Source organism: Streptomyces sp. WAC 04229 (genome assembly GCF_003947455.1).
Classification (GTDB): Bacteria; Actinomycetota; Actinomycetes; order Streptomycetales; family Streptomycetaceae; genus Streptomyces.
Genome location: NZ_QHJH01000033.1, coordinates 1 through 54972, shown reverse-complemented (window position 1 = coordinate 54972; position 54972 = coordinate 1). Strand labels below are relative to the sequence as shown.

At 72.4% G+C, this 54972-nt stretch carries 55 protein-coding genes and 3 pseudogenes; 32 read left to right on the top strand and 26 right to left on the bottom strand.

Annotated elements, in window-relative coordinates; genetic code table 11:
- On the bottom strand, positions 1 to 1228 hold a 1228-nt coding region (locus tag DMH12_RS12635; RefSeq protein ID WP_148107522.1), incomplete at its 3' end, for a GAF domain-containing protein.
- A 242-nt stretch (positions 1229 to 1470) separates the two neighbouring features.
- Positions 1471 to 3114: an acyl-CoA dehydrogenase family protein gene (locus DMH12_RS12630; RefSeq protein WP_125491669.1), complete on the bottom strand. Its 1644-nt coding sequence runs from the start codon at positions 3112 to 3114 to the stop codon at positions 1471 to 1473.
- A gap of 99 nt (positions 3115 to 3213) precedes the next feature.
- Here DMH12_RS12630 and DMH12_RS12625 point away from each other — a divergent pair, with 99 nt between their 5' ends.
- The gene (locus DMH12_RS12625; protein WP_163016051.1) at positions 3214 to 4347 is read left to right on the top strand and encodes a YihY/virulence factor BrkB family protein; all 1134 of its coding nucleotides are present in this window, start codon (positions 3214 to 3216) and stop codon (positions 4345 to 4347) included.
- A gap of 32 nt (positions 4348 to 4379) precedes the next feature.
- Here DMH12_RS12625 and DMH12_RS12620 read toward each other — a convergent pair whose 3' ends face one another.
- Entirely contained in the window at positions 4380 to 6803 is a 2424-nt protein-coding gene (locus DMH12_RS12620) for a SpoIIE family protein phosphatase (RefSeq protein WP_125491668.1), read from the bottom strand.
- A 144-nt stretch (positions 6804 to 6947) separates the two neighbouring features.
- Positions 6948 to 7202 (bottom strand): annotated as a pseudogene (locus tag DMH12_RS12615) (NmrA family transcriptional regulator); the annotation flags it as partial.
- Here DMH12_RS12615 and DMH12_RS12610 point away from each other — a divergent pair.
- Both DMH12_RS12610 and DMH12_RS12605 read left to right on the top strand, forming a co-directional pair.
- Positions 7198 to 7440: pseudogene (locus DMH12_RS12610) on the top strand (helix-turn-helix transcriptional regulator); the annotation flags it as partial. The pseudogenes DMH12_RS12615 and DMH12_RS12610 overlap by 5 nt on opposite strands.
- A gap of 10 nt (positions 7441 to 7450) precedes the next feature.
- The gene (locus DMH12_RS12605; protein WP_125491667.1) at positions 7451 to 8137 is read left to right on the top strand and encodes a helix-turn-helix transcriptional regulator; all 687 of its coding nucleotides are present in this window, start codon (positions 7451 to 7453) and stop codon (positions 8135 to 8137) included.
- Here DMH12_RS12605 and DMH12_RS12600 read toward each other — a convergent pair.
- Positions 8120 to 8521 carry a VOC family protein gene (locus tag DMH12_RS12600; protein ID WP_125491666.1) on the bottom strand — a complete coding sequence of 134 codons (402 nt, stop codon included), beginning with the start codon at positions 8519 to 8521 and terminating at the stop codon, positions 8120 to 8122. The genes DMH12_RS12605 and DMH12_RS12600 overlap by 18 nt on opposite strands.
- Positions 8522 to 8640: 119 nt before the next feature.
- On the opposite strand from DMH12_RS12600, the gene DMH12_RS12595 reads away from it, so the two are divergent.
- On the top strand, positions 8641 to 8970 hold the full coding sequence (locus tag DMH12_RS12595) for a hypothetical protein (RefSeq protein ID WP_125491665.1): 330 nt from the start codon (positions 8641 to 8643) through the stop codon (positions 8968 to 8970).
- 12 nt (positions 8971 to 8982) lie between these two features.
- On the opposite strand, the gene DMH12_RS12590 is transcribed toward DMH12_RS12595, so the two are convergent.
- The gene (locus DMH12_RS12590; protein WP_125491664.1) at positions 8983 to 9393 is read right to left on the bottom strand and encodes a hypothetical protein; all 411 of its coding nucleotides are present in this window, start codon (positions 9391 to 9393) and stop codon (positions 8983 to 8985) included.
- Positions 9390 to 9842 carry an SHOCT domain-containing protein gene (locus tag DMH12_RS12585; protein WP_125491663.1) on the bottom strand — a complete coding sequence of 151 codons (453 nt, stop codon included), beginning with the start codon at positions 9840 to 9842 and terminating at the stop codon, positions 9390 to 9392. The genes DMH12_RS12590 and DMH12_RS12585 overlap by 4 nt, the downstream gene beginning before the upstream one ends.
- An 86-nt stretch (positions 9843 to 9928) precedes the next feature.
- Between DMH12_RS12585 and DMH12_RS12580 the strand changes: the two genes are divergently transcribed.
- Both DMH12_RS12580 and DMH12_RS12575 read left to right on the top strand, forming a co-directional pair.
- The gene (locus DMH12_RS12580) at positions 9929 to 10501 is read left to right on the top strand and encodes a potassium channel family protein (RefSeq protein ID WP_125491662.1); all 573 of its coding nucleotides are present in this window, start codon (positions 9929 to 9931) and stop codon (positions 10499 to 10501) included.
- A gap of 32 nt (positions 10502 to 10533) precedes the next feature.
- On the top strand, positions 10534 to 10731 hold the full coding sequence (locus DMH12_RS12575) for a hypothetical protein (RefSeq protein ID WP_125491661.1): 198 nt from the start codon (positions 10534 to 10536) through the stop codon (positions 10729 to 10731).
- Positions 10732 to 10739: 8 nt separating this feature from the next.
- On the opposite strand, the gene DMH12_RS12570 is transcribed toward DMH12_RS12575, so the two are convergent.
- From DMH12_RS12570 to DMH12_RS12560, 3 genes are all read right to left on the bottom strand, one after another.
- The gene (locus tag DMH12_RS12570) at positions 10740 to 13337 is read right to left on the bottom strand and encodes a LuxR C-terminal-related transcriptional regulator (protein ID WP_125491660.1); all 2598 of its coding nucleotides are present in this window, start codon (positions 13335 to 13337) and stop codon (positions 10740 to 10742) included.
- Positions 13338 to 13527: 190 nt separating this feature from the next.
- Positions 13528 to 14331: a hypothetical protein gene (locus DMH12_RS12565; protein ID WP_185832285.1), complete on the bottom strand. Its 804-nt coding sequence runs from the start codon at positions 14329 to 14331 to the stop codon at positions 13528 to 13530.
- Positions 14328 to 14948, bottom strand: a complete 621-nt coding sequence (locus tag DMH12_RS12560) for an ATP-binding cassette domain-containing protein (RefSeq protein WP_125491659.1) — start codon at positions 14946 to 14948, stop codon at positions 14328 to 14330. The genes DMH12_RS12565 and DMH12_RS12560 overlap by 4 nt, the downstream gene beginning before the upstream one ends.
- A gap of 154 nt (positions 14949 to 15102) precedes the next feature.
- On the opposite strand from DMH12_RS12560, the gene DMH12_RS39050 reads away from it, so the two are divergent.
- The 3 genes from DMH12_RS39050 to DMH12_RS12550 all read left to right on the top strand — a co-directional run bounded on the left by DMH12_RS39050 (position 15103) and on the right by DMH12_RS12550 (position 17329).
- Complete coding sequence (locus DMH12_RS39050) at positions 15103 to 15657, top strand: phosphatase PAP2 family protein (protein ID WP_185832284.1); 555 nt, start codon at positions 15103 to 15105, stop codon at positions 15655 to 15657.
- A gap of 80 nt (positions 15658 to 15737) precedes the next feature.
- Positions 15738 to 16814 carry an SDR family NAD(P)-dependent oxidoreductase gene (locus DMH12_RS12555; RefSeq protein ID WP_185832283.1) on the top strand — a complete coding sequence of 359 codons (1077 nt, stop codon included), beginning with the start codon at positions 15738 to 15740 and terminating at the stop codon, positions 16812 to 16814.
- On the top strand, positions 16811 to 17329 hold the full coding sequence (locus tag DMH12_RS12550) for a nitroreductase family deazaflavin-dependent oxidoreductase (protein ID WP_125491657.1): 519 nt from the start codon (positions 16811 to 16813) through the stop codon (positions 17327 to 17329). Before DMH12_RS12555 ends, DMH12_RS12550 begins: the two co-directional genes overlap by 4 nt.
- Before the next feature lie 173 nt (positions 17330 to 17502).
- Here DMH12_RS12550 and DMH12_RS12545 read toward each other — a convergent pair whose 3' ends face one another.
- On the bottom strand, positions 17503 to 17859 hold the full coding sequence (locus DMH12_RS12545) for a transcriptional regulator (protein ID WP_125491656.1): 357 nt from the start codon (positions 17857 to 17859) through the stop codon (positions 17503 to 17505).
- Entirely contained in the window at positions 17856 to 18353 is a 498-nt protein-coding gene (locus DMH12_RS12540; RefSeq protein WP_125491655.1) for a hypothetical protein, read from the bottom strand. The genes DMH12_RS12545 and DMH12_RS12540 overlap by 4 nt, the downstream gene beginning before the upstream one ends.
- Positions 18354 to 18454: 101 nt before the next feature.
- On the opposite strand from DMH12_RS12540, the gene DMH12_RS12535 reads away from it, so the two are divergent.
- Positions 18455 to 19126: a GPP34 family phosphoprotein gene (locus tag DMH12_RS12535; protein ID WP_125491654.1), complete on the top strand. Its 672-nt coding sequence runs from the start codon at positions 18455 to 18457 to the stop codon at positions 19124 to 19126.
- Positions 19127 to 19150: 24 nt separating this feature from the next.
- Here the strand turns inward: DMH12_RS12535 and DMH12_RS12530 are convergent, their stop codons facing one another.
- A complete protein-coding gene (locus DMH12_RS12530) occupies positions 19151 to 19489 on the bottom strand; it encodes an STAS domain-containing protein (protein WP_240999858.1) in 339 nt (112 codons plus the stop codon).
- Between the two features lie 140 nt (positions 19490 to 19629).
- Here DMH12_RS12530 and DMH12_RS12525 point away from each other — a divergent pair, with 140 nt between their 5' ends.
- Positions 19630 to 21135, top strand: coding sequence for a carboxylesterase/lipase family protein (locus tag DMH12_RS12525; protein WP_125491653.1), 1506 nt, complete (start codon positions 19630 to 19632; stop codon positions 21133 to 21135).
- Here the strand turns inward: DMH12_RS12525 and DMH12_RS12520 are convergent.
- Both DMH12_RS12520 and DMH12_RS12515 read right to left on the bottom strand, forming a co-directional pair.
- A complete protein-coding gene (locus tag DMH12_RS12520; protein ID WP_125491652.1) occupies positions 21092 to 21274 on the bottom strand; it encodes a DUF397 domain-containing protein in 183 nt (60 codons plus the stop codon). The genes DMH12_RS12525 and DMH12_RS12520 overlap by 44 nt on opposite strands.
- Positions 21271 to 22089 (bottom strand): helix-turn-helix transcriptional regulator, encoded by an 819-nt coding sequence (locus tag DMH12_RS12515; RefSeq protein ID WP_185832282.1) that lies wholly within the window; start codon positions 22087 to 22089, stop codon positions 21271 to 21273. Before DMH12_RS12515 ends, DMH12_RS12520 begins: the two co-directional genes overlap by 4 nt.
- Positions 22090 to 22201: 112 nt before the next feature.
- On the opposite strand from DMH12_RS12515, the gene DMH12_RS12510 reads away from it, so the two are divergent.
- Positions 22202 to 22609, top strand: a complete 408-nt coding sequence (locus DMH12_RS12510; protein WP_260474200.1) for an ATP-binding protein — start codon at positions 22202 to 22204, stop codon at positions 22607 to 22609.
- A gap of 6 nt (positions 22610 to 22615) precedes the next feature.
- Here DMH12_RS12510 and DMH12_RS12505 read toward each other — a convergent pair whose 3' ends face one another.
- The gene (locus tag DMH12_RS12505; RefSeq protein ID WP_185832281.1) at positions 22616 to 22888 is read right to left on the bottom strand and encodes a hypothetical protein; all 273 of its coding nucleotides are present in this window, start codon (positions 22886 to 22888) and stop codon (positions 22616 to 22618) included.
- 524 nt (positions 22889 to 23412) lie between these two features.
- Between DMH12_RS12505 and DMH12_RS12500 the strand changes: the two are divergent.
- A pseudogene (locus DMH12_RS12500) lies at positions 23413 to 24137 on the top strand (RHS repeat protein); the annotation flags it as partial.
- Positions 24138 to 24815: 678 nt separating this feature from the next.
- Positions 24816 to 25844 (top strand): YdcF family protein, encoded by a 1029-nt coding sequence (locus DMH12_RS12495; protein ID WP_125491649.1) that lies wholly within the window; start codon positions 24816 to 24818, stop codon positions 25842 to 25844.
- A gap of 189 nt (positions 25845 to 26033) precedes the next feature.
- Here DMH12_RS12495 and DMH12_RS12490 read toward each other — a convergent pair whose 3' ends face one another.
- On the bottom strand, positions 26034 to 27497 hold the full coding sequence (locus DMH12_RS12490) for an MFS transporter (protein WP_125491648.1): 1464 nt from the start codon (positions 27495 to 27497) through the stop codon (positions 26034 to 26036).
- Between the two features lie 213 nt (positions 27498 to 27710).
- On the opposite strand from DMH12_RS12490, the gene DMH12_RS12485 reads away from it, so the two are divergent.
- Positions 27711 to 28358 (top strand): TetR/AcrR family transcriptional regulator, encoded by a 648-nt coding sequence (locus DMH12_RS12485; RefSeq protein WP_125491647.1) that lies wholly within the window; start codon positions 27711 to 27713, stop codon positions 28356 to 28358.
- A 215-nt stretch (positions 28359 to 28573) separates the two neighbouring features.
- Positions 28574 to 28702 (top strand): LPFR motif small protein, encoded by a 129-nt coding sequence (locus DMH12_RS39745; RefSeq protein WP_260474199.1) that lies wholly within the window; start codon positions 28574 to 28576, stop codon positions 28700 to 28702.
- 170 nt (positions 28703 to 28872) lie between these two features.
- Here the strand turns inward: DMH12_RS39745 and DMH12_RS12480 are convergent, their stop codons facing one another.
- A complete protein-coding gene (locus tag DMH12_RS12480) occupies positions 28873 to 29763 on the bottom strand; it encodes a S1 family peptidase (RefSeq protein ID WP_125491646.1) in 891 nt (296 codons plus the stop codon).
- Between the two features lie 202 nt (positions 29764 to 29965).
- On the bottom strand, positions 29966 to 30550 hold the full coding sequence (locus DMH12_RS12475) for a DinB family protein (protein WP_125491645.1): 585 nt from the start codon (positions 30548 to 30550) through the stop codon (positions 29966 to 29968).
- Between the two features lie 1177 nt (positions 30551 to 31727).
- On the opposite strand from DMH12_RS12475, the gene DMH12_RS12465 reads away from it, so the two are divergent.
- Entirely contained in the window at positions 31728 to 33731 is a 2004-nt protein-coding gene (locus DMH12_RS12465) for a pentapeptide repeat-containing protein (protein ID WP_312023924.1), read from the top strand.
- Positions 33732 to 33913: 182 nt separating this feature from the next.
- On the opposite strand, the gene DMH12_RS12460 is transcribed toward DMH12_RS12465, so the two are convergent.
- Positions 33914 to 35095 carry an epoxide hydrolase family protein gene (locus DMH12_RS12460; RefSeq protein WP_125491643.1) on the bottom strand — a complete coding sequence of 394 codons (1182 nt, stop codon included), beginning with the start codon at positions 35093 to 35095 and terminating at the stop codon, positions 33914 to 33916.
- A gap of 82 nt (positions 35096 to 35177) precedes the next feature.
- Between DMH12_RS12460 and DMH12_RS12455 the strand changes: the two genes are divergently transcribed.
- A complete protein-coding gene (locus DMH12_RS12455; protein ID WP_125491642.1) occupies positions 35178 to 35753 on the top strand; it encodes an ABATE domain-containing protein in 576 nt (191 codons plus the stop codon).
- A gap of 15 nt (positions 35754 to 35768) precedes the next feature.
- On the opposite strand, the gene mmuM is transcribed toward DMH12_RS12455, so the two are convergent.
- Positions 35769 to 36677, bottom strand: coding sequence for a homocysteine S-methyltransferase (mmuM, locus tag DMH12_RS12450; RefSeq protein WP_125491641.1), 909 nt, complete (start codon positions 36675 to 36677; stop codon positions 35769 to 35771).
- 163 nt (positions 36678 to 36840) lie between these two features.
- Here mmuM and DMH12_RS12445 point away from each other — a divergent pair, with 163 nt between their 5' ends.
- From DMH12_RS12445 to DMH12_RS12435, 3 genes are read left to right on the top strand one after another with little or no spacing between them, the layout of a single operon-like run.
- A complete protein-coding gene (locus DMH12_RS12445) occupies positions 36841 to 37680 on the top strand; it encodes a CPBP family intramembrane glutamic endopeptidase (RefSeq protein WP_125491640.1) in 840 nt (279 codons plus the stop codon).
- Complete coding sequence (locus DMH12_RS12440; protein WP_185832280.1) at positions 37677 to 38864, top strand: sensor histidine kinase; 1188 nt, start codon at positions 37677 to 37679, stop codon at positions 38862 to 38864. The genes DMH12_RS12445 and DMH12_RS12440 overlap by 4 nt, the downstream gene beginning before the upstream one ends.
- Positions 38861 to 39520 (top strand): response regulator transcription factor, encoded by a 660-nt coding sequence (locus DMH12_RS12435; protein ID WP_125491639.1) that lies wholly within the window; start codon positions 38861 to 38863, stop codon positions 39518 to 39520. Before DMH12_RS12440 ends, DMH12_RS12435 begins: the two co-directional genes overlap by 4 nt.
- A gap of 32 nt (positions 39521 to 39552) precedes the next feature.
- Here the strand turns inward: DMH12_RS12435 and DMH12_RS12430 are convergent, their stop codons facing one another.
- Positions 39553 to 40089 (bottom strand): hypothetical protein, encoded by a 537-nt coding sequence (locus tag DMH12_RS12430; protein WP_125491638.1) that lies wholly within the window; start codon positions 40087 to 40089, stop codon positions 39553 to 39555.
- 117 nt (positions 40090 to 40206) lie between these two features.
- Between DMH12_RS12430 and DMH12_RS12425 the strand changes: the two genes are divergently transcribed.
- Both DMH12_RS12425 and DMH12_RS12420 read left to right on the top strand, forming a co-directional pair.
- Positions 40207 to 40692, top strand: a complete 486-nt coding sequence (locus DMH12_RS12425; protein WP_125491637.1) for a hypothetical protein — start codon at positions 40207 to 40209, stop codon at positions 40690 to 40692.
- Positions 40689 to 41453 (top strand): isocitrate lyase/phosphoenolpyruvate mutase family protein, encoded by a 765-nt coding sequence (locus tag DMH12_RS12420; protein WP_125491636.1) that lies wholly within the window; start codon positions 40689 to 40691, stop codon positions 41451 to 41453. The genes DMH12_RS12425 and DMH12_RS12420 overlap by 4 nt, the downstream gene beginning before the upstream one ends.
- Positions 41454 to 41769: 316 nt before the next feature.
- On the opposite strand, the gene DMH12_RS12415 is transcribed toward DMH12_RS12420, so the two are convergent.
- Together DMH12_RS12415 and DMH12_RS12410 are read right to left on the bottom strand one after the other, a co-directional pair.
- Positions 41770 to 42342, bottom strand: coding sequence for a TetR-like C-terminal domain-containing protein (locus tag DMH12_RS12415; RefSeq protein ID WP_125491635.1), 573 nt, complete (start codon positions 42340 to 42342; stop codon positions 41770 to 41772).
- 187 nt (positions 42343 to 42529) lie between these two features.
- Positions 42530 to 43789: an FAD-binding protein gene (locus DMH12_RS12410; protein ID WP_125491634.1), complete on the bottom strand. Its 1260-nt coding sequence runs from the start codon at positions 43787 to 43789 to the stop codon at positions 42530 to 42532.
- Positions 43790 to 43895: 106 nt separating this feature from the next.
- Between DMH12_RS12410 and DMH12_RS12405 the strand changes: the two genes are divergently transcribed.
- The 6 genes from DMH12_RS12405 (at position 43896) to DMH12_RS12380 (ending at position 49456) form a co-directional block, all read left to right on the top strand.
- A complete protein-coding gene (locus DMH12_RS12405) occupies positions 43896 to 45215 on the top strand; it encodes a radical SAM protein (RefSeq protein ID WP_125491633.1) in 1320 nt (439 codons plus the stop codon).
- An 82-nt stretch (positions 45216 to 45297) separates the two neighbouring features.
- The gene (locus DMH12_RS12400; protein WP_260474202.1) at positions 45298 to 46044 is read left to right on the top strand and encodes a GntR family transcriptional regulator; all 747 of its coding nucleotides are present in this window, start codon (positions 45298 to 45300) and stop codon (positions 46042 to 46044) included.
- Positions 46045 to 46138: 94 nt separating this feature from the next.
- Entirely contained in the window at positions 46139 to 46507 is a 369-nt protein-coding gene (locus DMH12_RS12395; protein ID WP_125491631.1) for a low affinity iron permease family protein, read from the top strand.
- Between the two features lie 120 nt (positions 46508 to 46627).
- The gene (locus DMH12_RS12390; protein WP_125491630.1) at positions 46628 to 47173 is read left to right on the top strand and encodes a pyridoxamine 5'-phosphate oxidase family protein; all 546 of its coding nucleotides are present in this window, start codon (positions 46628 to 46630) and stop codon (positions 47171 to 47173) included.
- A 100-nt stretch (positions 47174 to 47273) separates the two neighbouring features.
- Positions 47274 to 48797 carry an FAD-dependent oxidoreductase gene (locus tag DMH12_RS12385; RefSeq protein WP_125491629.1) on the top strand — a complete coding sequence of 508 codons (1524 nt, stop codon included), beginning with the start codon at positions 47274 to 47276 and terminating at the stop codon, positions 48795 to 48797.
- A 245-nt stretch (positions 48798 to 49042) separates the two neighbouring features.
- Complete coding sequence (locus DMH12_RS12380; protein WP_399187147.1) at positions 49043 to 49456, top strand: MFS transporter; 414 nt, start codon at positions 49043 to 49045, stop codon at positions 49454 to 49456.
- A gap of 110 nt (positions 49457 to 49566) precedes the next feature.
- Here DMH12_RS12380 and DMH12_RS12375 read toward each other — a convergent pair whose 3' ends face one another.
- Positions 49567 to 49974: a (2Fe-2S) ferredoxin domain-containing protein gene (locus DMH12_RS12375; RefSeq protein ID WP_125491628.1), complete on the bottom strand. Its 408-nt coding sequence runs from the start codon at positions 49972 to 49974 to the stop codon at positions 49567 to 49569.
- Positions 49971 to 51950: a heavy metal translocating P-type ATPase gene (locus DMH12_RS12370; RefSeq protein ID WP_125491627.1), complete on the bottom strand. Its 1980-nt coding sequence runs from the start codon at positions 51948 to 51950 to the stop codon at positions 49971 to 49973. Before DMH12_RS12370 ends, DMH12_RS12375 begins: the two co-directional genes overlap by 4 nt.
- Positions 51951 to 52046: 96 nt before the next feature.
- Here DMH12_RS12370 and DMH12_RS12365 point away from each other — a divergent pair, with 96 nt between their 5' ends.
- From DMH12_RS12365 to DMH12_RS12355, 3 genes are all read left to right on the top strand, one after another.
- A complete protein-coding gene (locus tag DMH12_RS12365) occupies positions 52047 to 52439 on the top strand; it encodes a metalloregulator ArsR/SmtB family transcription factor (RefSeq protein WP_125491626.1) in 393 nt (130 codons plus the stop codon).
- 360 nt (positions 52440 to 52799) lie between these two features.
- Entirely contained in the window at positions 52800 to 53912 is a 1113-nt protein-coding gene (rsgA, locus tag DMH12_RS12360; protein WP_125491625.1) for a ribosome small subunit-dependent GTPase A, read from the top strand.
- A gap of 40 nt (positions 53913 to 53952) precedes the next feature.
- Positions 53953 to 54972, top strand: a 1020-nt coding sequence (locus DMH12_RS12355) for a bifunctional transcriptional activator/DNA repair enzyme AdaA (protein WP_260474201.1), incomplete at its 3' end; no start/stop codon positions are given.

Below are 54972 nucleotides of genomic sequence, written 5' to 3'. Positions count from 1 at the left end.
GGTCGCGGGGGTCGGGCGGGAGGAGGAGCTCCACCTCCGCGTCTTCGCAGAAACGATACGGCCGATGTTCCAGGTACGGGCCCAGGTACCTGCGGACGCGGGACATCTCGGCCCGCACCGTCACCGTGCGGGCAGGGTCGCCGAACACGTCCTCGGCCAGGGCCGCGGCGCTGCGGCCGCCCCGGTGCACGGCCAGCAGGTACAGCAACTCGGCGTGCCGGGGACTCAGTTCCCGGGCCCAGTCCCCCGCCCCGCCCAGCACCCGCACCGACCGGCGGCGCGGCTCTGCGAGGTCCAGCACGATCCGGGCGGCACCCCCCGGCACCGGTCCCTCGGCGGCCCGCACCAGCCAGCCCCCGGCCAGCGGCTCCACGGTGCACGCCCCGATCGCCGGCAGCCACCTCGTCCCCGCCTCGGGCGACTTGGGCAGCGCCACCCGGTCCACGTACGGCATCCCCGTCACCGCCGCCGTCCAGCCGTCCCGGTCCGTCACCAGCGCCCGGCCGTCCAGCCGGGCCAGGACCGGCGCGGCCACCGCCCGCAGCCGCTCCAGCGACCGCGCGTGCAGCTCGCGCAGCCGGGCCTCGGCGAGCTTGGCCACCGAGTCGACCCAGGCGAGCGTCGCCGGGTGCATCGTCTCCAGCGGCCCGCTCACGTCGACCACGCCGAGCAGCCGGCCACTGCGCGGGTCGGTGATCGGCGCCCCGGCACAGGTCCAGGTCGCCTGGGACCGGACGAAGTGCTCGGAGGCGAAGACCTGTACGGGCCGACGCGTCACCGCGGGCGTCCCCACGCCGTTGGTGCCGACGGTCTCCTCCCGCCAGTCCGCGCCGAGTTCGAATCCCAGCCCGTCCGCCCTGCGCAGCACCGGCGCACTGCCCTCCCGCCACAGCACCCGGCCGTCCTCGTCGGCGACCACCATGATGTGGTGGGCGACGTCCGCGACCGAGAGCAGCGCCTCCCGCAGCACCGGCAGCACGTGCCGCAGCGCCGAGGACTCGCGCCGCCGCCGCACCTCCTCCGGCGACAGCAGCCCGGAGCGGACGTCGTGGTCGGGATCGACGCCGCTGCGCTGCACCCGCTCCCAGGACTGCTCGATCACCGGCCTCGGCGCCACCGGGGCCTGTCCGCCGGAGAGCCTGGCGGAGCGGACCTCGCTGAGCATCCGGGCCGCACGCGCCGCGTCGACGGCGGCGAACTGGGTCACGTCCATCGGCGAGAGCGCCACAGGTCCTCGTCCTCCCGGAAGCCGGATGTCCGTCTCATAGTGACCGCTTGCCCGCCCTCGTGAGGGCACAGTCCGCATACGGCCGACAGCAAGTTGCAACCCCCTGCAACCCTGGTGGACGGCGGGGCGGGTGGCCAGACTTGAACCACGCCGTCCCGAGCGGCGTACGCGGCCCGAACAGGCCCGTGTGGCGGAGGTGGTGCCGTGTCGGCGCAGCACCACCTCCGCACCACCTGGCCGGATCAGGCCCCCGGCCGGGCCCGCTCCACCACCGACGCCAGGTCCAGGGTCGGCGGCAGCGTGCCGAAGGCCGCGCCCCCGTCGCCGCCCAGCCGCGCGGCGCAGAACGCGTCGGCCACCTCCGGCGGCGCGTACCGGACCAGGAGCGAGCCCTGGAGCACCAGTGCCAGCCGCTCCACCAGCCGCCGCGCCCGCCCCTCGGCGTCCGCCAGGTCCGCCAGTTCCGTCAACAGGCCCCGGATCGCCGCGTCCAGCCGGTGATCGGCGCCGCGCGCCAGGCCCACCTCCGTCAGGTACGCGTCCATCGCCAGCGGCTCCCGCGCCAGTGCCCGCAGCACGTCCAGTGCCTGTACGTTGCCGGCGCCCTCCCAGATGGAGTTGAGCGGCGACTCGCGCACCAGCCGGGGCATGCCGGACTCCTCGACGTAGCCGTTGCCGCCCAGGCACTCGGCGGCCTCCACCACCACCGGCGCGCACCGCTTCGTCACCCAGTACTTCGCGGCCGGCACCGCCAGCCGCAGCAGCGCCCGCTCCCGCTCGTCGCCGTCGCCCGCCGCGTCCTGGGCCGCCGCCAGCCGCAGCGCGAGCGTGGTCGCCGCCTCCGACTCGATCGCCAGGTCCGCGAGGACGTTGCGCATCAGCGGCTGGTCGGCCAGCTTCGCGCCGAACGCCTCCCGGTACCCGCAGTGGTGCACCGCCTGCGCCACGGCCTGCCGCATCAGACCCGCCGAGCCCAGCACGCAGTCGACCCGGGTCGCCGCCACCATGTCGATGATGGCGGGCACCCCGCGCCCCTCCTCGCCCACCCGGCGCGCCCAGGTGCCGTCGAACTCGACCTCGGCGGAGGCGTTGGACCGGTTGCCCAGCTTGTCCTTGAGCCGCTGGATCAGGAACACGTTGCGGGTGCCGTCGGCCAGCACGCGCGGCACCAGGAAGCAGGTCAGCCCGCCCGGGGCCCGCGCCAGCACCAGGAAGCCGTCCGACATGGGCGCCGAGCAGAACCACTTGTGCCCGGTCAGCTCGTACGTGCCGTCCTCGGCGAGCGGCCGGGCCGACGTGGTGTTCGCCCGTACGTCGCTGCCGCCCTGCTTCTCCGTCATGCCCATGCCGAACAGGGCGCCGGCCTTCAGCCGGGCCGGCCGCAGCTCACGGTCGTACACCCGCGAGGTCAGCCGCGGCTCCCACTCGGCGGCCAGGCCCGGATCGGCGCGCAGGGCCGGCACGGCGGCGTGCGTCATGGACAGCGGACAGCAGTTGCCCGCCTCCACCTGCGTCCACATGACGAAGCCGGCCGCGCGCCGCACGTGGCCGCCCGGCCGGGTCCAGGCCGCGGTCAGACCGGCCGCGACGCCCTTGCCGAGCAGCCGGTGCCAGGCCGGGTGGAAGTCGACCTCGTCGACGCGGTGGCCGTACCGGTCGTGGGTGCGCAGGACCGGCGGGTTCGTGTTGGCCTGCTCGCCCCACTCCCGGGCCTGGAGCGACCCGCAGCTGCGGCCCAGGCCCGACAGCTCGGCCAGCGCCTCCTCGCGCAGCTCCGGTGCCAGGTGCCGCTCGACGGCGGCCGTCAGGGCCCGGTCGCCGGTGAAGACGTCGTGGCCGACCAGCGGCGGCGCCTGATTCGTCACGGTGTGGGTGCTGCCTGCCATGAACGTGAACCTATCGTGCCGGGGACCTGCGCGGAGCCGGCACCGGCCGGTGGGCGTCCGCGGATGAGTGCGACCCCCGTCGGCGGATACCTTTAGGTCGTGCAGCCAGCAAGTGAATCCCCCGAACGGCCCTCCGGCCGGCTTCATCGTGCCCGGGTCCTGTACCGGAACGTCTCCAAACGCAGGACCGCCTGGCTGCTGCTCAAGGACACGGTCAACTCGTGCATGGAGTACCGCATCCTCGGCCTGGCCGCCGAGGCCGCGTTCTTCACGCTGCTGTCGGTGCCGCCCCTGCTGCTGAGCCTCCTGGGACTGCTCGGCTACGTCGACTCCTGGATCGGCGCCGACACCACCGAGAGCCTGCGCAACAACATCCTGGACGCCTCCCGCGCGGTGCTCTCCGAGAAGGGCGTCAAGCAGATCACCGAGCCGATCCTGGACGACGTGATGAAGGGCGGCCGGCCCGACGTCATCTCCATCGGCTTCCTGTTCGCCCTGTGGTCGGGCTCCCGCGCGGTGAACGTCTTCATCGACACCATCACCGTGATGTACGGCCTCGACGGCGTCCGGGGGATCGTCAAGACCCGCCTGATGGCCTTCCTGCTCTTCCTGGTGGCGCTGCTCATCGGGTCCGTCGCGCTGCCGCTGATGGTGGCCGGACCGGACGCCGTGGTGCGGATCGTGCCCTGGTCGACGACGGTCGTGCAGGTCCTGTACTGGCCGGTCGTGATCCTCCTGTCGGTGGCCTTCCTGACCACGCTGTACCACGTCTCCGTGCCGGTGCGCTCCCCGTGGATCGAGGACGTGCCCGGCGCGCTGGTCGCCCTCGGCATGTGGGTGCTCGGCAGCTTCCTGCTGCGCATCTACCTCACCAGCACCGTCGAGGGCCCCACGATCTACGGCTCGCTGGCCGCGCCGGTCGCCGTGCTGCTGTGGATCGGTGTGTCCGCGTTCGCCGTGCTCGTCGGGGCCGCGGTCAACGCGGCGATCGACCGGGTCTGGCCCGCCGCCGCCACCGCCGCGGCCCGCGAGGCCAACGAGCGGCTGCGCCAGGCCCAGGTCGCCGACTACGTGGCCCGCGCCTCCGCGAACGGCGAGTCGGACCCCGACATGCCCTCGGAGTTCCCGGAACGCTGGTCCCGCTTCCTCCCCCCGGAGGACGTCACGGCCCGCCTGCGCACCCACGCCAAGCACACACCACCCGCCAACCACGACAAGCCGGAGGCCTCGTGAGCAGCGTCGTCTGCGCGCCCGAGGCGTACCCCTCATCCTTGCGAAGGTGACCCCGCGTGCGGGCGGAGACCGTGCGGCCCCTCCGCCGTCGCAAAGGCCTGCTCGGTCCAGATGGTCTTGCCGGAGTGGGAGTAACGGGTCCCCCACCTCTGGACGAGCTGCGCAACGATGAACAGGCCCCGCCCACCCTCGTCGTCCTCACCGCTGTGGCGCAGATGCGGTGACGTGTGGCTCGTGTCGGCGACCTCGCACAAGAGGGTGCGGTCCCGGATGAGACGTACCTGGATCGGCCCCTCGGCGTATCTGACCGCGTTGGTCACCAGTTCGCTGACGACCAGCTCGGTGGTGAAGGACTGTTCCTCGAGGCCCCAGTGGTGCAGTTGCCGGGTGGCCAGGTCCCGGACACGGCCCGCGGCGACCGGTTCGGCGGGCAGCTCCCATTCGACGACCTGTGAGGCGTCGAGTTCGCGGGTCCGGACGAGCAGCAAAGCGGTGTCGTCCGCCGTCGAGCCGCTCGGCACGAGCTCCGCCACGGCGCGGTCGCAGAGTTCTTCGAGGGGGGCGTGCCGGTCGCCGAGTACCCGTCCCAGGGTGTCGAGGCCGTGATCGATGTCGTGGTCGCGGGCCTCGACCAGACCGTCGGTGAAGAGGGCCAGCAGGCTGCCCACCGGAAGTTCGACCTCCTGGGACTCGAACGGCAGGCCGCCGAGGCCCAGGGGCGGGCCGGCCGGCAGATCCGGAAAGGTCACCCGGCCCGCCGGGTCGACGACCGCCGGCGGCAGGTGCCCGGCCCTCGCCATGACACAGCGTCGCGAAACCGGGTCGTAGACGGCGTAGAGGCAGGTCGCCCCCGTGGTCACGTCTGCCTGGGCGCCGTCCGGCACACCGACCCCGCCCCACTGCTCCTCCGCCGACTGCGCCACCAGATCGTCCAGCCGCGACAGCAGCTCGACGGGGTCCATGTCCATCTGGGCGAACGCGCGTACGGTCGTACGCAGCCGCCCCATGGTGGCGGCCGCCTGCAGGCCGTGACCGACCACGTCCCCGACCACGAGTCCGACCCGGGTCCCGGAGAGCGGAATGACGTCGAACCAGTCACCCCCGACTCCTGTCACGTCGTCCGTGGGAAGGTAGCGGTAGGCCAGGTCGACGGCCGACGCCTCGGGCAACTGCTGCGGCAGCAACTGGCGTTGCAGCGCCAGGGCGGCGGTGCGCTCGCGGGTGAACCGGCGGGCGTTGTCGATGGACACGGCCGTGCGGGCGACCAACTCGTCGGCCAGCGCGACCTCACCGCCGTCGAAGGTGGCCGACTCCGCGTCGCGAACGAAGGTGACGAGTCCCAGCAGGCCGTTCCCGGCCCGCAGCGGTACGACCAGGGTCGTGTTGTCGAGGACGAGCCCACCCGAGGAGAGGCTGCGGTCCTGCGGCGAACCGGCGGCGTACCTCACGGGTGAGCGGACGGTGCCGGCCTCCTCGGTGTGCGCCCCGTCCGCCGAGCGGGCGGACACCCGCACCAGAGGCATGGCCGCGGTGCCGCTGGCGGCCGGCATCTCGCCCTCAAGGACCACCCGCGCGAGATCGACCGTGACCGTGGAGGCGAACGCCGGCACCGACACCTCGGCGATCTTCTCCGCGGTGACCACCACGTCGAGGGCGGTCCCGATCCCGCGACCCGCCTCGACGAGCAGCGCCAGTCGCTGCTGCGCCCGGTACCGATCGGAGATGTCGAACGCGTCCTCGCACACTCCGACGACCCGGCCGTCGGCGTCCTGGAGCCGGTAGTAGGCACAGGACCAGAGGTGCTCGGTGGCCGGATCGCTCGGCGGGCGGCCCAGGAAGTGCAGGTCGAGCGAGGGCTCGCCGGTGTCCAGCACGTGACGCATGACCGCGTCGAGCGTGGGCGGATGCCCCTTGGTCACGAATCGTCCGTCGGCGTACAGCTCATCGGCCCGGAGGCCGCGGAACTCGGCGAACGGTTGTCCGATCTCCCGCTCGAAGGCCGTGTTGCACCAGGTCAGGCGGAGATCGACGTCGTAGATCGCCAGGCCGACGGGGGACTGGGTGGCCAGTCCGTGCAACAGGGCCAGCCGGGCGTCCCAGAGCCGGAGCTCCTTCAGCTCCGTCGCGACGAGGACACGCTCCGCCGCTCCAGCGCCCGGCAGCGGGCACCCGTCGACGGCGACGATCACCTCGTTTCCGTCCCGGTGCCGGGCGGCGCGTATGTCGTTGCCCCGGTAGTGGGTGAGGAGGGGGAGCAGGGAGGGCGTCGGGCCGTGCGACAGGAACGTGCTCAGGAGGCGGCCGACGACCTCGTGCGGCGGGTAGCCGAAGAGCCGCTCCGCGCCGAGGCTCCATCCGATGACCGTGTTCTGAGCGTCCACGACCACCGTGGCCGCCCTGGTGACGTCGAGAGGGCCACGAAAGTCAGCACTCTGGTCCGTATTCCATGCGCTCATGGCGCCACACCAGCCCCGTTCGTCCCCTACAGAATCCGCTGTCTCCCGGGCCGGCACAACCGCAGTGCCGTGCCTCCGAGGAAGGGCACGCCCGCGCCCGCTCACGTGCCGCCCGGGGGGACAGCGCTCCACCCCCCGACGAACCTAGGCCCCGCCGGACCCCTGCGGGTCCCACGTCCCCGTCGCCGCGCCCTCGCGGACGAAGTCCCCGAAGTCCCTCGGCGTGCGGCCCAGTACCTCCTCGACGCCCTCCGACAGATGGGCGTTGCGGCCGTCGAGCAGCGAGCCGAACAGCTCCACGAGGAACGCGGCCTCCTCCGCCGGCACACCGAAGGCGGTCAGGTTCTCGCCGTACTCCCGCGCCGAGACCGCCCGGTACGTCAGCGCCCGGCCCGCCGAGAAGTCCGGGGTGTCCCGCGCCGCCCTGGCCCGGCGCTTCACCGACCTGGTGGGCGAACCCCCGATGGCCTACCTCACCGGCTGGCGCCTCGCCCTCGCCGCCGACCGGCTGCGCGACAGCGAGGACACCCTCGGCGCGATCGCCCGCCAGGTCGGCTACGGCAGCGCCTTCGCCCTGTCGACCGCCTTCAAGCGGGTGTACGGCGTCAGCCCGCAGGAGTACCGGACACCGGCGTAGCCTGGCACCCGTGTACGCGGAACGCGCCTCCCGCCTGACCGACGCCGTGGTGTGGACCAACACCCCGACCGAACCGGAACCGGGACGGGTCCTGCCGGACGGCTGCATGGACCTGCTCTGGCACGACGGCCGGCTCCTGGTCGCCGGACCCGACACCCGCGCCCACCTCACGGAGGGCACCCCGGCCCCCTGGGCGGGCGTCCGCTTCCCGCCCGGCACCGCGCCCGCGCTCCTCGGCGTCCCCGCCCGCGAGCTGCGCGACCGGCGCGTCGACCTCACCGACCTCTGGCCGGCAGCCCGCGCCCGGCAGCTGGCCGCGCGGGTGAACGCGGCCCCCGATCCGGCGCGCGGACTGGAGGAGGCCGCGATGTCCCGGGCCGCCGAGGCGGAGCCCCCCGACCCGCTGCTGCTCCGCATCGTGGCCGCCCTCGACGCGGGCCGCCCCGTCGCCGCCACCGCCGACGAACTCGGCATCGGCGCCCGCCTGCTGCACCGGCGCTCCCTGACCGCCTTCGGCTACGGCCCCAAAACCCTGGCCCGGGTCCTGCGCCTGCAACGCGCCCTCGCCCAGGCCCGCGCCGGCACGCCCCTCGCCGAGACGGCTGCCCGGACCGGCTTCGCGGACCAGGCCCACCTGACGCGGGACGTACGGGAACTGGCGGGCGTCACCCCCGGCGAACTACTCGGCCGCCGCTAGCGGGGCGAACAGGTCCACACCGTGGCCGTCCGGGTCGCCCAGTACGGCGTAGCGCTGGCCCCAGCCGGCGTCCCACGGCTTCTGCTCGACGTGGCAGCCGGCGGCGGTCAGTTCGGCGTAGAGCGTGTCGACCTCGGCGGGCGTGTCGCACAGCAGGGCGAGCGAATGGCGCCCGCCCCCGGCCGGCGGCTGCCACCCGGGCATGAAGGACTGGACGGACTCCTCGGTGTCGAGCAGCAGCCGGATGCCGCCCGGCAGTTCGGCCTCCGCGTGCGGCTGCCCCTCGCAGCCGTCGGGGAACGCGAAGCCGAGCCGGCGGTAGAAGGCCACGGAGGCGGACATGTCGGAGACGACGAGGCCGATGGCGTTGAATCGTGCGGTCATGGCGCCACCGTAGCCAGGGCGCGCCGCCCGGGTCTTGAAGGAAACGGACACGGGCCCCTTGGCTCAGGAACTCCTCAAGCGCCTTGCTGCGGACGGGCCGTGGCATCGACGATGACCGCATGTTCGGACTGAGCAAGCCACCGGAGTTCAACGTCCTCGTCCTGCGCGACGCCGACGTCATCGCCCACGGGATCCGCCAGGCGCTCGCCACGGCGACGCCCGAGGAACGGCCCGGCCTGGAGGCGGCCGCCGCCGTCGCCGAGCGGGCCGCCGCGGCCTCCGACGCCGAGCTGCGCGCCCGCTGGGTCCACGAGCGCCTCGCCGCGGCCGGCCACGAGGGCCCCGTCGACTCCGTGCGGGCCGTCAAGACGCTGCGCGGGGAGGCACCCGGCCTCAGCCTGCTCGCCGCCGTCCAGCTGACCAAGGACGCGGCGGCGCACCGCCCTTGAGGGCCGTCGGCGTCACTCGTCCTGCCGGACCACGCACAGCGCCCAGATGATGAACGCCGACATCGCGATCACCACGATCGACCAGACCGGGTAGTAAGGCAGGGAGAGGAAGTTCGCGATGAGGACGAGCCCCGCGACGCCTACCCCGACCACCCGCGCCCACAGCGCGGTGCGGAAGAGACCCAGCGCGACGAGCACCGCCAGGATGCCCAGCGCGAGATGGATCCAGCCCCAGCCGGTGAGGTCGAACCGGAAGACGTACTCGGGCGTCGTGACGAAGACGTCGTCCTCGGCGATCGCCATGATGCCCCGGAAGATCCCGAGCAGACCCGAGATCATCAGCATCACGCCCGCGAAGGCCGTGAGCCCGCCGGCCATGGCCCCCCTGGTCGTGTGCGCGCGTGCGCCGTGGGTCGCGGTCATCGTGCCTCCTTCGGTCCGGCCGGCCCGGAGCCGCTGAGCACCAGCTCCTTCGCCCTGCGGAACTCGTCCTCCGTGATGTCGCCGCGGGCACGGATCTCGGAGAGCCTGGCCAGCTCGTCCACGCTGCCGCTCCGCCCGTGCCCGCTCCCCGCCGTCTTGCGGATGTAGTCGTCGATCTCCTCCTGACGGGCCCGTACATGGGCGTGCTCACGGCGGCCCATGCCCCTGCCCCGGGCGATCACGTAGATGAGGACGCCGACGAAGGGGAGGACGATGACGAACACCATCCATCCCGCCTTGGTCCAGCCGCCGAGCTCGTCGTCGCGGAAGATGTCGGTCACGATGCGGAAGAGCAGGATGAACCACATGATCCACAGGAAGAACCAGAGCAGCGACCAGAAGACGCTGAGCAGCGGATAGTCGTACGCCAGAAACACCTGTCCGTTCATGTCCACAGTGTCGCGACGGCGGGGGCGCGCGGGATCACCCTCCGCGGGTGATCCGGCACGGCCCTGTCCGGCGGTGTGATGAGGCTGTGGACGAACCGGTGGACGACCGGGCGGGTCCCGACCCGCTCACCGGGTCGGTGTCCCGGCGGCGGCGGGCGACGGCCGTGGCCCTCGCGCGGGCCGCGGGCGTGACCACGGGTCTGTTCGCCGCCTACTACCTGCTGCCGCTCGACGAGCGCCCCACGGCCGCCACCTGGGCGGCGTTCGTGTGCGGCCTGGTCGCGGTCGTCCTGGTCTTCCTGTGGGAGATCCGGGCCATCCTGCGCTCCCCGCACCCCCGGCTGCGGGCCGCCGAGGCCCTCGCCGCCACGGCCGTGCTGTTCCTGGTGCTGTTCGCCGCGTTCTACTACCTGCTGGAGCGGGCCAGTCCGGGAACCTTCAGCGAGGCGCTGACCAAGACGGACTCGCTGTACTTCACGCTGGCCACGTTCGCCACCGTGGGATACGGCGACATCGTCGCCCACTCCCAGACGGGCCGGCTGGTGGTGATGATCCAGATGGCCGGCGGCCTGCTCCTGGTGGGGGTGGCCGCCCGGGTGCTGGTGGGCGCCGTCCAGACCGGTCTGCGGCGGCAGGGCAGGGAGCCGCCACCCGACTGACGCGGGTGCGCATCGCAGGAGGGAGCTGATCGATGCGCTACGAGATTCGTGTCGACGGTCGTCTGTCGGCAGCGCTGGCCAGGGCCTTCCCCGAGCTGGAGCACGTGGAGATGGACGGCCAGACCGTGCTGTACGGGGCCGTCGTGGACGAGGCGCAGTTGTACGGGCTGCTCGACCGCTGCCAGTCCCTCGGCCTGCGGGTCATGGAGCTGCGCCAGCGCCCGGTGTGAGCGCCGCGTCACAGCAGGTGCAGCTCCCGCGCGCGGCGCACGGCGTCGGAGCGCCGGTTCACGGACAGCTTTCGGTAGGCGCTCTTGAGGTGGGTCTTGACCGTGTTCACCGAGATGAACAGGTCGGCACCGATCTCGTCGTACGACATCAGCCGCGCGACCCCGCCCAGCACCTCCCGCTCCCTCGGGCTGAGGTCCGGCACGACCGGTGCCGCGGGCTGCGGTGCGGGCGCCGGGGCCAGCAGCGGACGCACCCAGGGGCCGGTGTCGAGCAGCGGACGCCGCAGCCGCTCGCGCCGCGCCTCCCGCACGGCGTGGCCGACCAGCCTGCGGGCGGCGACGGCGTCCCCGGCGGCATCGGCCGCCCGTGCCCTGAGCAGCGCGGCCCGCACCCGCACGGCCGGACCCGGGTCGCCCCGCGCGGGGAGCGCGTCGAGCCGCCTCAGCGCCGCCTCGGGGAAACCCGCGGCGAACTGGACGCCCGCGGCCTCCACGGCGCACATCGGGGGCCCCGGCGGGACGCGTCGCAGGAGCGCGCAGGCCGCCCCCCGGTCTCCCGCGGCCTGGTGCGCGGCGGCGGTCAGCACGGTGCGGTGCGCCTCCAGCCACGGTGAGACGGTCACCCCGGGCACCGGCCGCCGCAGGGCGTCGAAGGCGGCGCGAGTTCGGCCGCGGGCCAGCAGCAGCCGGGCCGTGGTGGCGGCGCGGGCCCCCGCGCACACCGGGTCCCGCACCGCCTGCTCCCCGCCGCCCGGCACGTCGAGCAACGTCTCGGCGCGATCGAGTTCGTCGCGTTCCACGGCGACCGCCGCGAGCACCACGAGGGCGATGCCCGACCCGGACCGCCCCGGCAGACTGAACCGCCGCCGTACCGCCGTGGCCGCCAGTGCCCTGCTCTCGGCGGCCGAGGGGCGCCCGTCCAGGTAGTCGATCAGGGCGAGGTGGCCGAGCGCGTCCTCGCGGGCCGGTGCCGTCGCCGCCCGTTCGTCGCCGCCCGCCACGGCCGCCAGTTCCGCCCGTGCCTCGTCCAGGCGGCCGGCCCAGAGCAAGGCGCAGCCCACATGCGCGCGCAGGAGGGCGACGACCTCGGGGTGCTCGTCCAGCAGCCCCTCCGGCAGCTCGCCGAGCAGCTTGGCCGCGGTCCCGGCCGCCGTCGCCGCCCGCTCCGGCGCACCGGTCAGCCGCGCCGCCAGCGCCTGGAGCAGCGCCCCGCACATCCGGTCGGCCGCGGGGGCGTCCGCCGTCAGGGCGCGTTCGGCGTGCCGCAGATGGGCCAGACCACCCTCCAGGTCGGACCGGGCCAGACCGCGTGCCGCGCGGACCAGTTCCGCGGCCGGCGTGGTGGCCGTGGCGGGCATCCGCGCGAACAGGGCGGAGAGGTCGGCGGACCGCAGCCCGGTGAACAACTGGCCGACGGCGAGGTCCCCGAGCAGCGCCCCGGCCGTGAACTCCCAGTCGTCGGCGGCGGCTCCGTGCCGCAGCGCCTCGGTCAGCCGCCCGTGCCGCCGCAGCCACACCGCCGCCCGCCGGTGCAGCTCCGCCTCCAGGCCGGGCAGCCGCTCCCGCAGGTGGGCGCGGAGGATCTCCGCGAACAGCGGGTGCAGCCGGTACGAGACGTCTCCCAGGTACTCGACGAACGCGTTCTGCCGCCGCAGCCCCGCCAGCGCGGACTCGGCGTCGCGGCGGCCGGTCAGCGCGTCGGCCAGCTCGGGCCGGAAGTCGTCGAGCACACTCACCCGGAGCAGCAGGCCCCGGATGCCGGGGCCCTGCCGGTCGAGCACCTCCGCCAGCAGGAAGTCGGCGACGGCGGAGTGACCCGCCTCGAACTCCTTCAGGTACCGCTCCGGGTCCGGACTGTCCTGTGCCGCCAGCGCGCACAGGCGCAGCCCCGCGGCCCAGCCGCGCGTGTGCTCCACCAGCCCGAGCGTGGCGTGCCGCGGGAGCCGCAGGCCGTGCAGTGCGAGCAGTTCGGCGGCCTCGTCGGGGGTGAAGGCCAGGTCGGCGTTCCTGATCTCGGTCAGCCGCCCGGAGGCTCGGTAGCGGTGCAGGGGGAGGCGGGGTTCGTTGCGGGTGACCAGGACGAGGCGCAGCCCCGCGCCGGCGTGCCGCAGCACGAACTCCAGCTGCGCCGAGATCTCGGGGTCGGTCACGCGGTCGTACTCGTCCAGCACCACGATCACCGGCCCGTCCCGTTCGCACAGCGCGCCGGCCAGCCGCGAGGAGAACAGGGGGTCGACCCGGTCCCCGCAGGCGGGCGCCCCGACCTCCGGCGGCACGGGCTCCCCGGCGCCGCGCAGCGCCTCCAGCACGTACGCCCAGAACGTCCCGCTGCCCTGGTGCCCGGCGTCGTTGGTGAGCCAGGCGACGGGCCGCCTCGCCCGGGCCGCCCAGTCGGCGACCAGCAGCGTCTTTCCGGCCCCCGCGGCGCCGCTCACCAGCGTCAACGGCGTGTCCGGGCCCTCGTCGAGGCGCCGGGCCAGTCGCCCGCGCCTCAGGAACGTCGGGGGGAGGGAGGGAACAGCCGTGCGGGTGCGCAGGAAGGTGCCCGCCCGGGGCTCGTGCCCCGGCGCCGTCGGCTCTCGACCACTCTGCCTCTCCCCGGCCATGGCCCAGCACCACCTTCGTCGCCCCGCGAGAAGCGCGACCCGCCCTCTCAGCATCTCAGCGTTCGCACGGCGCGGCGACGGGAGCGCCGCCCGGTGGGAGGGGGACCCCGAGGCGAGGCGGCACGGTCCCCTTGACGGGCGGCAGAACCCGGGCTCCACGGCACACGAGCCGGGGCGGAGGCCCCGCCGCTCAGGACGGGTGAGGGCTGCCGGCCGGTTCGAGGGTGGGCATGGGGTGGTGACGGCGCCGGGTACGCAGATGGAACACCAGCGCGGCCAGGGCGCTGGTGGCGGTGAACCAGGTGAGGGCCCGGGCCGAGCACGTCAGAGAAGGCGTGTGGGTGAACGCGGAGACCAGAGCCGCCTGGGCGGGGCCGTACAGCGGCAGGGCGTCCAGCCCGGCCTGGTCTCCCGCGGGGTTGGAGACGGGGCTCTGCATACCGACGTCGATCAGCGTGGTCATGACCACGGCGAAGAAGCCCTCCAGTTCGCCGCGCAGCAGGAAGCCGGCCAGCAGGCCCAGCCCGCCGTATGCCAGGATCGCCGCTGCCAGGGCGGCTGCGACCGCACCCGGCTGGGTCAGCGGCCAGGACAGGAGCAGCAGACCGGTGGAGTAGCAGGTCAGCACCGCGGTGATCACAAGGAGCGCGACGAGCTTGGCGGCGAGCAGGTGACCGCGGGGGTAGCCGGCCAGGACCAGGCGCTGGTCCATGTCCCGGGCGTTGAAGGTGGCCATGAACATCATGAAGCCGGCGATGACGGTGACGGCGTGCAGAGCGCTGGAGATCTGGATCGTGCGGTTCATCGAGGCGGTCACCTCGGTGCCCAGAGCGCTGCTGTGGAAGGCGATGCTCTTGTCCAGGGCGGTCGCACGGACCACGTAGATCCAGGTGGGGATGAAGAACGCGGTCATGGTGACGGCCAGGCGGTTGCGCAGGTGGCCCGTCAGGGTGAAGCCGAGAGCCACGGTGAAGGCGGTCCAGTGGTGCCTCATCGCGTCATGGCCCCCGCGTGCAGCCGACCCTCGCGCAGGTGGTGGACGGTGTCGAAATGCTGGAGGTCGTGCAGGAGGTGGGAGACCACGACCACGGCCTGGCCCTGATCGCGCAGCCGGCCCGCCAGGTGCCAGAAGCGCTGGTGGGTGTCCCAGTCGAAGCCCTGGTAGGGCTCGTCGAGCACCAGCAGCGGCGGGTCGTGCATCAACGCGAGCGCCAGGTTGAGCTTCTGCCGGGTTCCGCCGCTGAGTTCCCCTGCCCGAGTGCGCCGTTCCGCGTGGAATCCGAGCAGGTCCACCAGTTCCCACGCGTAGTCCAGGTCCGGCAGCCGGTAGGCGACCTGGAAGAGCCGCAGGTGCTGGACGACGGTCAGCGTGTCGTTGACGACCGGCCTCTGCGGGCAGTAGCCGAGTGTGCCGAAACGCCGGACCGTGCCGCGGTCGGGTGCCAGCAGTCCTACGGCGATACGGAGCAGCGTGCTCTTGCCCGACCCGTTCTCTCCCACCACTCCGGCGAGCATGCCCGCCGACACGGTGAAGTCGGTGCCACGGAGCACGGAGCGCCGGCCGTACGCCTTGTGTACGGCGTCGATGTGCAGCCGGGTGGCTGGTCCCATGCCGTTCTCCTCCCAGAAGGTCGGCTTGTGTACCGCACAACGGCGGGAGACCGCGCGAGGTCATGCCTGACGTGCAACTTCGCAGCGAACCGCTCGTTCACCCGTTGTGTTGACGATCACCGTGGGATACGACCGGACGTGGTGGGCACGACTGTTGAGCACGTGCTTCGCCCCGCCCCTTCTGCCGGTGCTCGCCGGCGCCGCGATCGGCTGGCACCTCACCGGCCCCAGTCACCGCGGGCTTCTCTGGGGGCTGGGAGGCAGCGGATGCTGGGTACTGCTGTGTGCCGCTCTCGCCGCCGGGGGCCCCCGCCTGGGATGGTGGCCCGGCCCTCAGCCCTCTCAGCGCGGGCCCCGGCTGGTGCTGCTGGCGGCGAGCGTCGTCGCCGCGGCCGCCGTGTGGCTGGCCTGCGGCTACCTCGGCGCGCCCCCGGTCCTGCTGGAGCTCGGCCGTACCGCGCTGCTCCTGACCGCTGTGGTGCTGGCCTGTACCTGGACCAGCAACATCTCCCTGCACACCAGCTCGGCCGCCGCCAGCACCACCCTGGTGACCCTCCTCGTGGACGTCCGGGCGGCCGTGCTGTTCCTGCTCGTCGCGGCGATCGCCTGGTCCCGCCTGCACCTGCGCGTCCACACACCGGTGCAGGTCCTGCTGGGAGCCGGCCTGGGAACCGCGGTGTGCACGGCCACCGTGTACCTGGGTCACTGACAGCTCCGGCTCCGCCGTCCGCTGCGCCGCCCGCACGTGCGACGGCACCACCCCGGGCGGGGACGGTCGTTGAGCCCCGTATGACTGACGAGCAGGAGACCCGACCCCACCCCGGGGAAGTGGCCGGTGCCCCGCCCGGACACCGCGATCCCACCGTGATCCCTTTGCCGTGGCGACGCTGGACCCGCCCACGGGACGGGTGGTCGACGGCTGAGCTTCCCGACCTGGCCGGGCGGACCGCGGTGGTCACCGGCGCCGGCCGGGGGATCGGGCGGGCGGTCGCTGAGCACCTGGCCCGCCACGGGGCCCACGTCCTCGCGCTCCACGCCGCCGCGGACGGACACACGGCAGCGGCGGCCTCGCGTCGGCGGCCGCGGAGCCACCGCACCCACGACGTCCCGTGCGACCTGGCCCAGTTGGCGCAGGTGCGCCGAGCTGCCGAGGAGGTCAGCGGCCTGACCGGCGGGCGGGTGGACATCCTGATCAACAACGCCGGCGTCGCCGCCCTGCCGCACACCCGCACCGCGGGCGGCCACGAGGCCCACTTCGCCATCAACCACCTCGGCCACTTCGCCCTCACCGGCCACCTGCTGCCGGCGCTGCTGAGATCGACCCAGCCCCGGGTGGTGAACGTGACCTCGGTGCTCCACTGGCTCGGCCGCTGCCGCCCCGACCAGGCCGCGCCGCGCCGCTATCACCGATGGACGGCGTACTTCGACTCGAAGCTGGCGAACCTGCTGTTCACCCACGGCCTCCACGCTTTCGCGGAAGCCCGTGACCTGCCCTTGCGCTCGATCGCCGCCCACCCCGGCCTGGTCGACACCACCCTGGGCTCGCGCGCCCTGCGCGCAGACGCACGCCACCTGGAGGCCCGCGCGCTGGAGTGGATGCAAGCGCGCCGGCACTCGCCCGAACTGGCGGCTCTGCCCCTGCTGCGAGCCGCCACCGACCCCCACGTCCATGGCGGGGACGTCCTCGGCCCCGGCGGCCCATGGGAGTGGTCCGGGCCGCCCGTTGCTGTCCGGACCGCGCGACGCGCCACCGATCCACGCGCCGTCGAACGCCTGTGGCAGCTGTCGCAACACCTGACCGGCCGGCCCTTCCCCGCCGACGGCCGCAAGCAGGCCCGTGACCGTGACCCTGGAGAGAACCGGTGACCCCCCGGAACCGCCACCCGGCCGCGTACGCCGCGCCGCGCCTGCACCGACGCCTCCTGACGGCAGTGGGCAACAGTCGGCTCCTGCGGCGCTGGGGGCCGCGCCTGCTCCCTCTGCTGGACCTGCTGGCCCACCGCCTCACCAAGAACCGGTGGATGCCCAGCCGCATGCTGGCTTCCACCGCCGTCCTGCGGACCACCCGCCGCGACGGCACACCCCACCTCACCCCCCTGATCGCCGGCCCGGACCCCTCGGGCAGCTTCCTGGTCATGGCGACGAACTTCGGCCGGCGCCACCACCCGGCGTGGTCCGGCAACCTCCTGCGCGAGCCCCGTGCCGTCCTCGACTGGAAGGGCACATCCATCCCCGTCCGCGCCCACCTGCTCACCCCCCGCCAACAGGACGAGGCCCGACACCGCATCCTCGAGGTCATGCCGGTCTTCGACGACTACGCGAGACGCAGCCGCCGCCACGTCCGCGTCTTCACCCTCACCCCCGACCCGGGCGATCGGTGACCGGCAGGCGGAAAGCGCCTGCGGCCGACGACGCGTCAACCCGTCCGGCCCGAAGATCGTGGCGGCCGCACGCGCCCGGGCTCCGTCCGGGTGAGCACCCACCGCATCACCGCCCCCGAGTCATCGCCGGACCTGGGCGGGTGCACCGTCCGGACCCGGGGCGGGCCGCCCGGTCATCGTGCCGCCTCCGTGGGGTGCTGTGCCGGCGCGTCAGCCGGCTGCGAGGCGTCGGGCGGCCCGGCGCCCTCGACGATCGCCCGGAGCGCCGCCACGTGCCCCTCGAAGGCGGTGCGCCCCCGGTCCGTCAGCCGCACCTTGGTGCGCCGCTTGCGGCCGGCACCCTCCTTCTGGATCTCCAGGTACCCGGCCTCCTCCAGGGTGTGCAGCTGCTTGGAGAGCGCGGAGTCGCTGAGCGAGAGGCTGTCGCGGACGAACGCGAAGTCCGCCCACTCGGTGGCGGCGAGCAGGGCGACCACCGACAGCCGGGTGGCGGGGTGGATCAGCTCGTCGAAGCCGCCGGGGACGCTCATCGGCCCGCCTCCGCGCCGGCGCCACGGCCGCGCAGCGCGCCGGTCGACCAGCGGTTTGCGGGGCCGACGAACAGCACGAGGACGGCCGCCGCCGCGGTCGCCTGGATCAGGCTGCCCGCCAGCGGTTCGAGGGGCTCGGACAGCCGCCCGGTCAGCACCGTCGTCCCGCCGACCAGCACGGCGCCCCCGGCGAACGTGGCGAGCGAACGCCAGTCGTAGCGGGAGCGGTGCAGCCGCACCCGGCCCCGGTTGGTGTGCGTCACGACCATCCACGCCAGCAGCGAGAGGTACGCGACGGCGGCGAGCGCGACGCCCCACGGGGGCAGGTCCAGGCCCTGGGCGGCCAGGAAGAGCCACATGAGCGCGGCCGTGCCGTACGTCGCGCGGGGGCCCCCGGACGCGGACCGCTCGACCTCGTCGTAGACCCGCTCCTGCGGCACCCGGATGCGCTGGAGGTCCTGCCATGCCTGTTCGGCGTTCACCGGTGTGCCCACGCCCACCGCCTCCCCTTCCACGTCCAGCTTTACTTTCCTGCCGGGAAAGTTACTCTTGGCTTTCCCGGCAGGCAAGTCGGGCGGACGGAGGGAAGAGGGCCATGCGGAAGGATCCGCTCATCGTCGAGGACCTGACGCTGCTGATGTTCGACGACGCCTCGGGCGCCATCGCGGGCGCCGGGACGCTGTACTACACCCAGGGCGGCGCCGTGCTCGTGGAACTGGCGCAGGGCGGGCGGCTGCGCGTCGACCGGCGGGACGTGGGCATGGACGGTGTGCGCGTCCACGCCGTCGCCGGGGCCCCGCTCTCCGACCCGGTGCTCCGCGAGGCCCACCGGAAGGTCTCCGCGCGCACCCGCGGCGTCAACACCCTCCTCATCGAGATCGGCACCGGCCTGCGCGAGACGGTCCTCGACCGGCTCGTCGAGCGCGGGATGGTGCGCCGGGAGCGCAGGAAGGTACTGGGCCTGTTCCCCGCGGCGTCCCTGTCCGCGGCCGACACCCGGCACAAGGAGGCCCTGCTGGAACGTGTGCGCGCGGTCCTGGTGGACGAGGAGGAGCCCGACGGGCGCACGGCGGCCCTGATCGGCCTGCTCTCCGCGAGCGGGACCCTGCCGAGCCTGCACCGCGCGATCCCCTGGTCGGGCAAGGTCTACCGGCGGGCCAAGAGGCTGGAGCAGGACAGCTGGGGCGCGGAAGCGGTGAACACGGCCGTGCTGCGGACCCTCGCCGCCGTCACCGCGGGCACCGCGGCGGCCGTCACCACCGGCTGAAGCCGGCCGAGGGTACGCGACTCGTCACTCCGCGTAGGTGACCACGGTGTCCAGCCCGGCCTGGCGCAGCACCCGGTGGACGGCCGGGCGGGCACCCCGGACCGTCAGGCTGACCGGCTTGGGCGCCCGGGTCACCGCCCGCATCAGCGCGTAGGCGGACGCCAGGTCGATGTTCTCCAGACCGCTCATCTCCAGGGTCCAGTCCGTGGGCTCCCGCAGCCGCGGGTCCATGAGCAGTTCCTCCAGGACCTGGAGCGCGTCCGAGTCGAGGGTGCCGGAGAAGGCCAGCACGGCGTGCCGTCCGCCGGCCTCGGCGATCCATACGGGCGCGTTCTGAGTGGAGCGATGAGGGTCGAGGGTCACGACGGCCTCCTGCGCAGTCCGGGCGTGCGTGGCTTCCATTGTCCCCCAGCCGGGCCGAAGCGGACGGTCCGGAATAGACACGGCCACGGTGACGCTGTGCCATGAGCGGTACGGGAGTGCGGCGAAGGGCTGGTGGGCGCATGACGGCAGGCCGGACGAAACCCGTGGTCAGCACGGAGTACGGGGCCGTGCGCGGCCGGTACGAGAACGGGGTGGCCGTCTTCCGCGGCATCCCCTACGCCGCCCCGCCCTTCGGTCCCCGCCGGTTCCGCCCGCCCGTGGCGCCAGAGCCCTGGGACGGGGTGCGCGACGCCGGATCCTTCGGCCCCACGGCGCCGAAACCGCCGTACTCCGAGGCCTTCGCGCAGTACCTCTCCGACCCGGCGATCCCCGGCGACGACTGCCTCAACCTCAACGTCTGGACGCCCGAGCCCGGCCCCGGCGCCCGGCTGCCGGTCCTGGTCTGGCTGCACGGCGGCGCCCTGACCAGGGGCTCCTCGGCGGTCCCCGTCTACAACGGGGCCACCTTCGCGCGGGACGGCGTGGTCTGCGTCTCGGTCAACTACCGGCTCGGTGTCGAGGGCTACGGCCTGTTCCCGGACGCCCCCGCCAACGCCGGCCTGCGCGACCAGATCGCCGCCCTGGAGTGGGTGCGGGCGTCCATCGCGGCCTTCGGCGGCGACCCCGACCGCGTCACCGTCGCCGGTCAGTCCGCCGGTGCCATCAGCACCGGCGCCCTGCTCGCCGCGCCCCGGGCCCAGGGGCTGTTCCGCCGCGCGGTGCTCCAGAGCGGTGCGCCCGAGGCCGCCGACCGCGACAAGGTGCGGCGCATGGTCCGCCGGATGGCCGCCCGCCTCCGGATACCCGCCACCGCCGAGTCCTTCGCCACCGCCGACCGCGCCCAGTTGCTGCGCGCCCAGGCAGAGGTGGGCCGGTTCAGCAGCCCCGTCCTCGGCGGCCCCGCCTTCGGCATCGTCGTCGACGGCGACGTCATGCCCCGCGACCCGCTGGACGCGCTCGTCGAGGGCGACGCCGCCCGCGGCGTCGACCTGATGATGGGCTGGACCCGCGACGAGTACCGGCTCTGGCTGGTCCCCGGCGGCCTCCTCGAACGCGTCGACCGGCTCGGCGCGGTGGCCCTCGCGGGCGCGCGCGCCCGCTGCCACTGCGGCAACGAGGTCGTCCGCGGCTACCGCTCGGCCCGCCCCGACGCCGGTGCCGCCGAGACGGTGGGGCAACTCGTCACCGACCACCTGCTCCGCGTCCCGCTGCACCGCGTGGCCGACGCGCGGCCCGGCTCCTCGTACGTCTACGAGTTCGCCTGGCCGTCCACCCTGCCCGGCCTCGGCGCCTGCCACGCCCTGGAACTGGGCTTCGTCTTCGACTCCGGCGACCACCCCGACTCCCGCAAGCTCGCGGGCGAAGGCGCTCCGCAGGAGTTGGCGGACGCGATGCACGGGGCGTGGGTCCGCTTCGCGGAGTCCGGCGACCCGGGCTGGGCGGCCTGGGACGCCACGCATCCCGTCCGGGTGTTCGGCGAGGGCGAGCCCTATGTGGCGTACGGCCCGCGCGACGCGGAGTTCGACCTGTGGAAGGCGGACGTCACCATGCGAGGAATGCGGTCCAGGCGCTTGGTGCGACGGTGATGTGCGGGGTGGTGTCGTCGGGGGGTGTTTTGGAGTCGCGGATGTGGATGGTGGTGGGTTCGGTGGCGACCTCTACGCAGTTGCCGCCTTCGTCGCCGCTGTAGCTCGACTTGAACCACCGAAGTGCGGTGCTGCTCATGGCTCCCCCAGGAGACGGTCCAGCAGATCCCTCGTGTCCTCGGGTGTGAGGGCCTGTGACCGCAGCATCGCACATTTCTGAGTGAGGATCGCCACCTCGTCGGGGTCAGCGATCAGTTGGCTGCCACGCTGGTTCTCCGTGTAGGCAAGCCGCTGGTGGTCTGGGGTCTCCAGCAGTACGAACGAGCCGTTCAGGCCCGCGTGGCTTGTGCGGTCCTGAGGAAGGACTTGGAACATGAGGCCCGGCAACTCCGAGCATCGTCGCAGATGTCGAAGTTGCTCGACCCAGACCTCTCGGCCGCCGATCGGTGCCCGTACGACCGGCTCCCAGACAACGAAGCACGTGATCGGAGGGACCTTGCGGTGCAGGATGCCCTGTCGATCGATACGTGCAGCCGCAAGGCGGGCGATCGTGTCCTCGTCATAGAACGGCACGCGACTGCGGAACACCGCCCACGCGTACGCCTCCGTCTGGAGCAGACCCGGCAACACCTGGTTCTCGTACGACGAGATCACGATGGCCTCGCGCTCCCTGTCCAGGAACTCCTCGGCCCACAGCGGAACGAGATCCACCTCGGGCATCTTGCTCAGGGCGATGGACAACGCGCCCTTGGTGTCGAGGAGTTCGTCGAGCTGCTCGGCGAGATCCGGCTTCAGCGGGCGTCGGCCCTGCTCGATCGACGCGATCTGCTGCTCGCCGATGACGAAGCGTTCGCCCAGTGACCTCTGGGTGTGGCCCGCGGCCTGCCGGTAGAGGGCGAGCAGCGCCCCCACCATCTTCATCGCGGAGGCGTTCCTCCGTGTCGTCGTCCCCATGAGGTCGAACTCCCCACCCACGCCCGTACGTCCACCATCGCGCGCCCGTACAAACCGGCCGTACGGCCCTGCGCACTGTCTCAGTGTGACCACGGAGCGTGACCCTCGTCACGTGAACACCGAAACTCAACCCCCGTCCCCACGCGAGCGCTTCTACCGCCGTGAGCGCCGGTCCGTCCCCGCCGCGAGGGCGTTCGCGAGGGGCACCCTTGCCGCATGGGGTGTGCGCGGGCGTGTGGACGACGTGCTGCTGTGCGTGAGCGAACTGGCGACCAACGCGTTGGTGCACGGCGTGCCGCCCGGCCGGGGCTTCCTGCTGAGGTTGGTGCCCTGCGGGGACGGCGTACGCGTGGAGGTCCACGACAGCGGGGAGGGCGTACCGGCGGTGCCGCAGGCGGACGTGCGTGAGCCCGGTGAGGGCGGTCGCGGGCTGCTGCTGGTGTCGGAGCTGGCGGACAAGTGGGGCGTGGGGGAGCGGGACCCCGGCAAGGTGGTGTGGTTCGAGGTGGGAGGCGTGTAGGGCGGGTCAGGCGGCCTGGTCCCAGTCCTCTGCCGGTAGATCCTCCTGATCGTCGCAAGGCGGCCGGCCCGCGGCCTTCTCGCGCAGGCGCAGCACGGCCCAGGCGAGGGCGGCGACCGGGGTGAGGTACCAGGCCACGGGCCAGGCGAGGGGCCACCACGCGGCGCCCGGGTGAAAGAGCGCTTCTGCGGCGGCGGAGACCATGGCGAGAGCCAGGCTCCAGCACAGCAGCAGACCGGCCCACTGGACGGCGGTTCTGCGTCTTCCGGGCGCACTCATGGAAAGGGGTCCTTTGCAGCAGGGGCGGTCGCTGCGGGCTGGGGGACCACGCATGCAGGGCGCGGCAAGTGTGCATGGCGTGAAGGTCGGTTCGCAGCAGCGTTCAGCGCTCAACCATTGCTCTTGGACAACTTTCCGGGGGTGACAGCAGGCCGTGACGAGCGCGAAACCCTTGGTTGCCGGGCCGAGCGGAGAGGCCGGGCCAGGTCTGAACCTGGCTGGAATATGACCATGAGAGACCACTTCTTGCGATGAAGAGTCCACTTCATTCGTTTCTGGCCAGGTTCCCCTCGGAAGTCGACAACGGAACCACAAATTCCGCCCCTCACTTGCCTAGTTAGTCCAGATTTCTGCCGATTTTCCGGCGTAAAGCGGCGGGGCTTATTCCGGCCGGAATGCACATGCATTTCAGGGGGATACCGGGCCGTTTTGTGTGCTTCCTGTGACAGCATGTGGGTCCGCGGTGACCGTTGGGGTTGCCGTGTCTGTCTTCCTGTGGGGGGAAGTTGATGCACACGCGTGCCATGAGCACGCCGTTTCGGCATGCCCGCAGAACGCACAGAACCGCTCTCGTCGCGGCGATCACCACGGCTGCCGTCGTGATCGCGGCGGCTCCCGGCCTGGCGGCGACGCCGAAGCCGGGGCTGCTGGAGCCGGAGAGCCCGTGGACGAAGCCGACGCAGGTGGTGGCTCCCGCCACGCCGGCCGGGAAGACCAGGAGGCCGGCCTCGCATGCGGAGGCTCGGCCGTCGGCCGAGGTGGCCGCGTGGCGGCCGGCGCAACAGGCGCGTACGGCAGGCGGGACGGCTCGCGGCGGTCCGGCATCACGCGTGACCGGCGTACGAGCGCTACCTTCAGGTCAACGACGGTGAGGTGGATGTCTTCGACGCCACCGGCAACCTGCTCCGCTTCGCAGCCAAGTCGGACGGCACGTACACGACGCCGGCCGGCTACTCGAAGGAACTGAAGAAGAACGCGGACGGCACCACCTACACCCTGACCGACCGCAAGTCCGGCTCCAAAGACACGTACAGCGAGCACGGCACCCTGCTGAAGGTGACGGACAAGAACAAGGGCACCATCACCGTCGACCAGCACGACGAGGGCGGCGAGCACAAGGGCTTCAAGCTCACCGAGACCCGCTCCGGCCGCTGGATCGACCTGGTCAAGACGTACCCGAACCAGTGGCAGGCCAAGGACCACACCGGCCGCACCGCCGTCCTCGACCTCGACGGCGCCGGAAACCTGGCCACTGGGTGGGGTCGGTGGGTTCCTCTATGGGAGAGTCACAGGAAATTACTGGAACACCTGGTAGTCAGCAAGGCTGACTGACTTTGTCGTGCAGTCATACGTAAAGCGAATTGAGGTATTGGCGGCATGGGAACTTGGTGGCGATTCAGACGCATCGGTGACTTCCTCAGGGAAGGGGAATTTGTAACCGATTCTCTGGCGGTGCGTTTTCCTGTGAGTGGGATTCCCTACTACTTTCTGCTTACGGGATGCGGTCTGGTGCTCACTGATATGCGCCTTCTGGTTCTCGATTATGGGAAAGTGACAGGTGTGGCTTCCCGAGTCATCTGGGACAGGCCAAGAGAGCGCTGCTCGGCGACTATGCAAGGGCGTAAAATCCGCCTGGCCGCTTCTGACGGTGCTTTCATGGACGGCAAGGAAATGCTTGTGTCCCCGCTCCGGCTGGCAGAGGCCCGTGCTTTCGTCCGGCATCTTGAATAGAATTTTTAGCCGGCTGGTGGAACCATCCTGGCTCACGGTAGCCGTCGACGACGACGGTGGGTAGCTGTTCAACGCACTCTAGGAACTAGTGCTTGTTCGGTTTCGACGCAGAACGTAGAGCGGGGCGGGCCCGGAGTCGACCGCCGAGGTCGCTCCGGAGCCGCCTGCCCCGCGCCCCGCCTCGTAGGATCGGCGCATGGTGGCCTTTGTACCGTCGTTCATCTGCTTCTTCCTGTTCTGTGCCGGTGTGGTCCGAGATCGCCGCCGAGTGAGCAACGCGGTTCTGCTGGGCCTGTCCGCCGTCTTCGCGCTGCTCGCGCTCTTGCTGCATGTGGCCTCCGAGCGAACCCAGTTGGGCCGAGATCTGGCCGTCGTGCTGCTGACCCTGGCGGGCGTGGGGGTCGTCACGCTGGCGTGGTTCCTCATCGCCAACGGGATCACCATGGTTCGCAAGGAGGGCAGAAGCCCGGCGAACCTGCTGTCCCTGGGGGCGGGCATCGCCCTGATCGCCCTGCTCGCGCTGCTGATCACCGCGCTGGTGCTGCACACGCACACGCTGGTGGTCGTGGCGGCGACGGCGGTGGCGCTCGCCGGATACGTCGCCTTCCTGTTCCTCTGTTTCCTCGTCTACGGGGGCCTGTACGGACGTCTGCGACTTCGGCGCCGGGCGGACTACGTGGTGGTCCTCGGCTCGGGTCTCAGCGGCGGCACCACCGTGCCCCCGCTGCTGGCCGGCCGCCTCGACCGGGCCCGGAAGGAACACGCCAGGCTGTCGCGGAAGGGCCGGCGCCCGGTCCTGATCACCTCGGGAGGACAAGGGCCCGACGAGAAGCTGCCCGAGTCCCACGCGATGGCCGACTACCTGGTCACCCAGGGTGTCCCCGCCGACCTGATCGAACGCGAGGACCGCTCGACGACGACGGACGAGAACCTGACGTTCAGCAAAGCCCTGATGGAGCGGGCGAATCCGGACTACCGGTGCGTGATCGTCACGAACAACTACCACGTCTTCCGCGCCGCGATCACCGCCCGCCGCACCGGCGTTCGGGGCCACGTGATCGGGGCGCCGACAGCCGCGTACTTCTGGCCGAGCGCCATGATCCGCGAGTTCGTGGCCCTCTTGGTGGCCTACCGCCGCACCAACGCCGCACTCTTCCTGCTCGTCCTGCTGAGCGGCCTGTTCATCTGGTGGCTGGGGTGGCCGTCGCCGGGGGCCGTCACATAGGGCTTCCTGTTCCGCACCCTGCCGAGCCGACGCCCAGGGCGGCGGCCGACCACACCGCCACCTGCTCAGCCGCCACCGAGGCGGGCGGACAACCGCCTTCGTGCCTTCGGCGTCATGTGACCTGGTCCACGCGGCACCGGCAACCACGAGTGCTCGTCGGTTCGCCTCCTGGTCTCGCGAAGGCCCGCCTCAGGCATGCTCTTCGGTGGCGTGCGAGTCGGTGAGGGTGAGCGCGCCACCCGCCGCGATCAGGCCGACGAGCACGGCAAGCACGCCGTAGGTGATGCGCTCGCCGTGGAAGAAGGACTGCACGAGGCCGCTGCCCCAGGTGCCCGCGGGCAGCCGGGTGGTGACGAGTGCGGCGATCAGGGTGCCGACGGCGGCGGTGCCGACGCTGGTGCCGACCTCTTGGGCGGTGTCGTTGAGCGCGGTGCCGATCGAGGTGCGGTTGGCGGGCATCGCCTCGACCAGGGCGATGGCGCAGATGGTCATGACCGTGCGCAGCCCGACGGTCATCACGACCATGCAGAGGGCGATGGCGGCGTACCCGTGGTCGACGCCCCAGGCCAGCCCGGCCAGCGCCACGGTCAGGCAGGCCGCGCCGACCAGGCAGGCGACGCGGTGGCCGAACCGCTTGGCGAGCCACTCCGAGAGGGGGGTCGCCGCGATCATCGTCACGATGAGAGGCAGGTTCGCCAGGCCGGCCCGCACGGGGCTCCATCCGTAGGCGTACTGGAAGTGCAGGATGAGCCCGAACATCACGCCGGCCATCGCGACGGACGTGCCGATCTGGGCGAGGGCGGCGCCGCGGACGGTGCCGTTGGAGAAGATCTTGAGGTCCAGCATGGGGGCCTTGCTGCGGCGCTCGTGCCACACGAACGCGATGCCCGCGGCCGCGGCGCCCAGGACCGAGGCGAGCGTGGCGGTGGAGCGCCAGCCGTGCTCGACGCCGCTGGTCAGGGCGTAGCAGGCGAGGCCGATGGTGAGCACGCTCAGGGCGGCGCCCGGCAGGTCGAGCCTGTCGTCGGTGAGGTCCTCGCGCCGGTCGGGCGCGACGCCGAGCCGCACACCGATGGCCGCGATCAGGGCTATCGGCGCGTTGATCAGCAGAAGCCACTGCCAGCTCACGTGGGCGAGCGCGGTGCCGCCGAGCAGCGGGCCGAGGATGAACCCGGACATGCCGACGACGATCATCAGGGTCATCGCACGCATCCGCAGCGCCTGGTCGTCGAAGAGGCGGAAGACGAGCGAGTTGGTGATCGGGGCCATGGCGGCGGCGGCGATGCCGAGTCCGGCGCGCAGAGCGATCAGCTGCCCGGTGGAGTCGACGGCGACCACGGACAGGCTCATCAGGCCGAATACGGCCAGGCCGACGAGCAGGACGCGTCGGCGTCCGAGGCGGTCGGCCATGGACCCCGCCGTGAGCAGCAGGCCGCCGAACGTCAGTGAGTAGGCGCCGGTGACCCATTGCAGGGCGGTCGTGCTGCCGCCGAGGTCGCGGCCGATGGTGGGCAGTGCGATCGAGAGCAGGGTGTTGTCGACCATCTCGACGAAGAAGGCCAGGCAGAGCGCGGCCAACGGGATCCACGCCGCCCGCAGCGATCCGTAGGTACGGGCGGGGGCGGGCTCGGTTCCGGTGGTGGTGCCAGTCATGACCGGCCTCCTTTCTGCACGCCGGACGCCGCCAGGCATCGAACGGCGTTCGTTCATAGAACATTGTTCGTTGTGCACCATAGAACCATGTTCGATAGAGAGGCAAGCCGCGCAGGCGGCCTGTGCTTGGATGGATGGATGACGCCGCCGCCCGCACGTGCACGCTCCGCCGCAGAGAGGCCCGCCCGCGGGCGCCGACGCGCTTCGCACTCCATGGAGGCCGTCCTCGACGCGGCCGTGGCCCTCCTCGACGAGGCCGGCGGTCCCGCGCTGACGTTCCGCGCCCTCGCCGCCCGGCTCGGCACCGGTGTCGGCACGATCTACTGGTACGTCCAGAACAAGGACGAGCTCCTCGACCGCGCCACCGACCACGCGATCAGCGGGGTCCTGGCCGCCGTGGAGGAGCACCCGGACAGCGGCGACCCCATCGCCGACCTCCGGGGGATGGCCGTCGCCCTCTTCGACGCGATCGTGGACCGGCCGTGGCTTTCGGCGTACTTCATGCGCAACACCGACGTCCAGGGCAATTCCCTGCGGCTGTACGAGCGGCTCGGCCGGCAGACCCTGCGCCTCGATCTCACGTCGCGGCAGCGTTTCCATGCCGTCTCGGCGATCACGGGCGTCGTCGTCGGCACGGCTGCCGACCTGGGCGCGGAGATCCCGCAGGAGCTACTCGACGGCGAGGTGGACCGCGAGGCGTACCTCGGCCGTTTCGCCGAGACGTGGCGGTCGCTCGACGCCGAGGAGTTCCCGTTCGTACGGCACATCGCCGACGAGTTCGCCGGTCACGACGACCGGGACCAGTTCCTCGCCGCTTTGGACCTCACGCTGGCGGGCCTGCGCCTGCAAGCCGGCGGCTGACCCTGGCACGAAGGCCGGCGCCTTCGCCCCGCCAGGGATCACCGCGTCGCCGTGGGGGCCGGCCGGCTCCGGTCTCATCATCTGCGGTTCGTGGCACCAGGCCATGGCGAGGTCCCTACGTTTTTGCCGTCGGCCGCGGGGCAACCGGTAAGCACAGCCTGACAGGAGCGCTCGGCTCCTGACGCAAGACAGCAAGATCCGCTTGGAGGTCCCACATGCTGAAGGCCATCGCAGACGTTCTGCGATCCGTTGGCGGAGCGATTGCCACGGTCGTCACACTTCCCTTCCGTGCCGTTGCGCGGCTCTTCGGGGGCGCGTCCGCGAGTGCTCACGGACGCCACTGACTTCTCCGCGTGGCGATTTTGCAGGGGCGGTACGGCCCATGGCCGTACCGCCCCTGCGTGCCTGTGGCCTGCTGTTGCTCCGCCATACTCAGGACATCGCCCCCGCCGGATGAACCGGACGGGGGCGATGCGCCGAGGTGGCGGACGGGCCACCGAGTCGTGCGCGGGACTCAGATGATGCTCACGCCGTAGGCGCTGAGTGCCTCGGTGACCGGCTGGAAGAACGTCGTGCCGCCGGAAGAGCAGTTGCCGCTGCCGCCGGAGGTCAGGCCGAGCGCGGTGCTGCCGGAGAAGAGCGCGCCACCGCTGTCGCCGGGCTCGGCGCAGACGTTGGTCTGGATCAGACCACTGACTATGCCGTCGGCGCCGTAGTTGACGGTGGCGTTGAGGCCGGTCACGCTGCCGCCGTGCAGACCGGTGGTGCTGCCGCTGCGCTGGACGGACTGGCCGACCGAGGCGTTTCCGGCTCCGGTGATCTCCTGGTAGGAGCCGTTGTAGAGGTAGACACGACCGTCGGCGGCGGCACCGTTGGAGTGCCGGATGATGCCGTAGTCGTTGCCGGGGAAACTGGACCCGGCGGTGGTGCCGATCGACCACGAGCTGCCGATGTTGGTGCAGTGACCCGCGGTCAGCGCGAACTTGGTGCCCGCGCCGTCCTGCACGTTGAAGCCGAGGGAGCACCGGGCTCCACCCGTCGTGATGGCCTCGCCACCGGCGATGAGCTTGGAGAACTTGCCGGGGGCGTGCTTGATCACGAGAGCGCCGGCGTTCGCGCCGGCCTCGCTCCTGATCTCGGCGATCTCGGCCTTGCTGACCGTGCTGTCGACCGTGACGACGACCTTGTCCGACCTCGTGTCGGTGTACCACGCGGTGCCGCCGACGTCGGCGGAGCGCACGGCGTCGTGCGTCTGCTTGAGCTCGGCGGCGCTGAACGTCTGGGGGGCCGGCTGGGCCGACGCCGTGGCGGCGGGAACCGCCAGGGCCGCGGCGGCCGCGAGGCCGGTCGCCATGGCGATGAGCCGTGCGCGTCTCGGAAGACCGTGGGGGTGGGAGAGTCGCACTGTGAATCCTCCAGGTTGTGGGGAACCGGGGAGAGGGCTTTGGGTGGACGCCCCATGACGCACCGTCAGGAACACACGTACCGTTGGTGTGATCCTGACAAGCGCTCTCCTCATCCTGGGCAGGGCGGCGCGTCAGCGCAAGACCCCCGTGCGGCTTCACCGAGACTCCAGAGCGAGCCGGTACGACGGCGGAGGTGAACGGTCAAGGACGGGAACGTGCGGCCGACCTGGCGGCCTGCTCGATCTTCGCGCGGTGGGCGGTGCGGGCCTCCTCGTCGATCCGGATCTCGTGTTCGGGGCGCATCCCGGTTCGGCCGTCGACGCCTTCGCGCAGGATGTCGGCGTGCCCGGCATGCCGGTTGGTCTCGCCGAGGACGTGGACCAGGACGGCGAACAGGTTCGTGTTGGGAGACGGCTCCCGCCACCACGGCACGTGGCCGGGGGCGTCGAGGGGAAGTTCGCTGATCGTCGCGTCCGAGTGTTCCCATGTGCGCCGGTAGAGCCCGATGATCTGATCGCGGGTCTCGCCCTCGGCCGCCCACTGATCGCCGCCGTCGTGGTCCTGCCACCGGGGCATCGGTTCCGGGGAGGGGCGGTCGAAGACCTCGCCGAAGTACCTGGCCTCGACGTTGGCCACGTGCTTGACCAGGCCGAGAAGGTTGGTCCCGGTCACCGTCAAAGGCCTGCGGGCGTCGTACTCGGACAAGCCGTCGAGCTTCCAGAGCAGCGCCTCGCGGTCCCGCCGCAGTCTGCCGTGCAGATTGCGTTTCGCGAATTCATCGATCATGCGGCACGAGCCTGTCATGGGCTGTGCGCGACGTCACCAAGTTCTCCATGACTTGACGCCCCACCGTGCGATGGCCCGCCGCCTGCCCCTAGGGTGCCCGTTCATGACGTTGGACGAAGACGGAGTGACATCCCCGCGGTTGCAGCCCTTGGACGTGGCCCGACGAGCGGTACGTCCTGCATCGACGAACATGCCTGCATCCGCTGTCCGCTGCTCCGACCTGATCCTCGCCGGCGATGGCGCTTGGTCGAGGTCAGGGGCAACCTCGTCGCCCGCATCGACGAAGCGGAACGAGAAGGTTGGCTCGGTGACGTCAAGGGCCAAGGAACCACCCCTGAGGGCGCAAGGACAAGCTCGCGCAGATGGACGCGCAAATAGCACAGAGCCGTCGAGCGATCGACCCAGGCATGCCCACGTTTGGAGACATCTCGGCCCGCACGACGTGACTGAAAATGCACCCTGTTGAGAGGGCCTGCCCTGCCATCAAGGGCAGGGCAGGCCCTCGGCGCTATCGGATGCTCCGTGTCCAGTCGGCCAATGCCTTGACCATGTCGAGCACTACCCGCTGGCGGGCTTGGGTCAGAAAGGGCCAGGTCAGCCACGCTGGGGCCGAGAGGACGACCACAAGCAGAACCGGAAGGAGCTTCAGCACGACAAGCGCGTACTTGCACATCAGTGAACCCACGAACATCCAGCCTCAATCCGCTTAATGCGGTGTCTTGGCCCGCGAGTGCGGACCAGTTTTTCGCCAGAAACGCGATTTTTTTTGAGGCCGCCACCGAGTGGCATGAGTCCAACTCGCCCTAGAGGCGAGCTGGTTCGGATGCTACGAGGCCCTAGAAGCCGGTGCAAGTCGAACGATTGGTTCAGAGAAGGCATGCGAGGCTGGGCACCTCAGTGCGTTGTGCCTGACAGATACGTATGGGTTGTTCAGGCACGTACGGCATGTTCGCAAAGCGGGTCCCGATCCCCGACACTGCCCGTCATCGTCGAGCCTGAACCGTTCACGTCCGCAGGGCGTCCCTACGGGCACCTGACGTTCCGGAGCCGCTACACCATGAGCACACCCTCGGCAGCGCCGTCCTGGCCGCACTGCACCTATGGTGCCGACCCTGCCGTCGACTCCGTCGGCTGTCGCGGCATCCACGTTCCCGGTCACACCGCATGCCTCGCTCACTTGGCCGATGCCCATCGCGACGCCTACCTGGCCGGACTGACTCCCGGCGCCGACATCGACCACCGGGGCACCACCCTCACCGAGCCTCTCCTGAACGCCTTACTCAACGCCCTCCGTGACCCTGCAACGGGTGACGTCCGCTTGGGTGGCGCCATGTTCGAGTCGGCGACCTTCGAGGGCGGCGCTGGGTTCCGGTCGGCGACCTTCGAGGGCTACGCCGTGTTCCGGTCGGCGACCTTCGAGGGCGGCGCTATGTTCCAGTTGGCGACCTTCGAGGGCGCCGCCATGTTCGAGTCGGCGACCTTCGGGGGCGACGCCGTGTTCCAGTTGGCGACCTTCGAGAACTACGCCGGCTTCCAGTCGACGACCTTCAAGGGCGACGCTGGGCTCGTGTCGGCGACCTTCAAGGGCTACGCCGTGTTTAAGTTGGCGACCTTCGAAGGCGACGCCGGGTTCGAGTCGGTGACCTTCGAGCGCGGCGCCGATTTCGAGTCGGCGACGTTCAAGGGCGACGTTGGGTTCGAGTCGGCGACGTTCGAGGAATACGCCGTGTTCCGGTCGGCGACCTTCGAGGGCGACGCCATGCTCCAGTCGGCGACCTTCAAGGACAACGCCATATTCGAGGCGGCGACCTTCAAGGGCTACGCCGGACTCCAATTGGCGGCCTTCGAGGCCGGCGCCGTGTTCCGGTCGGCGACCTTCGCGGAGTACGCCGGGTTCGAGTCGGCGGTCTTCAAGGGCGACGCCGGGTACCAGTTGGCGAACTTCAAGGGCTACGCAGGGTTCCGGTCGGCGGCCTTCGAGGGCGATGCCGCGTTCCGGTCGGCGGTCTTCGAGCGCGGCGCCGGGTTCGAGTCGACGGTCTTCAAGGACAACGCCGTGTTCGAGTCGGCGACCTTCGAGGAGGCTGACCAGTTCGGGCCCTTGGTGTGTGCAGGTCGGGTTGTGTTGTCTGGCGCCAGATTCGGCGGCCCGGTGACCCTCTCGTTCGCCGCGCGACGTCTGGAGTGCCGTCGCACCCGCTGGTCTTCGACCGCGGAGATCCGACTGCGCTGTACCACGGTGGACTTCGCTCACGCGGTGTTCGAGTACCCCCTCACGATCGTCGCCGAGCCGGCTCCGTTCGTGCTCACCAACGGACTCCAGCTCTCTGAAGACCCCCTGTCGAACCCGACCGGTTCCGAGGTGCGGGTAGCGTCGCTGCGCGGGGTCGACGCGGCCCATCTGGTCCTGGCCGACCTTGATCTGTCGGAGTGTCTGTTCTCCGGCACGGTCCACCTGGACCAGATCCGTCTGGAGGGGGCCTGCACTTTCGACAAGGCCCCGACTCCCCTATGGCGGCGTTGGCCGCCCGTGCGCTTCACCGAGCGCCGCGTCCTGGCCGAGGAACACCACTGGCGCGCGAGCCAGCCCCGGGCAGTGAGGGGCTGGAACGTGGCGGTCCTCGGTGCCGGACGGGCGGGGCCGTTGCAGCTGGCTCCGGTGTACCGGGCACTACGCAAGGCGTTCGAGGACGGCAAGCACGAGCCGGGGGCCGCGGACTTCTACTACGGGGAGATGGAGATGCGCCGCCGCGCAGATGACATCCCCCGCAGTGAACGAGGGCTGCTGACCGCGTACTGGGCGCTGTCCGGCTACGGCCTGCGCTCCTCCCGGGCCCTGGCCTGGCTCGGGGCTGCCATGTTCCTCACCGTCGTCATGCTGATGGCTGTCGGCCTCGCCCAGGAGACCCCCAAGCAGACCGCGACGGGCACCGTCCCGGACGGCGGGGGCAAGGTCACCTTCGAAATCGACAAGGACGATCCGAAGAACCCCACCGGCGACCGGTTCACCGGCGAGCGCTTCGAGAAAGCCCTGAACGTCACCCTCAACTCGGTGGTGTTCCGCTCCTCCGGGCAGGACCTGACCACCGCCGGCACGTACATCGAGATGACCTCCCGCCTGACCGAACCCGTCCTTCTCGGCCTCGCCGTCCTCGCCATCCGCAACCGCGTCAAGCGCTGACAGCCCTGACCCGGCCAAGCGAAGCCCTGTGACCGGTTCGATCGAACCGTTGACGAGCCCTACTTGCCTGCACTGTTGATCAGGCCTCTGAACTGCACAGAAGCCCCTCGCCCCCTCGATCCCCGATCCAACCGTCGCTCAACCGAGCAGTTCGTAGATCTCCGGGGCCGTTCGCGAGCAAGTCACGTTCCACGCCCCGCGGCCCTCAGTACTGCCGCGAGGCCCTCCCGGAGGTCCTGGACGAAGTACCCCGGCACCTCCAGGGACGGGAAGTGACCCCCGGTCTCGGGTGAACCCCAGTGGACGATCTGCCGGTACCGCTCCTGGGCCCAGGGGCGCGGGCACTTCTCGATGTCGCGGGGGTACATGCTGATCGCCGACGGGACGTCGACCCGGAGTCCGGGGTCCAGTGAGTTGTGGCTCTCGTAGTAGATGCGGGCCGCCGACGCGCCCGTGCGTGTCAGCCAGTAGAGCGTCACGTTGTCGAGGACGCGGTCCTTGGAGATCCTCTCGAACGGGCTGTCCTCCGTGTCCGACCACTCGGCGAACTTGTCCAGGATCCAGGCGAGAAGCCCCACCGGTGAGTCCACCAGGGAGTAACCGATGGTCTGGGGCCGGGTCGCCTGCTGTTTCGCGTACGCCGCGCGGTGGCGCCAGAAGTGGGCTGTTTCCTCGGCCCACCCGCGTTCGACCGCCGTCAGGCCGTCCGTGGTCACACCGGGGGGTGCCTGCGCGAACGTGCTGTGGATGCCGAGGACGTGCGCCGGGAACCTGCCGCCGAGGACCGTGGTGATGTTGCCGCCCCAGTCGCCGCCGTGGGCCGCGAACTCGCCGTAGCCGAGCCTTCCCATCAGTTCCACCCACGCGGCCGCGATCTTCTCGGTTCCCCACCCGGTGGCGGCCGGTTTGTCGCTGTGGCCGAAGCCCGGCAGCGACGGGGCGACGACGTGGAACGCCGGCGCGTCCGCGTCCTGTGGATTCGCCAACTCGTCGACCACATCGATGAACTCGGCGATGCTGCCCGGCCAGCCGTGCGTCATGAGCAGGGGAGTGGCGTCCGCGCGCGCCGAGCGGCGGTGCAGAAAGTGGATTCCCAGGCCCTCGATGGTCGTGCGGAACTGGCCGACGCGGTTGAGGCGGTCCTCGAACGACCGCCAGTCGTACCCGGTGCGCCAGTAGTCCACGACATCGACGAGGTCGGCGAGCGGCACGCCCTGGTCCCATCGGCCGGGGCCGGGCGCGGCGCCCCGGACCGTCTCGGCCTCCGGCAGTCGCGCCGCGGCCAGTCGCGCGCGCAGATCGTCGAGTTCGGCGTCCGTCGCGTGGGCTTCGAACGCTCGCACGTCGCTGTCTGGACGGGACATGAGACCTCCTGGACATCATGGAACCGGCTAAGACGGTTCTAGCAGTCCTGCGAGTCGCGCCGCAACCGGCTAAGGTGGTTCCATGCCTGCTGCGTTCCCTGACTTCCGCCTCGGCAAGGTGCTGGCCACCAGCTTCACGGGGACCCTGTCGGAGCGTCATGGCGACGCCGTGGAGCGCATCCCCACGCCGCAGCGACTCGTCGACTGGCTGGCGGTGTACGACCTCGCCGTGGACTCCTGCACGGCCGCCCAGCTCGACCTCGCCCGGGAACTGAGGGAGTCGATCCACGCCGCCGCGACGGCGGCCGCGGTCCAGGACGCGCTCCCCGCGTCCGCCGTCCACGTCATCAACGACCGCAGCGCTCAGGGCCGGGCCGCCGCGGTCCTGACGCCCGAGGGTGTGCGGCGATGGCGGCTCAGCCCGGCCTCCCGCGTGGAGGACGCCCTCAGCGTGATCGCCGCCGACGCGATCAGCGTCATCGCGGGCGAACGGGACGGACGGCTGGCCCTGTGCGCGTCACCCACCTGCCGAGCCGCCTTCTTCGACACCAGCCAGAGCCGCACCCGCAAGTGGTGTGACATGAACACGTGCGGGAATCGGCAGAAGAAGGCGCGCTTCCATGCCAATCAGCGGAAGGGCGCCGGGTCGGCGGAGTGACCCGGGCGCCTCTCCTCACCCGCGTCCCGGCGCCGACGCGATCGACCTGATCGTGTCCGGGCCCACCCGGCAGCAGCCGCCGACCAGCCGGGCGCCGGCCGCCCGCCAGGCCCGTACCCGCTCCGGGGTGAAGGAGGAACGCCCCCGCCAGGACCGGGCCACCGCGTCCCAGGTCTCCCCGCTGTTGGGGTAGGCCACGACCGGTTTGCCGGTGACCCGGGCGGCGGTCTCGAGGGCGCCCGGCACGTCCTCGGGGGCGCAGCAGTTGACGCCGACCGCGATCACCTCGTCCGCGTCGGCGGCCGGGGCGAACGCCTCCTCCAGCGGCTGCCCGGCGCGGGTGCGGCCGCCCGCGACCGTGTACGACAGCCAGGCGGGGACGCCCAGTCCGCGTACCGCCCGCAGCAGCGCCACCGCCTCGTCGGCGTCGGGGACCGTCTCCAGCGCGAGGACGTCGGGCCGGGCGGCGGCCAGTACCTCCAGCCGGGGCCGGTGGAAGCGCTCCAGAGCCTCCGGGGTGAGTCCGTACCGGCCGCGGTACTCCGAGCCGTCCGCGAGCATCGCGCCGTACGGGCCGACGGAGGCCGCCACCCACAGCGGGCGGTCCGTGCGGGCCCGGCGCGCGGCCTCCCTGGCCAAGCCGACGCTGAGGGCCATCAGTTCGGCCGAGCGCCCGGGACCGAAGCCGCGCCGGGCGAACGCCTCGAAGGTCGCCTGGTAGCCGGCCGTGATGGCGACGTCGGCGCCCGCCTCGTAGTACGCGAGGTGCGCCTCGGTGATCGCATCGGGCGCCTCGGCGAGCAGCCGCGCCGACCACAGCTCGTCGCTCAGATCGTGCCCGGCTGCCTCCAGCTGGTTGGACATCCCGCCGTCGAGCACGAGCGGGCGGCCGGAGGCGAGGGCGGCGGCGAAATCGCTGGTCATGGCACCAGGCTATGCCCGGTCCGGTGCCGGGTCGGGGGGCTTGTCCCCCGTGCGAGCTACGGCCAGGTGTCCACCCTGAGGTGACGATCTCCCGGCGCCGGATCCGTAGCGTCCTGATCGGCCCGGGACACCCCGGTCGCGGGCCTCCCATGAAGGAGTCCCCGTGAGGTTCGTCTGGCAGTTCCTGGCCGTCCTGGCGATGTACGCCATAGGCGGAAACGCCGTCAACGCCGTGAAGGACAACGACTGGCTGACGCTGGTCGTCGGCCTCACGGCGGCCGCACTGGCGGTCCTCGTCTACGCGTGGGTGGTCCGGCGGACCGAGCGCCGGCAGGCGCTGGACGTGGCCCGGGAGGGCGCCGCGGTCAAGGCCGGCTGGGGCACGCTGATCGGCGCCGGGATGTTCGGCGCCGTCATCGTGAACCTCTTCTCCTCCGGCCACTACGAGGTCGACGGCCTGGGCTCGGTGGAGGGCGCCCTGGGCCTGGTCGGCTTCATGGCGGCCGCCGCCGCGATGGAGGAAGTGGTGTACCGCGGCGTCCTGTTCCGGATCATCGAGGAACACGTCGGCACGTACGTCGCGCTGGTCCTGACCGGCCTCGTGTTCGGCCTCTCGCACCTGCTCAACGAGCACGCGACCGTCTGGGGCGCCCTCGCCATCTCCATCGAGGCCGGCTTCATGCTCGCCGCCGCCTACGCCGCCACCCGCAGCCTCTGGCTGACGATCGGCGTGCACTTCGGCTGGAACTTCGCCGCGGCCGGCGTCTTCAGTACCGAGGTCTCCGGCAACGGCTCCAACCAGGGGCTGCTGGACGCCGCGACGGACGGCCCGAAGCTGATCACGGGCGGCGAGTTCGGCCCCGAGGGCAGCGTGTACGCGGTCGGATTCGGGGTGCTGCTGACCCTGGTGTTCCTGTGGCTGGCGCACCGGCGCGGGCACATCGTGGCGCCCGGGGCTCGGCGTGCGGCACGTGCCAACTCCACCGCTACACTGCCCCGATGACCGCTCGCCGAGGGATGCCGGACATGATGCCGGGGATATCCAGGCGGTGGCGACGCCTCGACGTGACCGTCCGGGACCTGCCGCTCGGAGTGCTCCTCCTGATCGCGTCCCTGCTGCCGGCGCTGCGGGGCAACGGCACCGAGATCGGCGGTCTGCCCACCCGCTCCGCCGACGTGCTCGCCGGTGTCGCCGCCGTCCTCCAGTGTCTCCCGCTCGCCCTGCGCCGACGGTGGCCGCACCTCTGCCTCGCCCTGGTGTCGATCGGCTTCGCCCTCGACCAGATCCGCGGCTACCACCTCTTCGCCGGAACCGCGCTGCCCATCGCGCTGCTGAGCGCCGGTTCGTATCTGGAGCGGTACCGGCGCGCGACCCTCGCCCTCGCCTCCGTGGCGTTCGTCGCCCTCTCGGTCGAGCTGCACCGGCGCGGACCGGGCGACCCGGCCGCCGAGTTCGTCGCGTTCTACCTGGCGCTCGCCCTCGCCTGGGGCATCGGCACCTGGATGCGCTCCGCCCGGGCCGCGGAGGCCGAACGGCGGGGGCGGGTCGCCGAGGACGCCCGCAACGCCGAGCGCACCCGCATCGCCCGCGAACTCCACGACGTCGTCACCCACCACGTCACGGCGATGGTCGTCCAGTCCGAGGCCGCCCGGTACCTGACCGCCGCGCCCGACCGCCTCGACCAGACGCTGGCCGCGGTCAGCGACACCGGCCGCCGTGCCATCACCGACCTGCGGCACCTGCTCGACCTGCTCAACCCGGACCACGGCACCGACCGGAACGCCGAGCCCAGGACACCGCCCGTCGGCCGGGTGCTCACGCTGGTGGAGCAGACCCGCCGGGCCGGCCAGCCGGTGGAGTTCACCGAGGAGGGCACACCGGCGGCCTCGACCGGCAGCGCCGACCTCGTGGCCTACCGCGTCGTCCAGGAGGCCCTGACGAACGCGCTCAAGTACGACCACGGCGGCCGGACCTCGGTCCTCGTCCACCACGGCGAAAGGGAGATCACCGTGCGCGTCGGCACGGACGGCACCGGCTCGGGCGCCGCGTCCCCCGGCGGCAGCGGGCGCGGCCTGGCCGGACTGCGGGAACGGGTCGACGTCCTCGGCGGCGACTTCAGCACGGACCGCCCGGAGGGCGGAGGCTTCGTCGTCCAGGCCCGCATCCCCGCGGGAAGCCCGTCATGAGCGCCCCGATCCGCGTCCTGATCTGCGACGACCAGGTGATGATCCGCGCCGGCCTGGCGACGATCGTCGACGCCCAGCCCGACCTGGAGGTGGCGGGCGAGTGCGGCGACGGCCAGGCCGCCGTCGACCTGGCCGCCGAAGTACGGCCGGACGTGGTCGTCATGGACGTGCGGATGCCGGTCATGGACGGCATCGAGGCCACCCGGCGGCTGGCGGGCGCCGGGGTGGAGCGTCCCGTCAAGGTCCTCGTGGTGACGACGTTCAACCTCGACGAGTACGTCTACGAGGCGCTGCGCGCGGGCGCGAGCGGGTTCCTGCTCAAGGACGCGCCGCCGGACCGCCTGCTGCACGGCATCCGGACCGTGGCCATGGGCGCGGCGCTCCTCGACCCCGACGTGACGCGCCGCCTCGTCGGCCGGTACGCCGCCCGCATCCGGCCCGCCGGCGGCCCCGCCGAGGACCTCCCCCTCACGCCCCGCGAGACGGAGGTGCTGCGCCTCATCGCGGACGGCCTCTCCAACGGCGAGATCGCCGCGGCCCTGGTGATCAGCCCCGAGACGGTCAAGACCTTCGTCTCCCGCATCCTCACCAAGCTGGACCTGCGCGACCGCGTCCAGGCGGTGGTGTTCGCCTACCGCCACGGGCTGGTGACCTGACGCACGGATGCAGGCCCAGCGGCCCGGGGGGTTCAGGTGCGCAGCCGGTGGCGCATCTGCGTCAGGCGCCGGTCGAAGCGCAGGTTGAACCAGGTCAGCCAGCCCATGAAGGCCACCGCGAGGGCGAGGGTCAGGCTCCCGGCGGTCGTGGAACCGGCCGCGAACCACAGGACGGACGTACCGAAGAAGATGAGGGCCAGCATGGGGAACGCCCACTTGCGGCCCCGCCGCAGCCGCCGCTGACGTGAGTCGACCAGCGCGGCCATCTCCCGGCGCCGGTCGGGGTCCTCGGGCGGAGCGCCGCCCTTGAGTATCCGCCGCTCCATGGCGGGCACGTCCTCCGGATCGGCACCGGTGTCCCGAGCGTCGTGACGCCTGCGACGGCGCACCAGGAACACGACCCAGACGCTCATCAGGGCAGCGCTGATCACCGCCCACGGCCACGAGTCGAGTCCGTTCGCGGCCAGCCGGACCACCACGCCCACGGCCAGCGCGGCCAGGCCGATCACCGACAGTCTGTCCCGCCAGTCCCGCTCCAGGGCCGCGTCGCGTCGCTCGCGTCTCTTCATGTCCACCTCTCGGTCGGCCGGATCGGGGGGTGACGTCACGTGTCCGTCCGGATACCCGCCCGCCGCCCCCGGACACTTCGGCGCCCGCCGAAGCAACCGGCCCCTAGCGTCGGGCACATGAGCGACACGCACACCGCAACCACGGCCCCCGCCCCCGTCCGTTCGACCCCCGCCGACACCGTCACCGGCATGGTCGAGCACGTCCTCGCCCTGGCCTCCACCTGGACCCGCTGGGACGGAGAACCCGCCCACGTCGACGGGCGCGTCTACACCCCGCACAAGGCCGTCCGGCGGGTCGCCGACCACCTGGTCGACCATCTCGCCGAGATGGAGGCGCGGTTGGCGGGCCGGCCGACCCAGCCCGACCACTGGCACGCCTCCGCCACGACCACGGACGCGGACCGCGCGCCCTTCACGCCGGACGACCTCGACGAGGCCCGCAGCCGCCTCACCCGGCTCGCCCGGATCTGGGCCGACCGCCTGGACGCGCTCACCCCGCTCCAGCTCGACGACTCGCCCGGTGAGGGCTGGAGCTTCCGCGAACTCGCCGGGCACCTGGGGGAGTCCGTGTACTACGCCGACGCCGTGGGTGACCTGTCGTGACCGCCTTCGCCGCCCTGCACCGGCCGGGCGAGCCCCTGCTGCTGCCGTGCGCCTGGGACCACGCGTCGGCGCACGCCCTCGCCGCCCGGGGCTTTCGGGCCGTGGGCACCACCAGCCTCGGTGTCGCGGCGGCGAGCGGGCTGCCCGACGGGGCGGCGGCGACCCGCGACGAGACCCTGCGGCTGGCCCTCACCCTGGGCTCCGGGCCGTTCCTGCTGACCGTGGACGCCGAGAGCGGCTTCGCCGACGACCCCGACGACGTGGGGGAGTTCGCGCGGCAACTGGCGGCGGTCGGCGCGGTCGGCATCAACCTGGAGGACGCGCTGGGCCCCGCCGGCCGGCACGCCGCGAAGATCGCCGCGGTGCGGTCGGCGGCCCCGGACCTGTTCGTCAACGCCCGTACGGACACGTACTGGTCGGGTGACGGCGACCCCGGGGAGACCGTGCGGCGCCTGGAGGCCTACCGCGAGGCCGGTGCCGACGGCGTCTTCGTCCCCGGCCTCACCGACCCCGCCCGGATCGCGTCCCTCGCCGCGCACTTCGACGTCCCGCTCAACGTCCTCCACTCACCCACCGGCCCCACCCTCCCGCACCTCGCCGACCTCGGCGTGGCCCGCGTCAGCCTCGGCTCGCTGCTGTACCGCAGGGCCCTGGGTGCCGCCCTGGAGACGGTGACCGACATCGCCGCGGGCCGACCGCCGTCGGGCACGTCACCGGCGTACGAGGAGGTGGCCGCGCTGAGCGGCGGCCAGGTGCGTTGACCCGATGTCCGGCGACGCACCGCACGGAGGTCTTCGTGTCGCACCGCAGGGCCCGCTCACCGTTCACGGCATCGACCGCGTCGGGCGGGCGCTGCCCGACAGCGCCGGGCCTACCGCAGGAGCTTCGCCCGGCGCGACGCCCTGGCCGAGGTGTGCAGGCGGAGCAAAGTGAGCCGCATCGGCTACCCGCCCGCTCGCGGGAGCGGTGGGCCGTTGCCGGCAGTGGCTGCGCCGGGCTGTGGTCCGGGGGTGTCTGTGCTGCTCGGAAACGGTCAGATCGATGGGCCCGCGCTGCGGGCGGGCCGGATCGATGCACCTAGTCCGCGCGCGGCCAGTTCTCCAACGCTACGTGCAGTGCGTCCACCGCCCGGTCCCAGGACGCCTGGACCGCACGCGGGGCGCCGAAGCCGCCGGTGGCCTCCAGGGCGCAGAACCCGTGGAAGGTGCTGCGCAGCAGGCGCACGGCGTCGGTCAGGTCGGGTTCGGTGAGGCCGTAGGCGCGGAGCATGCCGTGGGTGATCTCGGCGGTGCGGCGCAGGGCGGGGGAGTCGGCGACGAGGGACTGGTCCATGCGGATCTGCGTCGCGGCGTAACGGCCGGGGTGCCGCAGGGCGTAGGCGCGGTAGGCGTTCGCGAACGCGGCCAGCGCGTCCTTGCCGGCCCGCCCCGCCACCGCCGCCGCGATCTCGTCGATCAGCTCGCCGCCGGCCAGCAACGCGACCCGCACGCGCAGGTCCTGGAGGTTCCTGACGTGCGTGTACAGGCTCGCGTCCTTCACCCCGAAGTGCCGGGCGAGGGCGGAGACGGTGACGCTCTCGAAGCCGCTCGCGTCGGCGAGGTCGGCGGCGGCCGCGACCACCCGGCCCGTCGTGAGGCCCACTCGGGGCATGCGCCACCTTCCTGACTCTCCGGCCTCCTCGGGACTCCTGGAGATCTCGGGTCTCATGCTAGGCCAGCGGCCCTGAACCCTGCTGCGCCCACCGCCCACGCCGGTCGCCCTGGCGGCGGGCGCCGGCTGCGTCCTCATCGCGACGGCCGCCCCGCTCACACCGATCCGCGGGGCGGGCCGACACGACCTAGGCTCCGCCCAGGATTCCGCGCACGAACGCGTTGCCGAACTTCCCCGCCGGGTCCAGTGTCTCCGCCAGCGTCCGGAAGTCGTCGAGTCGCGGGTAGAGGGCGCGCAGCTCGTCCGCCGGGGTCGTGAAGACCTTCCCCCAGTGCGGCCGGGCGGCGAAGGGGGCCAGCGCCCGCTCCAGGCCGCGCACCACCGGCAGCACCGCCGCCGTGTCCTCGACCCAGGTGAAGTGCGCCGCCACGGTGTCCCGCCCGTAGGACGGGCTCAGCCACTGCGCGTCGGCGGCCACCGTGCGTATCTCGCAGGTCTGGAGGACCGGCGCGAGGACCTCCCGGATCGCGTCCATCGCGTGCAGGGCGTCCAGGGCGTGCTCGCGCGGCATCAGGTACTCCGACTGGAGCTCGGCCCCGCTGCTGGGCACGAAGTCGGCGCGGAAGTGCGGCAGCCGCTCGTGCCAGGGCCCCGGCACCCCGAACTGCTCCGTGCAGTTCACCGCGGGCATGCCCGGCACCGGGTGCATCCTGTCCACCGCCGGCGCCGCGTACGGGAAGTCCGGCAGCGGCTGGTCGGTGCGCCGCTTCAGCCACACCTGCCGGAAGCCGGGCGCCCGCCAGTCGGTGAAGAGGCTCACGCTGTACGCCGACGCCATCACCGTCTCGAACGCCGCCGTGTCCAGACCCGTGAGCGGGAACTCCGTGAAGACGTGCTGCTCGACCTCGTAGGCCGGCTCCAGGTCGAGGGTGAGGGCGGTCACCACTCCGAGCGCGCCGAGGGACGTCACCGCGCCGCCGAACCGGTCGTCGCCGCGCGCGAGGACCAGCGTCGAGCCGTCCGCCGTGATCAGCTCCACCTCGCGCACCTCCGACGCCAGCGAGCCGTTGCCCACCCCGGAGCCGTGCGTGCCGGTCGCCACCGAACCGGCCACCGAGATGTGCGGCAGCGACGCCATGTTCGCCAGCGCCAGGCCCCGCGCGTGCACCCGCCGGGCCAGCTCCGCGTACCGGACGCCCCCGCCCACCCGCACCGTGCGGGCCGCCGTGTCGACGTCCACCTCGGACGGCAGGTCCGCCAGCGACAGCAGGGCCCCGCCGTCGCCCGGCTCGGCGATCTCGTTGAAGGAGTGCCCGCTGCCCAGCACCCGCAGCCGCGCGCTGTCCGCCACCAGGGCCCGCAGCGCGGCCGGCGAGCGCGGTCGCAGCAGCTCCTTGGCCGTGTAGGTGATGTTGCCGGCCCAGTTGGTCACCGTGACGTCGCTCATACCGCGGAAACCTACCCGGCGCGCCTGGAAGGGGCCCCGGGCGGGAAGCCGCACGCGCGGGGGCATACCGTGAGAAGTCGAACGCCTGAGCCGGGAGGAGACACGGATGGGCAGCCGTACCGCGCTGGTCGAGGATCTTATGGAGCGCTTTCCGCACGTACCGCGGGAAGCCGTCTTCAAGGAGGACCTGCTCCGCGGCGGGGTGGCCTTCGACCCCTCCGCGCTGAGCGACAACGAGTCGGGTGAGGTCAAGCCGAAGTCGTACTTCATCTTCTCCTTCGACCACGGCACCCTGCCGGAGCTGGGCGAGGCCGCGCTGCGCCGCCCGCCCGAGGAGATCATCCTCACCGGCGGCCCCTACGACCTGCGCCGCACCGTGGTCTCGGTGCGCGTGAACCCGTCCTCGCCCTACCGGGTCGCTTCCGACGAGCACGGCCAGCTCGGCCTCTACCTCGACGGCAAGCGCATCTCGGACGTCGGCGTGCCGCCGATGCCGGAGTACTACCGCCACAAACTCGCCAACGGGAAGTCGGTCATGGAGGTGGCCCCGACCATCCAGTGGGGCTACCTGATCTACCTGACCGCGTTCCGGGTCTGCCAGTACTTCGGCGCCAAGGAGGAGTGCCAGTACTGCGACATCAATCACAACTGGCGCCAGCACAAGGCGGCGGGCCGCCCCTACACGGGCGTGAAGGACGTCGACGAGGTCCTCGAAGCGCTCGACATCATCAACACGTACGACACGGCCAAGACCTCCACGGCCTACACGCTCACCGGCGGCGCGATCACGTCGAAGGTCCAGGGCCTGGACGAGGCGGACTTCTACGGGCGCTACGCCAAGGCCATCGAGGAGCACTTCCCCGGCCGCTGGATCGGCAAGGTCGTCGCCCAGGCGCTGCCCAAGGACGACGTCCAGCGCTTCAAGGACTACGGCGTCCAGATCTACCACCCCAACTACGAGGTATGGGACGAGTACCTGTTCAAGATGTACTGCCCGGGCAAGGAGCGCTACGTCGGCCGCGACGAGTGGCACAGGCGCATCCTCGACTCCGCCGACGTCTTCGGCGCGCGCAACGTCATCCCGAACTTCGTCGCGGGCGTGGAGATGGCCGAGCCCTTCGGCTTCAAGACGGTCGACGAGGCCATCGCCTCCACCACCGAGGGCCTGCGCTTCTTCATGTCGCAGGGCATCACGCCCCGCTTCACCACCTGGTGCCCCGAGCCCACCACCCCGCTGGGCAAGACCAATCCCGACGGCGCCCCGCTGGAGTACCACATCCGGCTGCTCCAGGCCTACCGGCAGACGATGGAGGAGTTCGGTCTCTCCTCGCCCCCCGGCTACGGCCCGCCCGGCGCCGGCAACGCGGTCTTCTCCGTCAGCTCCTTCATGGACAGCCTGCCGGAGGACGCGCCCGTCGAGGTGTGAAGTGAGCAATAGCGCGCGGCCGCTCCCGCGCGGCCTTCTCGACGCCGACGCGCTGCCGCTGTACGCGCAGGTCGCCGCGCGCCTGATGGACGACATCACCGCCGGGGGCGCCCGGGCCGGCGACCGGCTCCCCTCGGAACGCGTGCTGGCCGAGCGGTACGCCGTCTCGCGCGTCACCATGCGCTCGGCGCTCGCGGACCTCGCCACCCGGGGCGTCATCGAGTCGTCCCCGGCCCGGGGCTGGTTCCTCACGAGCACCGGCACCGCCACCGGTACGGGGGCGGGGGTGAGTGCCGGAGGAGGGGCGGCGGAGGCCGGGGACACTCCCGCCGCCCCGCCCGGCGGCCGCTCCGTGCAGGGCTTCGCCGACCACGCGCTGCGCCACGGCCTCGCCGCCCGCACCCGGGTGCTGGCCTCCGCGGTGCGCCCGGCGAGGGTCCAGGAGGCCGAGGAACTGCGCATCGCCCCGGGCGCGCCCCTGTTCGAGATGCGGCGGCTGCGCTACCTCGACGACCTGGTGGTGGTCGTCGAGCACAACAGGCTGCCCCTCGCGCTCTGCCCGCGCCTCGCCGACACCGACTTCGGCACGGCCTCGCTCTACGCCACCCTGCGCACGGCCACCCCGGGGCAGTTCCCCCGGGTCGCCGACTACTCGGTCGAGGCCCGCCAGCCCACCCCGGAGGAACGGGAGCTGCTGGAGATCACGGACGTCACACCGGTACTGGTCGCCACCCAGCTGGCGTACAACCAGGACGCCCGCCCGCTGGAACTGACGGTCGCCATCTACCGCGGCGACCGGTACCGCTTCCGGGCCTCGATCACCGACTGAGACCGCCCCCCGCGAGCGTCGCGGCACATTTGCCGACGCCCTGACCGGGTACGAGGACCGCACCGGCACCCGACGGCACTCAAGGAGGCGGCACATGGCCCTGGAGCACCCGGCCGAACGCGGCGGCAGCAGGCGCGGCCCCTTCGAGCGGTTCGCCGAGCGGGCGTCCAACTTCACCAGCAGCCCGGCGTTCTTCGGGGTCTGCCTGCTCCTGGTCGGCATCGTCATAGGCGTGCACATAGCCAAGGCGCCGCTCACCTGGATGCTGCTCGCCGGCGAGTCCATGACCGCGGTCACCCTTCTCCTGCTGGCGCTGCTGAAGAACAGTGAACGCAGGGCCGAGCACGCCGTGCAGCGCAAGCTCGACGCCATCGCCGCCGCCCTGCTGGAGTCCCAGCAGGGCGAACCCGGCCCGGCCCAGCGCTCTCTGCGCACGGCCATCGGCATCGAGGAGCAGACCTGAGCGAGCCGGACGGGCGTGCCCCAAGCGGGGGCGGCGACGGCATGCTGTGGCCTGCGGCGGACGAGCGTTCCTTCATCACGGGCTGCGTAGCCCTGGTGACATGAAGGGAAGGGGTTCCGCATGACGCCGAAGCAGCCCAGGACCGAACTCGACGCCCGCTACAGCTCCGCCCTCAATCCGCGCCCGGGCGCGGAGAACGTCACCGCCACGGACTGGGCCGAGGCCCAGCGCCGGCTGCGGGCCGCCGAGGTCTTCTGGATCACCACGATCCGGCCGGACGGCCGCCTGCACGTCACGCCGCTGATCGCCGCCTGGCACGACGGGGCACTGCACTTCAGCACCGGGTCGGGGGAGCAGAAGGCGAAGAACCTGGCCGCCGATCCCCACTGCGCACTGACCACGGGGCGCAACTCACTCTCCGAAGGTCTCGACATCGTGATCGAGGGCACGGCGGAGCGGGTGACGGATCCGGCGCGGCAGGACGAGGTCCTGGCCGCGTTCGAGGCACAGTACGGGGACCACATCACCTCGCCCCAGGGGGTGTTCCACGGCTTCGGCGACAGCATCCGCGAGGGCAAGGACCTGCTGTTCGCGGTGGCACCCGGCACGGCCTACGGCTTCGGGCACGACGGCCAGGTGTTCAGCCACACCCGCTACACCTTCTAGCGGGCCCGCGCCGCCCGGTCCCGCCCGGGCGAACGACGGTGGCCGGCGCGTCGTGACCCGGCGCGGCAGTGGAGCCGCGGCATCGGGGTACTCGGCCCGCATGACGGAGAATGTGCAGGTCAACGCCTCGTACTGGCTTCAGACGGCGCCGGGTGGTGTGCCGCGCCCCGCCCTCGCGCAGGACCTGGAAGTCGATGTCGTCGTGATCGGCGCCGGGGTCGCCGGGCTCAGCGCGGCCTGGGAGCTGGGGCGGGCCGGGCGCCGGGTCGCGGTGCTGGAGGCCGGGCGGGTCGCCGCCGGCGTCACCGGGCACACCAGCGCGAAGCTGACCGCCCTGCACACGCTGATCTACGACCGGCTGCGCCGTACCCGCGGCCCGGAGGGCGCCCGCCTGTACGCCCGCTCGCAGTCCGAGGCCGTCGACCGGGCCGCCGGCATCGTGGCGGACCTGGGCATCGACTGCGACTGGGAGACCCGGGACGCGTACACCTACGTCCGTGACCCGGGCCGGGTGGACGAGCTGCGGGCCGAGGCGGACGCGGCGCGGGAGGCGGGGCTGCCCGCGTCCTTCGTGACGGAGACGGGGCTGCCGTTCCCGGTCGCGGGCGCGGTCCGGGTGACCGGGCAGGCCCAGTTCCATCCCCGCAAGTACCTGCTGGCCCTCGCCGAGGATCTGGAGGCGCACGGCGGCGTGATCTTCGAGGACACCCCCGTCCAAGGTCTGGACGAGGGCACGCCGTGCCGCGTGTCGACCGGCACCGGGTTCACCGTCACCGCCCGGGACGTCGTGGTCGCCACGCACTACCCGGTCTTCGACCGGGCGCTGCTCTTCGCCCGCCTCTCCCCGCGCCGCGAGCTGGTCGTCGCCGGGAGCGTCGAGGCGGACCGCGACGTCGACGGCATGTTCATCACGCCGGAGGACAACACCCGCTCGGTCCGCACGGCGCCGCTGGACGAAGAGGGACGCAGGCTGCTCGTCGTGACCGGCGAGCACTTCACGCCCGGCACGGGCGACACCCGGGAGCGCTTCGCGCGCCTGTCCGCGTGGGCGGGCGAGCACTTCCCCGGCGTCGACCTCACCCACGCCTGGGCCACCCAGGACATCGACCCCTCCGACACCGTGCCGATGGTGGGTCCGCTGCACCCGGGGGCACGGCACACGTACGTCGCCACCGGCTTCGGCGGTTGGGGGCTGAGCGGCGGCATGATGGCGGGCCGGCTGCTCACCGCGTTGATCACCGGCGAGGAGTGCGCGTGGGCGGGACTGTACGACCCGCGGCGGCTGCGTACGGCGGTGCGCGAGGCGCCTGCGCTGCTCAGGGCGCAGGCCGAGGTGGCCGGTCACTTCGTCGGCGACCGGCTGCGGCCCGTACCGCCGGTGGACGCGCTGCCGCCGGGCGAGGGCGCGGTGGTCAGGGCGGGCGGCGACCGGCTGGCGGTCTACCGGGACGAGGCGGGCGCGCTGCACGCCCTTTCGGCACGCTGCACGCACCTCGGCTGTCTGGTGGCCTTCAACGCGGCCGAACGCGCCTGGGAGTGCCCCTGCCACGGTTCCCGCTTCGACACGGACGGCAAGGTGATCGAGGGCCCGGCGACCAAGCCCCTGAAACGACGCGACATCTGACCCGCTCGTGCGGGAACAGGAGCTGTTCGACGGTGCTCCCGGCAGCTGACCCGGACCGTCTCGGGCCGAGCGGGTGTGGGTGGGGGGGCGATCAGCCCGCCGGGAAGCCGCAGTTCGGCGTCAGGTGACTTCGAACCCGTCGGCGGCACACAGGACGCACGCGCACGGATGTCCCCCCCCGCCCGAGTTCGCTGCGGATCTGGGTCGTGACGGCGGAAACGGTCCAGGTTGAGCAGGCGGTTGGGGTGTACCGAGGCCGGTGGAGTGGCGTCGGCCTCGCCGCACTGGCGCTGCTGATCACACCGGAGACACCGTGGTGGATCCTGCTCTTGCCGCTGCTCGCCTGGGGAGCCGGCGGCGGAATCGCCGGCGCGCCCGTGATGGCGGTCGCCGTGCGGGTCACGGCCCCCGAACGAGCCGGCATGGTGGCCGGGACCGTCTCCACCCTCGCTTCTCTCGGCGCCGGCGTCGGCACCGCGGCGCTCGGCTCGCTCTTCACTCTCAACGGCGGCCACGGCGACCAGGCCGTCACCGACGGTGCCCGAGCCGTACTGGGCGCGTCCGCGGCCCTCGCGGTCCTCGCCGTGCTCACCACCATCACGCTCATCGACCCACGCCGGGTCCCACGCCCCGACCGCGGCAAGGCACCCGCATCATGAGGCGGTGCCCCGAGGGCCCGCCCCAGCGCTCCGTCCCGCTCGAGCGCCCCTGCCCCGGGGTGTCACAGGAGGCAGGCCGCGGCGGCGCCGCGACATCGGCGCTGTGAGCGTTACTCGTCGTGGAGTTCGGCTCGGACGCGGCGGGAGGGACGGAAGGTGTAGAGGTCGAGGATGTCGGGCGGCTCGGTGAGGCCGGGGCCGCCGTCCTTGATCCAGGCGGTGATGTCCGTGGTGGCGTCGGGGTCGTTGACGAGGCCGAGCCAGACGGGCCGGCCGCCGTTGCGGCGGCCTTCGGCAGAGGGCTGAACGACCATGACGTTGGCGTGTTCGCAGGCGTCGAGGCAGTCGGTGGCCCGTACGGTCGCGCTGCCGTCGAGGGCACGGCGCAGGTCGCGGAGTTGGGCGGTGTGGTTGATGCCGGGGACCTTGGGGGTGCCGCAGCAGCATCCTCGGCAGACGGTCACGGTCGGCCGCGCGGCCCCGGTGGCGGGTGCGGATCGGCGGGTGCGCTTGCTCACGCGGTCTCCTTGGTGAGGCGGGGCCAAGCAGTCTCGCGCAGCAGGCGCAGGCCGTTGAGGCCGACGACGACGGTGGATCCCTCGTGGCCGGCGACACCGAGTGGCAGGGGCAGGGTGCCCATGAGGTCCCAGGCGACCAGCACCGTGATGAACGTCCCGGCGACGGCCAGGTTCTGGATGACGAGGCGTCGTGCGGTGCGGGAGAGCTGGACGATGGAGGGGATGGTGGCGAGTTCGTCGCGGACGACGACGGCGTCGGCGGTTTCCAGGGCGAGATCGGAGCCCGCCCTGCCCATCGCGATGCCCGAGTGCGCGGCGGCCAGGGCGGGGGCGTCGTTGACGCCGTCGCCGACGACCAGCACCCGGCGCCCCTGGGCTTCCCACTCCCTGACGGCTGCCACCTTGTCCTGCGGCAGGAGTCCGGCGCGGACGTCGGTGATGCCGACCTCGGCGGCCAGGTGCCGGGCGGCGCGCTCGTTGTCACCGGTCAGCAGGATCGGAGTGCGACCGGTCAGCCGGGTGAGAGCGGCGACGGTGGCCGCCGCGTCAGGGCGGAGCCGGTCCGCGATGCCCAGCACGCCCACCGGCTCCCGGTCGCGCAGGACGACGACGGCGGTCCGTCCGGTTTCCTCCAACTCGGCGACCACCGCTCGCACCGGCCGGTCGCCGGTGGCCGTGTCCAGGAGGTGGGCGGGGGTTCCGACCGCGACGGTGTGGCCGCCGACCGCAGCGGTCACGCCCCGGCCGGGCGCGGAGGCGAAGTTCTCGGCGCTGCCCAGGGGCAGGGCGCGCTCGCGGGCGGCGGCGACGACGGCGCGGGCGAGCGGGTGCTCGCTGGGATGCTCGGCGGACGCGGTCAGCGCCAGCAGTGCCTCCTCGTCGAGGCCGCTGCCGGGCAGAGGGCGCAGGTCGGTGACGCGAGGAGTGCCCTCGGTGAGGGTGCCGGTCTTGTCCAGGGCCACGGTGTCGATCCGGCCGAGGCGTTCCATGACGACGGCGGACTTGGCGAGCACGCCGCGCCGTCCGGCGTTGGCGATGGCGGACAGCAGCGGCGGCATCGTGGACAGGACGACCGCGCACGGCGAGGCCACGATCATGAACGTCATCGCCCGCAGCAGCGCCGCGGAGACGGTGTCGCCCAGGGCGAGCGGGACGCCGAAGACGGCGAGGGTCGCGATCACCATGCCGATCGAGTAGCGCTGCTCGATCTTCTCGATGAAGAGCTGGGTGGGGGCCTTGGTCTCGGAGGCTTCCTCGACCATCCGCACGATCCGGGCGATCACCGAGTCCGACGGGTCGCGCTCGACCCGCACGCGCAGGGAGCCGGTGCCGTTGACGGTGCCGGCGAAGACCTCGTCGCCGGACTGCTTGGCCACGGGCAGCGGCTCGCCGGTGATGGTGGCTTGGTCGACGTCGCCGGCCCCGTCGAGGACCTGCCCGTCCGCGCCGATCCGCTCGCCGGGCCGGACCAGGAGCGTGTCCCCCACCGCCAGGTGCGCGGTCTCGACCGTCTCCTCGGTGCCGTCCGGCAGGAGCCGGGTCGCGGTGGTGGGGGCGAGGTCGAGGAGGCCGCGCACGGAGTCGGCGGTCCGCGCGGTGGCGACGGCCTCCAGAGCGCCGGAGGTGGCGAAGATGACGATCAGCAACGCGCCGTCGAGGACCTGTCCGATCGCGGCTGCCCCCAGAGCGGCGACGACCATCAGCAGATCCACGTCCAGCGTCTTGTCCTTCAGCGCCTTCAGGCCCTCCCACCCCGGCTCCCAGCCGCCGGAGACGTAGGTCGCGGCGAACAGGGTGCCCCACAGCCAGGCGGGGCCGTCCAGCAGGTAGAGGGGCAGGGCGAGGAGGAAGAGCACCAGCGCTGCGAGCGCCCAGCGTGCCTCCGGCAGTGCGAGGAGGCGGGTACGGCGGCGCGGTGGGGCCTGGCGAGCGGCGCCTGCGGGCGGCGCGGACCGCTGGTCCAGGACAGAAGACATGACGAAGCAACCCTTCACGGGCGGGACCGGCACGACGATCCCACCGTACAGGAACATGTGAACAGGTCTTCAATAGTCGACGGTATGATGAGGTCCATGGGTCACGGACGCGACACCGCCACCAGCAGCGCCAGCACCCGCGAGCGCCTCGACACCGTCGGCACCGCCGATGTCGCCGCCACCCTCCAGGCCCTGGCCACACCCTCCCGGCTCTACATCCTCGCCCGCCTCCAGGAGGGGCCCTGCTCGGTCGGCGACCTCGCCGAGGCCGTCGGCATGGAGAACTCGGCCTGCTCCCACCAACTCCGCCTGCTGCGCAACCTCGGCCTGGTGACGGGCGAGCGCCAGGGCCGCAGCATCGTCTACTCCCTCTACGACAACCACGTCGCCGAGCTGCTCGACCAAGCCCTCTACCACGTCGAGCACCTCCGCCTCGGGGTGCGCGACACCGCCGGCCACGAGGCCGCTCCGGCCACCGCAGGACCATAGGCGGCCGCCGCCGCGCCGATGTCCGTCCGGGCAGCGCGCCTCAGGGGGCCGGAGGCGTGCGGGGTCTGCTCCGCGTGCCGTCCGCGGGCCGTGTGGACCCGCCAGGCCTAGGGGTCTTGCCAGTAATTGGCTGGTGCGTCCCCACGGGCGTGGCTAAGGTTGTGCGCGGCTCGGCGGTCACTCCGCCGACGGTGCTCGTTTCACGTGAAGTGGAGGTGTTGACCGATGGCTGTCGCCGCGATGGGCGTTGCCCGCATCCGGAAGTTCATCCAGTCCACCTCCGTGGCCGCCGGCTGACTCACTCCTTTCCCGCGTCCGTGTGTGCGCGGTGCCGGGGCCACCCCTGTGAAGGGTCACCCCTTGTCTTCCCACGCTTCCACCCCGTCCACCTCCCCCTCCTCCGCCCTGACCCCCTACGGCTGGGACGAGGACTGGGCCGACACCTTCTCCCCGTACGCCGCCGAAGGGCTCCTGCCGGGCCGCGTCGTACGGGTCGACCGGGGCCAGTGCGACGTCGTCACCGCCGACGGCACCGTGCGGGCCGACACCGCGTTCGTCACCCCGCACGACCCCCTGCGGGTCGTCTGCACCGGCGACTGGGTCGCCCTCGAACCGGACGGCAACCCGCGCTACGTACGCACGTGTCTGCCGCGTCGTACCGCCTTCGTGCGCTCCACCTCCTCCAAGCGGTCCGAGGGGCAGATCCTCGCCGCCAACGTCGATCACGCGATCGTCGCCGTGTCGCTCGCGGCCGAGCTGGACCTCGCCCGGATCGAGCGGTTCCTCGCGCTCGCCTGGGAGTCCGGGGCGCAGCCCGTGGTCGTTCTCACCAAGGCCGACCTCGTGCCCGACCCGGTGACCCTGGCGCATCTCGTCCAGGACGTGGAGACCAGCGCGCCCGGCGTGCCGGTGCTCACCGTCAGCGCCGAGCAGGGCGAGGGGCTCGACGTGCTGGGCGCCGTCGTCGTCGGCGGCACGGCGGTGCTGCTCGGACAGTCCGGCGCCGGCAAGTCCACGCTCGCCAACGCCCTGCTCGGCGAGGACGTCATGGACGTCCAGCGGATCCGGGACGTCGACGGCAAGGGACGGCACACCACGACCACCCGCAACCTGCTCGCCCTGCCCGGCGGCGGGGTGCTGATCGACACCCCGGGGCTGCGCGGCGTCGGCCTGTGGGACGCGAGCAGCGGCGTCGGGCAGGTGTTCGCCGAGATCGAGGAGCTGGCCCGGGACTGCCGGTTCCACGACTGCGCTCACGAGCGCGAGCCGGGCTGCGCCGTCCTCGGCGCCCTCGACTCCGGCGAGCTGCCCGAACGGCGGCTGGAGAGCTACCGCAAGCTGATGCGGGAGAACCAGCGCATCATCGCCAAGACCGACGCCCGGGTGCGGGCGGAGATGCGCAAGGAGTGGAAGCGCCGGGGCGCCATGGGCCGGGCGGCGATGGAGGCCAAGCGGGGCGGCGGCCCCCGGTAGCCACCCGCTCCGGCCACGCTCGCACGCCGTGCCCGACGTCATGTCCGATTTCCGCCAGCCCGGTCCGCCGGACTGGCGGAGACTGGACAGCGTGACCGAGACAGCACAGCGCACAGCGCACGAGGACAGCAGGTACGAGGCCGTACGCAGCCGGGACGCCCGGTTCGACGGCGCGTTCTTCTTCGCCGTGCGCACGACCGGCATCTACTGCCGGCCCAGCTGCCCGGCGGTCACGCCGAAGCGGCGCAACGTGCGGTTCTTCGCGACGGCGGCCGCCGCGCAGGGCTCGGGGTTCCGGGCCTGCCGGCGGTGCCGCCCCGACGCCGTGCCGGGCTCGGCGGACTGGAACGTCCGCGCCGACGTCGTCGGCCGGGCCATGCGGCTGATCGGGGACGGCGTCGTCGACCGCGAGGGCGTCGCCGGACTCGCCGTCCGCCTCGGCTACAGCGCCCGCCAGGTGCAGCGGCAGCTCACCGCCGAGCTGGGCGCCGGGCCCGTCGCCCTAGCCCGGGCCCAGCGGGCGCACACCGCGCGCGTCCTGCTGCAGACCACCGGGCTGCCGGTCACCGAGATCGCCTTCGCCTCCGGGTTCGCCAGCGTGCGGCAGTTCAACGACACCATCCGGGCCGTGTACGCGGCCACCCCGAGCGACGTCCGCGCCGCCGCCCCGGCGGCCGACCGGGCCGCCTCCCGCACCGCTACCCCGTCCGCCGGAGTCCCGCTGCGCCTCGCCCACCGCGGCCCCTACCAGGCCGGCCCCGTCTTCGACCTGCTCCAGCGGGAGGCCGTCGCCGGCGTGGAGGAGGTGAGCGGCCCGCCCGGCCGGCGCCGCTACCGGCGCACCCTGCGGCTGCCGTACGGCACCGGCATCGTCGCCGTCGAGGAGCGCACGCGCGTCCAGGGCAACGGCGGCGGCTGGCTCGACGCCCGCCTCCACCTCACCGACCTGCGCGACCTGACCACCTCCGTGCAGCGCCTGCGGCGGCTCTTCGACCTGGACGCCGACCCGTACGCCGTGGACGAGCGCCTCGGCGCCGACCCCCGCCTCGCCCCCCTGGTC

Coding starts and splice junctions, on each gene's coding strand:
- DMH12_RS12425 (WP_125491637.1), top strand. CDS start 40,207: ATGAGCGACACGCACACCGCAACCACGGCCCCCGCCCCCGTCCGTTCG.
- DMH12_RS12535 (WP_125491654.1), top strand. CDS start 18,455: ATGCGGAAGGATCCGCTCATCGTCGAGGACCTGACGCTGCTGATGTTC.
- DMH12_RS12620 (WP_125491668.1), bottom strand. CDS start 6,803: ATGAGCGCATGGAATACGGACCAGAGTGCTGACTTTCGTGGCCCTCTC.
- DMH12_RS12585 (WP_125491663.1), bottom strand. CDS start 9,842: ATGAACGGACAGGTGTTTCTGGCGTACGACTATCCGCTGCTCAGCGTC.
- DMH12_RS12460 (WP_125491643.1), bottom strand. CDS start 35,095: ATGTCCCGTCCAGACAGCGACGTGCGAGCGTTCGAAGCCCACGCGACG.
- DMH12_RS12630 (WP_125491669.1), bottom strand. CDS start 3,114: ATGGCAGGCAGCACCCACACCGTGACGAATCAGGCGCCGCCGCTGGTC.
- DMH12_RS12365 (WP_125491626.1), top strand. CDS start 52,047: ATGGGTCACGGACGCGACACCGCCACCAGCAGCGCCAGCACCCGCGAG.
- DMH12_RS12600 (WP_125491666.1), bottom strand. CDS start 8,521: ATGACCGCACGATTCAACGCCATCGGCCTCGTCGTCTCCGACATGTCC.
- DMH12_RS12440 (WP_185832280.1), top strand. CDS start 37,677: ATGACCGCTCGCCGAGGGATGCCGGACATGATGCCGGGGATATCCAGG.
- DMH12_RS12545 (WP_125491656.1), bottom strand. CDS start 17,859: ATGAGCGTCCCCGGCGGCTTCGACGAGCTGATCCACCCCGCCACCCGG.
- mmuM (WP_125491641.1), bottom strand. CDS start 36,677: ATGACCAGCGATTTCGCCGCCGCCCTCGCCTCCGGCCGCCCGCTCGTG.
- DMH12_RS12570 (WP_125491660.1), bottom strand. CDS start 13,337: ATGGCCGGGGAGAGGCAGAGTGGTCGAGAGCCGACGGCGCCGGGGCAC.
- DMH12_RS12520 (WP_125491652.1), bottom strand. CDS start 21,274: ATGAGCAGCACCGCACTTCGGTGGTTCAAGTCGAGCTACAGCGGCGAC.
- DMH12_RS12525 (WP_125491653.1), top strand. CDS start 19,630: ATGACGGCAGGCCGGACGAAACCCGTGGTCAGCACGGAGTACGGGGCC.
- DMH12_RS12415 (WP_125491635.1), bottom strand. CDS start 42,342: ATGCCCCGAGTGGGCCTCACGACGGGCCGGGTGGTCGCGGCCGCCGCC.
- DMH12_RS12475 (WP_125491645.1), bottom strand. CDS start 30,550: ATGATCGATGAATTCGCGAAACGCAATCTGCACGGCAGACTGCGGCGG.
- DMH12_RS12590 (WP_125491664.1), bottom strand. CDS start 9,393: ATGACCGCGACCCACGGCGCACGCGCGCACACGACCAGGGGGGCCATG.
- DMH12_RS12405 (WP_125491633.1), top strand. CDS start 43,896: ATGGGCAGCCGTACCGCGCTGGTCGAGGATCTTATGGAGCGCTTTCCG.
- DMH12_RS12555 (WP_185832283.1), top strand. CDS start 15,738: ATGACTGACGAGCAGGAGACCCGACCCCACCCCGGGGAAGTGGCCGGT.
- DMH12_RS12390 (WP_125491630.1), top strand. CDS start 46,628: ATGACGCCGAAGCAGCCCAGGACCGAACTCGACGCCCGCTACAGCTCC.
- DMH12_RS12505 (WP_185832281.1), bottom strand. CDS start 22,888: ATGAGTGCGCCCGGAAGACGCAGAACCGCCGTCCAGTGGGCCGGTCTG.
- DMH12_RS12430 (WP_125491638.1), bottom strand. CDS start 40,089: ATGAAGAGACGCGAGCGACGCGACGCGGCCCTGGAGCGGGACTGGCGG.
- DMH12_RS12490 (WP_125491648.1), bottom strand. CDS start 27,497: ATGACTGGCACCACCACCGGAACCGAGCCCGCCCCCGCCCGTACCTAC.
- DMH12_RS12560 (WP_125491659.1), bottom strand. CDS start 14,948: ATGGGACCAGCCACCCGGCTGCACATCGACGCCGTACACAAGGCGTAC.
- DMH12_RS12435 (WP_125491639.1), top strand. CDS start 38,861: ATGAGCGCCCCGATCCGCGTCCTGATCTGCGACGACCAGGTGATGATC.
- DMH12_RS12595 (WP_125491665.1), top strand. CDS start 8,641: ATGTTCGGACTGAGCAAGCCACCGGAGTTCAACGTCCTCGTCCTGCGC.
- DMH12_RS12395 (WP_125491631.1), top strand. CDS start 46,139: ATGGCCCTGGAGCACCCGGCCGAACGCGGCGGCAGCAGGCGCGGCCCC.
- DMH12_RS12515 (WP_185832282.1), bottom strand. CDS start 22,089: ATGGGGACGACGACACGGAGGAACGCCTCCGCGATGAAGATGGTGGGG.
- DMH12_RS12385 (WP_125491629.1), top strand. CDS start 47,274: ATGACGGAGAATGTGCAGGTCAACGCCTCGTACTGGCTTCAGACGGCG.
- DMH12_RS12495 (WP_125491649.1), top strand. CDS start 24,816: ATGGTGGCCTTTGTACCGTCGTTCATCTGCTTCTTCCTGTTCTGTGCC.
- DMH12_RS12565 (WP_185832285.1), bottom strand. CDS start 14,331: ATGAGGCACCACTGGACCGCCTTCACCGTGGCTCTCGGCTTCACCCTG.
- DMH12_RS12575 (WP_125491661.1), top strand. CDS start 10,534: ATGCGCTACGAGATTCGTGTCGACGGTCGTCTGTCGGCAGCGCTGGCC.
- DMH12_RS12485 (WP_125491647.1), top strand. CDS start 27,711: ATGGAGGCCGTCCTCGACGCGGCCGTGGCCCTCCTCGACGAGGCCGGC.
- DMH12_RS12370 (WP_125491627.1), bottom strand. CDS start 51,950: ATGTCTTCTGTCCTGGACCAGCGGTCCGCGCCGCCCGCAGGCGCCGCT.
- DMH12_RS39745 (WP_260474199.1), top strand. CDS start 28,574: ATGCTGAAGGCCATCGCAGACGTTCTGCGATCCGTTGGCGGAGCGATT.
- DMH12_RS12455 (WP_125491642.1), top strand. CDS start 35,178: ATGCCTGCTGCGTTCCCTGACTTCCGCCTCGGCAAGGTGCTGGCCACC.
- DMH12_RS12410 (WP_125491634.1), bottom strand. CDS start 43,789: ATGAGCGACGTCACGGTGACCAACTGGGCCGGCAACATCACCTACACG.